This is a genomic window from Kitasatospora sp. NPDC058478, assembly GCF_042720345.1.
In the GTDB taxonomy this organism is placed as follows: domain Bacteria; phylum Actinomycetota; class Actinomycetes; order Streptomycetales; family Streptomycetaceae; genus Kitasatospora.
The window spans coordinates 1-56,984 of record NZ_JBHXML010000049.1 but is presented as its reverse complement, the minus strand read 5'-3'; the positions used below and the strand labels follow the sequence as shown (position 1 = coordinate 56,984).

The following is a 56,984-nucleotide window of genomic DNA, read 5'->3' as shown; positions in this document are numbered from 1 at the left end:
GGTGGCGTCACCGAAGCGCGAGAGCCAGCGTGGCGAGTGCGCCCCGAAGTCCGTGCCCGCGACGGCCCGCAGCTGGTGCTTGAACTCCTCGAAGGTCGGAGCAGCCGTACGGTCCTCGGCCACCCCCTCGGCGGGCACCACGACGCGGTACACCCCGTCCCCCTCGGGGATGGCGCCGAACCGCAGCTGGGTCTTGCGGACCTCCGCGATGACGGCGGCGATCGTCTCCGGCTCCTCCGCCAGCTCCATGTCGCCCAGCAGCGTCTCCACCCTGGAGGGCTCGCCGGGGAAGCCGACGCCGAGCAGCTTGCGCACCGCACTGCGGCCTCCGTCGCAGCCGACGAGGTAGCGCGAGCGCAGCCGCGTGCCGTCGGCCAGTTCGGCACTCACCCCGTCCTCGTCCTGGCTCAGCCCCACCAGTTCGCGGCCGCGCCGGAGCTCGGCGCCGAGTTCGGTCGCGTGCTCGGTCAGCAGCCGCTCGGTGACCGCCTGCGGGATGGCCAGGACGTACGCCTGGGTGGTGTCCAGCCGCTCCGGCCACTCCTTGCCGATGCCGGCGAAGAAGCCGCCGACCTCGAACTTCCGGCCGAGCGGGAGGAACCGCTCCAGCAGCCCGCGCTGGTCCATCACCTCAAGACTGCGCGCGTGCAGACCGCGCGCCCGGGCCGGCAGGGGCCGCTCCGCCTCCTTCTCCAGCACGAGTACCTGCACGCCGTGCAACCGCAACTCGCCGGCCAGCATCAACCCGGTCGGTCCGGCACCGACCACGATCACGTCAATCATCACAAACCCCCAGGTATGCCCGCAGATCCCGGCTTCGGCCGGTCATTCTGCGGCACGACCGGGGCCTTGCCGCAAGCCCCCCAGTCCGCTATACCTTGAGAGTGGCAAGGAGAGTCGGCGACCTCCTTGCCTTCGTTGTTTCCGCTCGTTGTTTCTGCTCGCGGTTTGCCGCCCGCGGTTTGCCGGCCGCTGTTTTCCGCCCGCTGCGCGCGCTCCGCTCAACGCCCCGACAGCAGCTCCGCCACCACCCGCTGCGCCGGGTCGAGCGCCGACTCCCCGTCCTCCACCGCCCATACGGCGTTCTGCAGCACCCGGGCGAGCGTCCAGCCGACCGCCGCCTCGCGGTCCAGTTCCAGTGCCTCCACCAGGACGTCGAACCGCCACCGCAGCGCCCGGGCCACGTCGCCGGTGGCCAGTACGTCGGCCCAGCGGTTGCGCAGCGCCGGGAGGAGTTCGAAGCCGGGGTGCCCGACGAGCGGTTTGGGGTCGATGGCGAGCCAGGGGGCGCGGCCGCCGCCCTCGGGCGGGGCGAGGACGTTGCCGTAGTGCAGGTCCCAGTGCAGCAGCCGGTCGCCGGGCTCGGTGCGGACCTCGCGCAGGGCCGCGGCGCAGTCGGTGAGCAAGCGCCGCTCGGCCGGGTCGGCGAGGGCTGCGGTGGCGGCCGGGGCCCTCGCGAGCAGACCGTCGGCGAGGTCCGCCAGCCGTCGCAGGTCCGGGGCTTCGATCTGACGTCCAGTCAATTTCCGTAGCAGGCCTGCGAGGACGTGCAGCGCCTCGCGGTCGTCCGCGACATCCAGCAGTGAACGCCCCGGGTCGAGGCGTTCCAGCAGCATCGAGCCCGAGGCCGGTTCGTGGCCGAGGAGTCGTACGGCCCCTCGCCCGCCCCAGGCCCGGAGGGCTGCCGGCTCGCCCTCCGTCTCCTCGTCCACCGGCTGGAGCTTGAGCGCCGCGGGCGTGCCGTCGGCCCGCCGCACCGGCAGCACCAGGGCGACGACGCCGTGCGCCGGCGGGCCGTCCGGGCGCAGCTCCCAGCGGTCGAGCAACTCGCCTGCCAGCGAGGGAAGCCGGGCCGCCCAGGCGCGACCATCCGGGCCGAGGGACTTCTCCAGGGACGCGGTCAGAGCGGGCGGGACGTCAACAGGCATCAGGTGGGCTCCTCTCCGACTTCCCAGCCTACGGTCGAGGTTCGAGGCCGGCCGCCGAGACGAAGCCGTCGAGGTTGTCGAGCATGATGTTGTGCCCGCAGTCCGGGACGGCCGCCAACCGTACGCCCGCCTCCCGGAGCTGGTCGGCGCCGCGCGGCTCGCCGTCCGCCTCCGGGTACAGGAAGGTGCGCGGGACGTCGAGGCCGAGCAGCAGTTCGCGCATCGTCGGCACCGTCGCCCGGGCCAGGTGGACGGCGCTGCGGTACAGCGCCTCGGGCCCGGCGAGGCGCATCGTGGACCACCAGGACGGGCCGACCCACGCGGCGACCTCGTCCCGGCCGCCGGCCAGGAACTCCTCCTCGGTGAAGCTCGCGATGCCGCTGCTGCCGGGCCGGCGGCCGGGGGTGACCGGGTCCAGGTTGGCGTCGACCAGGACGAGCCGGGAGACCGACTCCGGATGCCGGTGGGCGAGGACGACGGCGATCGCGCCTCCCATGCTGTGGCCGATCACCTCGACTCCGGCGAGCCCGGTCTCCGCCAGGGCCGCGGCGACGGCGTCGGCGTGCTCCTCCAGGGTGTATCCGAAGTCGGCGGGCCGGTCGCTGAGGCCGAAGCCGAGCAGGTCGAGCAGCAGCGAGCGGCGCCCGGTGAGCCCCGGGTGGGCGGCAGCGGCCGCGAAGTAGGCGGGCGAGCTGGCGCCGAGGCCGTGCAGGTAGAGCCGGGCGGGCTCGGCTCCGGGCAGCTCGACCCATCGGATCCGGTCGCCGTTCGGGGTGACGGGGGCGTGGCGCAGCACGGGGACTCCTCCTCCATCGGGGGCTGGGAACGCCCAGACCATACATCGCCATCGAGGTATCACGGAACCGATATACCGAGGCTCCGAGGGACGAATCTGCGAGAGTGGCCCCATGCTGAAGCTCGCGATCCTCGGATTCCTCTACGACCGCCCGCTGCACGGCTACCAGCTGCGCCGCCACCTCGCCGCACTCACCGGGCACGTCCGCCCGATCAGCGACGGCACGCTCTACCCGGCGATCAAGCGCCTGGAGGCCGACGGCCTGCTGGTCCGCGAGACCGAGCCCGGCAGCGCCGCCGCACCCCGGCACACCCTCCACCTCACCGAGGCCGGCCGCACCGCACTGCTCGACCAGCTGCGCGAGCCCGAGCCGCTGGACATCAGCGACGAGAACCGCTGGTTCGCCCTGCTCGCCTTCCTGCGCCACCTCGACGACCCCGCCGCACAGGCCGCCGTGCTCCGCCGCCGCCTGGCCTTCCTCTCCGAGCCGGCGAGCTTCTTCTACGACGGCGACCGCCCGGTCGGCGCCGAGGAGTTCGCCGACCCGTTCCGCCGCGGCCTGCTGCTGATCGCCCGCGCCACCAGCGAGGCCGAACTCGCCTGGCTGCGCGCCACCCTGGCCGAACTGGAGGACGTACCGACAGGCTGACAGTGACGGACTGACGGACTGACCGAAAACCCGCTGCGGCACCTCCCTCCCCGCCCTGCCCGTGTTCCGATGACGCCCATGGCCAACGACACGCACACCGGCAACGTACGACGCGAGGGGCACGACGGAACGGGCCCGGGCGCGATCACCCCGGACGGCTGCGCCGTCGAGCTCTGGGCCCGGCTCCCCGTCGGCGACGCCCCGGACGTGATCGAGGCCGCGGTGCCGGCCGGCGCCACCATCCTCGAACTGGGCTGCGGCGTCGGCCGGATGACGCACCCGCTGACCGATCGCGGCTTCACCGTGACGGCGGTGGACGAGTCTCCCGAGATGCTGGCCAGGGTGCGCGCGGGCATCCGCGCCGTGCGCAGCCCGATCGAGCGACTGGACCTCGGCGAGCGCTTCGACGTCGTCCTGCTCGCCTCCTTCCTGATCCACGCGGGCGACGAGGCGGTCCGCCAAGGCCTGCTGGAGACCTGCCGCCGCCACGTCGCCGCGGACGGCTGCGTGCTGATGCAGCGGGAGGGCGAGGACTGGCACCTCAACGTGCCGCGCGAGGGCAGGCTCGGCACCGACGGCGTGTCGCGCATCGTCTCCTCGACGCCGGTCGGGGACGGCGTGAACTCCGTCCACGCCGAGTACGAGTTCCCGGACGGCCGTTGGACGCACACCTTCCGTTCCCGGCCGCTCACCACCGCCGCGTTCGACCGGGCGCTGGCGGACGCCGGTCTGACGGTCGAGAGCTACCTGACCAAGGACCGCACGTGGGTCCGCGTCCGGCCCGCCGGCTGAGCGGCGGAAGGGCAGGCGGAAGGCCAGGCAGAAGGCCAGGCGGAAGGGTCGACGGAGGAGTCAGCGGGTCGCGGAAGGACCGACGGGCAAAGCCGGGTCAAAGGGTGAACAAAGAATAGTCATCTTCACCCCGTACCATCGGCCGCGCGCCCGCCCGTGCACGGCCCGATGGCCGTGCGGGTCGCGGCCTGTCCGCCTGCCCGCACGCCCGCTCCGACCTGCGAGGACCGCACATGTACGACGACTCACGGATACCCCTGGTGGGTGTCTGGTGATCGACTGGTTCCACGGGGCCCTTCTCGGTCTGATCCAGGGGCTCACCGAGTTCCTGCCCGTCTCCTCCAGTGCCCACCTGCGGGTCTTCTCCGCCCTGCTGGGCTGGGACGACCCGGGCGCGGCCTTCACCGCCGTGACCCAGCTCGGCACCGAGACCGCGGTGCTGATCTACTTCCGCCGGGACATCGTCTCGATCGTGCGGACCTGGACGCTGTCGCTGTTCCGCCCGGCGCTGCGCTCGGACCCGGACGCCCGGATGGGCTGGTTCGTGATCATCGGCACGCTGCCGATCGGCATCCTCGGCAAGCTGTTCCAGGACACCATCGAGACCCACCTGCGCGATCTGCGGATCATCGGCACCACGTTGATCGTCTTCGGCCTGCTGCTGGCCTTCGCCGACCGCACCCGCGCGGTCCGGCACGCCCGGCCGATCACCGACCTCACCCTGCCGCACGCGGGCGTCTACGGCCTCGCCCAGGCGCTCGCACTGATCCCGGGGGTGTCCCGCTCCGGCGGCACGATCAGCGCGGGCCTGCTGCTCGGCTACAGCCGGGAGGCGGCGGCCCGCTACTCCTTCCTGCTGGCGATCCCGGCGGTGCTCGCCTCGGGGGCACTGGAGCTGTTCAAGATCGGCGAGGGCCCGGCGCCGGCCTGGGGGCCGACCATCCTGGCCACCGCGATCGCCTTCGCGGTCGGCTACGCGGCGATCGCCTGGTTCCTCAAGTACATCTCGCACCACAGCTTCCTGCCGTTCGTGGTCTACCGGGTGCTGCTCGGCGTCCTGATCATCGGACTGGTGGCCGGCGGTGTGCTGGCCCCGGACGCGGGCGTCGTGAAGTAGAACCGCGTTCCACCAGGACCGCGTTCCAGCAGGACCCCGGAACAGCAGTGGGCCGGGACACCCGAGGGGGTGTCCCGGCCCGTCGTTCGCCAGGATCGGGGAGGCAGCCACCGGCCTGCGGGGCCTGCGGGGCCCTACCGCCCGAACTCCCGGGCGGCGGTCAGCCGGCCGCGGACGGCGGCGTGGACCTCGGCCTCCTCGGCCGGATCTGCGGCGAGCCGGCGCAGGCGCTCCAGCACGCGCGCGTCACCCGTGGTGGCGACATGGCGCGCGGCGAGCTCCCGCGTGGACTCCTCGCAGTCCCAGAGGCACTCGACGGCGGGGCCCTCGGGGAAGTGCACATCGGTCACGGCGAGCGCCCGGGCGGCGCGGCCGCGCAGTTCGGAGGAGGCAGCCTCCCCGTAGATGTGGCGCAGCACGGGGACGGCGTCGGCGGCGACCAGCCGCCCCGCACCGTCGACCAGCGAGCCGAGCCCGGTACCACTGACCCCGCGGACGGAGACCCAGCGGCGCAACCCGTCGACGACGAGCGGTGCGTCGGCCGGCTCCCCGGCGTCGGCGAGCAGTTTGACGGCGGCCTCGCCGAGCGCGCTGTCCGCGCCCCCGGTGGCCGGGTCGGCCCAGCGGCGGGCCTGCGCCAGGACCTCGGGGCCGCGCATCCGGCCGACCAGTTCCAGGGCTGCGCGCACGATCCGGTCGTCGACGTCGACGGCGGCGGCCTCGATCAGCTCGACGGCGGCCGGGTCGCGCTGGTCGACCAGGTAGCGCAGTGCGGCCCGGCGGGCGCCGGGCAGGCCCCCGCGGGCGGCCTCCAGCACGGCGGGGCGGTCCTCGGGCCGGACGACGGCGGTCAGGCAGCGGGCGGCCGCGGCGGCCCGGCGGTCCACGGCGTCGGGCGCGGCCGGATCGGCGGCGTCGGGCGCGGGCTCGGGCCGGCTGTCGGCTCCGCCGAGGAAGGCGCCGGCCCCGAGGGCGCCCAGGCTCCCCTGATCGGCCCAGGCCAGGACGTCGGCGGTGGACCAGCCCGGGGTGACGCCGCCGCGGTTGAGCTGGCGCTGCCAGAGGTCGAAGGGTGACTGCTCGCTGGCCGCCGCCACTCTCGGGTGGTAGGCCGCCCACAGCCGCCAGGGCCGGGGCTCGTAGGCGTTGCGGATGAACTCGCGCAGCTCGGCGTCGCCCTCGGGGCCCGGGGCGAAGCGGTCCAGGACGGCGGTGCCGAGCAGCAGCAGGCCGCGGTCGTCGTCGCGCAGGGCGAGCTCGTCGAGGGCCCAGGCCCAGTTGGCGCCGGTGGCGGTGTACTCGCGCAGCATCAGCAGCGCGTCGCGCCGGCCGTACGCGGCGAGGTGGCCCAGGACGGAGAGGGCGAGGCCGGTGCGGTTCTCGTCGTCGCTGACGAGGTCCTCGGCGGAGTGGAGGTGGTCCTCGATGCCGTCGAGGGAGGCTTCCAGCTCCATGTAGAGGCGGGCGTAGTAGAGGGAGCGGTTCTCGACCTGCCAGTCGGCTCGCGGATCCCTGGTGACGCACTCCTCCAGCGCGGCGATGGCCTCGGTACGGTCGGCGGCCAGCGCGTGGAGCTGCCCGTCACCGCGGCCTCGCTGCAGGAGGCCGAGGAGGCTGGCACTGGGTGCTATCACTGGCTCGAACATGAGGTCAGCATCCGTTGCGGCGGTCGTAGTGGCAACGGGATTTCCGTCGCCGGGGTCTCTGGTCGGTACTGCGGTGGGCGCCCGGGCGCCGGAATCACCGAAGGTTACCGCCTCGCGCCACCTTCCGCACACAGGGCGACGAAGGCTGCTGCCACAGTGGCATATGCCAGGGGAATTTTGCCTGCGTTATGTCCAAATCGCCCGCAGGGGCGAGGGCGCTGTGCCACAGTCTTCTCACCACCGACGGCCCGCACGCGGCGGGCCACCCCCGAGCCATGGACCCGCCATGAAGATGCCCATAGGCGCCGCCCGCCCGCCGGACACCGCCACGGTGGACGGCGCCCCGGCGGGCGCGACGGACGACGGCGCGCGCGGCGAACCGAGCGGCGACGCCGACAGCGGAACGGACGGCAGAGTGGACGGCACGGCGCAGGAGCCGTCCAAGAACCCCGACCTCGGCGACGGACCCGACGCCGACGGCGACCACCTCATCGGCTCAGCCGAATGGGACCTCCTCACCGACCGCGTCCACTGGAACGCGGACACCTACCAGCTCCTCGGCTGCGACCCGGGCAACGGCCCGCTCAGCCTGGACCGGCTGCCCGACCGCCTCCCCGAGGCCGACCGGCCCGTGCTGCGCCGGATGATGACCGACGCCCTGATCCACGGCCGTATCTCCGCCGGCACCCTGCGGATCCGCCGCGACGGCGCCCCGCACGCCAGCGTCGAGTGCGCGGGCGAGCCCGTCCTCGGCACGGACGGCACCGTCACCGCCCTGCGCATGCTGCTGCGGCCGGCACCCCCGAACTGACCGGGGCCCGCCGGGGCCTCAGAAGCTCCGGGCCTCAAAAGCTCCGGGCCGCACAACCTCCACGTCTCAGGACCCCCAGGCCTCAGGACCGCTTCGGCCGCTTCTTCGCGTCCGCCGCCCGCAACTCCCGCCCCAGCTCGGCCCGCAGCTCGTCCACCACCGGCAGGCCCCGGTAGCGCGCGGTCAGCCGGTACATCTCACGCAGCCGGTCCCAGGTCCGGTGCGAGGAGTTCTGGCCGATCAGGTTCATCACCATCTTGGCCTGGAACTCCGCCGCGTCCGGCTCTCCGCTCAGCCAGTGCACCGAGGCCAGGGTGATCCGGTCGAACAGCGCCGAGCGCAGCTGCCCGGTGCCCTCCCGCAGGGTGATCACCCGCTCCGCGTGCCGCTGCGCCTGCGCCGCCGCCGAGGGGTCGTGCTCCGCCAGCGTGCGCAGCACCAGCGCCTGCATGCCGCGCAGTTCGGCCTCGTCGAACACCTGCATCCAGGACGGCGGCGGCTCCGGCGCCCCCTCGGCGAACAGGTCCTCGGCCTCGCCGAGCAGCCGCCAGGTGTCCTGGGAGTGCCCGATCGAGGCGTGCGCCCAGGCCTCGACGGTGTTCAGCATCGCGCGCGTTCTCGGCAGCACCCGGCCGCCGGCCGCCTTGGCCGCCGACATCAGGTCGATCGCGTCGTCGGCCCGGCCCAGGTGGACCATCTGCCGCGCGGCCCGGGAGATCGCCTCGCCGGCCCGCGGCCGGTCGCCGGCCTCCTTGGCCGACTCCGCCGCGATCATGAAGTACCGCTGGGCGGTGGGCTCCAGGCCCACGTCGTGCGACATCCAGCCCGCCAGCACCGCCAGGTTGGCCGCGACCAGCCACAGCCGCTGCTCCACCGCCGGGGGGTGCCGGTGCGTCAGCAGGCCTCCCACCTCGTTCAGTTGACCGACCACCGCCTTGCGCTGGAGCCCGCCGCCGCGCGCCGCGTCCCAGGCGCGGAACACCTGGACCGAGCGCTCCAGCGACTCCACCTCGTCGAGCCCGACCGGGCCCGCGTCGTACACGTCCACCGCGGGGCGCGCCCCGCCCTGGGTGATCACCTGGCGCGGCCCGGGGACCGCGGCCGCGTACGCGACCGCGTCCCCCCCGAGCCAGCCCTTCAACGAATCGGCGATGACCGTTCCGGCCGTGAGCGCGGCACCCGCGCCCACCAATCCACGTCGGTTCAGCATGAGGTCCATTCCCGTGAACTCGGTGAGGACCGCGGCCGTTCGATCCGGCGACCATGGCACTGCTGCGGACTGCGCCGCTCCGGACCTGGTGGGCCGGTGTCGTTCCAGACCGAGGTCCTCAGTGGTGACGACACGGCCGAGCCGCTCCGTGAACACGGCCGCCAGCACCCTCGGCACCGGATCCCGGGGGATCTCCCCCTGCTCGATCCAGCGCCGTACCCTCGACGTGTCGGTGGACAGCTGCTGCTGCCCCATCGCGGCACCCCGACGGTTGACCAGCCGCGCGAGCTCGCCCTTCGACCAACCGGTCAGGACGAACAAGTCAGCGAGTCGGGTGTTGGGTTCCCTGCTCAACGAAGCCCCCAGGTTCCTCGGCTGATTCGAGGCTAGAGGCTCCGGCAAGTGCCAGGCGAGCATTCGCCACCGTTCGCCAGGGCCCGCCAGACTACTAAGCCAGTGCGCCGCGGGTGTGTTGTAGGGGTGCGCCACCTCGCCCCCGGGTCGGGCGGCGTCCCACCGGCGTCGGGGCAGTCCCCCGACCGTGGCACGGGACGCTCCCGGTCCTCACCCGAGGGGGTGGCGCGGCCGGGTGGCGCGGGGGCGCCGGGCACGGCCACGGCAGTCCGGCCGACCGTACTCCCCAGGGTGCGGACGGCCGGAGCACCGCCGTCGTCCGGGTCTTCCGACCCCGCGTCCGTGCCCGGCGCCCGCGCACCACCCACCGCACCGAGTCAGGGCCGCCGTCACGCCAGGAAGCACGCGGCACCGGCCCTCCCCGCACCGCGGGGCGCACCTGCCGACGGACAGAAAGGGACCACCCTCACCCCATGTACTCCTCAGCGACGACCCCCTCGCCGACCGCGACCCGCACCGCGCTGCGCCCCCCCACCGCGGCCGCCGGGCGCCCCGGGCCGAAGCAGGTGCCCCCGTCGAGCCGCCCGGTGGCCCCGCACGGCACCGACGGCCGGTCCACGGACGCCCGGGTCCCGTCCGGCCGTACGGCGCTGGGGCTCCGCGGCCCCGAAGCGGCCCCGCCCGTCGGCGGCCGGCTCCCGCTCGCCCGCCAGGCCGACGGCCGGGTGCTGCGCCCGCCGCACCGGCCCGGCCAGGTCGGCGGCCCCGAGCGGATCGACCCGTCGGCGCTGCAGACCCCGGCGGTGCGGGCCGCGCTGGCGAGCGTCGCGCGGATATGTCCCGCGTTCACCCCGCGCCAGGTGCTGCGCGAGGGCAGCCGCCACATCCTGGTGGCGGGCACCATCGGGCGGGCCCCGGTGGTCGCCAAGTGCCTGGCGCCGCAGGCGGTGCGGAGTGGCTACTTCGAGCAGTTGGTGGCCGACTTCCACCACGAGGTGGCGGTCTACCGGGCGTTCGTCCGGCACCGCCCGCCGGTGCGGCTGCCCCGGCTGGTCGCCGCCGACCACGACCGTTGCGTGCTCGTCATGGAGCGCGTTCCCGGGCGCCCGGCCGCGCGGGAGCGCCACCCGGTCAACGCGCCCACCCCGGGCGAGGTGCGGGCGCTGCTGACCGCCGTCCGGACGCTCAACCTGTGGCGGCCGCCGACCGACGTGTTCCAGCCACGCATGGACTACCCGATGGAGATCGCCCGTTACCACTCGGTGGGCCAGCTCACCGACCGGGACGCCGGCGACCTGCGCGGCCTGCTGCACGGCCTCGGCCACACCCCGCTCCAGCTCTGCCACGGCGACGCCCTGCTCAGCAACATGCTGCTGGCGCCGTCCGGCCCGGTGCTGGTGGACTGGGAGCAGGCCGGCTGGTACCTGCCCGGCTACGACCTGGCGGTGCTGTGGAGCGTGCTGTCCGGCGACACCGCGGCGCGCCGCCAGATCAGCCAACTCGCCCAGAGCGGCGGCACGCTGGCCCGGGACGCGTTCCTGGTCAACCTGGTGCTGGTGCTGATGCGGGAGATCCGGCTGTACGACGTGCCGGGCGCCGGCGAGGAGCAGCGGATCATGATCCGCCGGCTCTACGACGACGCCGCGCTCGCCCGCCGGGCCGTCCGGGCCGCGGTCGGAACCCGCTGAGGCTCCGGGCCCCGAGCCCCCGGGGCCCGGAATCCGCTACGGCCGGCCGCCGCGCTCCAGGGCGGCCCGGCCGGCGGCCTCCAGGACGGCCTCGTCCGGGGCGAGGTGCACCCGGCTGCTCAGCACGTCCCGCAGGTAGCGCTCCAGCGGGTGACGCCGGCTCAGGCCGGGGTTGCCGGTGAGCGAGACCGCCTGCTGGACCGCCGCCGTCGCGGCCCGGGTGGCCAGCAGGTGGGCCGGGCCGGTCCGGGCGACCGCGTCCGGCTCGCCCCGGTCCACCCGGGGGGCCAGCCCCTCGACCAGTTCCTCGGCGCCGATCAGCTGGGCCTCGATCTCGCCGAGGGCGCAGCGGTAGCGGGGCAGGGTGCCGAGCGGCTCGGTCAGATTGGCCGGAGTGCGCTGGTTGAGGAAGCGGATCAGCCAGGACTGGGCGGCGCGAGCCACCCCGATCGCCACCGCGGAGAGCGCCAGGTCGTGCCAGGCGAGGGAGAGTTCGGCGGCCCCGGCCGCGTCCGCCGCGCCGCCCTTGGGAGCGGTGAGGCCGAGCGCGAGCTCGGTCGGCACCCGGACCTGCTCCAGCACCACGTCGTGGCTGGCGCTGGCCCGCAGGCCGACCTGGTCCCAGGTCGGGTCGATCTCCAGGCCCTCGCTCTCGCCGCGGACCAGGAACGTCCCCAGCCTCGGCTCCGGCTCGTCGGTCCGTGCCGTCACCGCCATCCAGGCCAGCGCCTCGGCGCCGGTGCAGTACGTCTTCCGGCCCGTCAACAGCCAGCCCTCGCCGTCCCGCCGGGCCACCGTGTCCGGCAGCGCTCCGGGTCGGCCGCCGGGCTCCGCGCGCAGCGTGTTGACCAGGGCGGGCCCGCGCCGGGACTCGGTGAGCAGCCGCCGGTAGCCCGCCGTCGGCCAGGAGGCACGGCGGGCCTGCTCGGCGTGCTGGAGCAGCGTGAAGGCGGTGACCACGGCCACCGAGGCGTCCCCGCGCCCGAGTTGGGCCAGTACCCGGACGGTGTCGGCGAGCGTGCCGCCCGGTCCGCCGTACCGCTGGGAGACGGTCAGGGTGAGCAGTCCGGCCTCGTGCACCGCCTCGATGCCCTGGTACGGGAAGGTGGCGTCGCGGTCGTGCTCCTCGGCGCGGGCGGAGAGCAGGTCGACCACCCGGGGCAGTCCGGCGAGGGCCGCGACGACGGCCGAGCGGTCGGGCGCGGGATCGGGCGCGGGGTGGCCGGAATCCGACGCTCCCGAGGCGGTGTCGGGCACGGCGGCGGTCGCGGTGTCGGACGGGCGGTCCGCGGGCGAACGGTCAGCGGCGGTGGTCGTCATGGTGCTGGGGCCTCCGGGCGGCAGCGTGGGCGCGGCAGATGCGGGCGGCACGCCGGACGGGCGCGCGGTACCGGACGGGCGGCCTCGGAGGTCAGTTCACGGCCCGCCCCCGGATTCGGCGCCGGCCACGAACGGCCGGCCGCCCGCCGCCTCGGGGACGAATCCCCCTCAGCGGCCCGGACACACCGCGCTGGCGGTGCGCCGCAGGTCCAGATAGCTGCGACGGGTCAGCAGCGGGAGACGGCACGACATGTTCGCGACTGTACGAACCTGTGATCGAAACCGTCAAGCGGCGTCCGAGCCCCGGTCGAGGCCGGTCAGCCCTGCTGGAACATGTCGGCCGGGAGCGGCTTCAACAGCTGATACAGGTCGTCCGAAATCGGTCGGTCCCAGGACGCGATGGTGACCTGGACGCCGTCGCTGCGCCCGAACTGGGCGCAGAACACCCGCTCCTCGCTGACCTTGACCTTCTTCACGATCAGCAGGTCGTCCCCGAGCATCACCGGGAAGTCCTCGGCCGAGACGAAGTCGACCGGCTCGTCGTTCTCCAGCGCCGCGAGCAGCTGCCGCACCTCGAAGGGCACGCTGTCGCCGGTCTCCCGGGCGGGCGAGCCCTCGGGGAGGTTGCCGATGAACATCGCCGGGCCTCTGCCGCCGAACAGGTCGTAGCGCAGGAAAATCCCCTGGCAGGAGCCGTCCGGGCCGGTCATCATGGCCGCACCGAAGTCGCCGGGCCAGTCACCCGGGTCCATCGCGAGCACGTCGAAGTCCGGGCCGGCGGGCTGTCCGGAGCGACGGCGGAGAAAAGACATGGGAACATCGTACGTGCCCGGCACACCACGCTCGCGAGGTGGGTGGGGCACCGTCGGGAGATCGACGCTCAGAGACCAATGTTGACTCTGAGCAACCGTCCGGGCTACGTTCGGTTCAGCACGACAGCCGTTCTGGGTTTCACCCTCCGGGGGGACGGCATGTCGCAACGCGGCCCTACACGCGTTTCCCTCACTGTGCACATCGTCGTGCCGAACTGCCGAGCACCCAGCTTCGTCGTCGCACACAGCACAGCAGACAAGCCAACAGTTCCATCACCACAAGCCAGATCCGCGGGGCCCCGGCCCGTCGCTCCCGCGGATCTTGCTCGGGACGCCGCCGCGTGGGGGCGTGCGGGTCCCGAGCAAACGGTGTCGCCGCCGAGTCGCTCTCGGCGTCGACGCCAGCCTCCCGGCGACTGCCGGCCCCTCGTGGGCCGGGACCGGCCGACGCACCCCGGTGCGCAGGGGATGACTGGGAGGATGGCCTGGCAACGCTGCCGGGTCGCACAGCAGGCGCCGTGTCTGGCCGCGTGGGGGCGGTGGGCACGGCGTCTGCCTGTGCTCATACTCTGAGCTGCGTTTGTCTAACAGTCAACAGAAATTCTGACGGGGCACGTTCAATAGATCATCAGTTGTGATGTTCGGGGCCGAAATCGACCGCGGAGCGGGCCCCGTTCCGACGGGGCCCGCTCCGCGGTCGTGCGACGGTGGCTCAGGTGAGGTCGAACTCGCCGTCCCGGGCACCGAGCACGAAGGCCCGCCACTCCCCCGGCGTGAACACCAGGACCGGACCGTCCTCCTGGCGGCCGTCCCGCATCCCGATGTACCCGTCCACGAACGCGATCTGGACATCCCCGACGCCCTGGCTGCTGCACAGCCACTTCGCCCCGCTGAAGTCCACCTTCGGCTTCCCGCTCGGCGCCAGCTGCGGCTCCGCGCCGCCCGCCTCCACGTCGATCCCACTGTTGACTGCCACTACCCGGTCTCCTCCCGACGGCTTTCCCGGCCAGCCTAACCACACCCGCCCGCCCCGGTCAGCGGGTTGACGAGGACTCCACCAGCCGGGCCCGGACGCCGCAGGAGGCCCGCTCAACGCGTGTCCCGCCCGACGGGGGCCACCGGAGCTGCCAGAGTGCTTGGCAGCGCGGGGGACCACCCCCGCCGGCCGTACACGGGCCCTCGACGGCCCGCCCCGGCCCCGCGAACCCGATGCGCACCGGACGCGGCCCGCACCACCTCGCCCAGCACCGCCCACCACCACCCGCCACCGCCCAGAGGGAGCAGCCGATGAGCCGCCGGGACGGCACCCGCGCCGATGTCATCCCCATCTCCGACGCCCCCTCGGCCCACCCCCCGGCGCCCCGCACGCCACCCGCGCCCGCCACGCTGCCCCGGCCCGCCTCCGGCCGGCCCCCCACGCACGGCCGGGTCGGGATCGTCCTGGTGTCGCACAGCCAGGAACTGGCCATCGCGGTGCGCGCGCTCGCGCTCGCACTGACCGGATCCGACTCCCCCGCCCCGATCGCCGCGACCGGCGGGGACCAGGGCGGCCCCGGCATCAGCGCGGTCCTGGTGGCCGCCGCCACCCGCCGGGTCGACCAGGGCCACGGGGTCGTGGTGCTCGCCGACCTGGGCAGCGCCGTCACCACCGTGCGCGCCCTGCTGTCCGACGCCGACGAGCACGGCCTCCCGTTCCCGGTCCGCTTCGCGAACGCGCCGTTCGTCGAGGGCGCGGTGGCGGCCACCGCCACCGCCACCGCGGGCGGCGACCTCGCCGCCGTCCTGGACGCCGCGGAGGAGGCCTACCGGCAGCGCAAGGGCTGAGCGGCCTCGCGAATTCCCCCCACCCGGGGTGACCGGACGGCTACCATCGGCGAAGGGCCCGGGCTCCCGGCCCGCCCGGGGAGGGGAGGCGAGGATGCGGACCGTCCGCCGTGCGCCGGTCAGGGGCGCTCCTTGCCCTCCCACACGAAGACCGCCGACCCCTCGCACTCCAGCGCGTGGCGCAGCCGCTCGTGCTCGACCTCGATCATCGGCGGCAGCCCGTCCAGCGGGTACCAGCCGACCTCCAGCGACTCGTCGTCGTTCACCCTCGCCTCGCCGCCGACCGCCCGGCACCGGAAGGTCAGCACCAGGTACTGCGTCACGTCGCCGTTCGGGTAGGTGACCTGCGGCGAGACGGTGACCGAGGCGAGCAGCTCGGGCACGGCCACCACCCCGGTCTCCTCCAGGCACTCGCGCACCACGCCGTCGGCGGGCTGCTCGCCGGGGTCGAGGATGCCGCCGACCGGCGCCCACCTCCCGTCGTCGGCCCGTCGGCCCAGCAGCACCCGGCCGTGGTCGTCCAGGACGACGGCGACGACGGCGGTCAGCCAGAGCGGGCGGGTACCCACCAGGGCGCGGAGATCGGCGAGGAACGGGGGAATGGCCATACGCCGCAGCCTAGGCCCTGTCCGGCAGGCTCCCGGGCCGCCGCCACCGACGTGCGACCCGCGACGCGCGGGCTCATCGTGCGAGGCCGCCCTCCGGGCGCAGCAGAGCCAGCACGGTCAGCCCGAGGATCCGCAGGTCGAGCCGGAGCGAGCGGTGCTCCACGTACCAGAGGTCGAGTTCGGCCCAGTCCGGCCGGGCGAGCGGGCGGCGGGCCTGGAGCTGGGCCCAGCCGGTCAGCCCGGGCCGGACGGCGAGCCGGCCGCGCTCGCGGCGGGAGTAGCGGACCACCTGGTCGGGGCGGACGGGCCGGGGGCCGATCACCCCCATCTCGCCGCGGGCGACGTTCCACAGCCGGGGCAGCTCGTCCAGGCCGGTCCGGCGGAGCAGCACGCCGAGCCGTCCTCCCCGGCTGGTCCGGAAGCGGAGGACCTGGAACTCCCGGCCGTGCCGTCCGGCCCGGGTCAGCCGCAGGAGCACCGGGCCGCGCGCCGTGCAGCGGAGCAGGGCGGCGATCACCAGGGCCAACGGGAGCGCGACGATCCCGGCCAGGGCGGCGAGGGCGAGGTCCCCGCCGCGCTTCATCCGGCGGACACGGTGGTGCGCGGTGCGCCGTCCGGCTTCCTGCCGGGTTCTCCGCCCGGTTCTCCGCCCGGATCGGACGTGGCGCTGCCGCCCATCTCTTCCCCTCCACGGCACCGTCGAGTCCACGGCACCGTCGAGCCGCAAGAACGCATTCACAGTAAAGGCGCCTTGGAGCCGTCGCCCGGGAATGGTGAAAGAAGTGGGCAGAGGATTGTCCGACAGGCCGAAATTCGGTCGATCTGACCAATATTGCTCGATCTGCCGCTCGGAATGCCGAGGGCAATCGAAGTACAGCCGTCCACCGAAGGCCGGCCGGTCACTGAGGAGGTTAGAGCGCGGCGCCCCGGCGGTAACGCAGCAGCCCGAACGCGATCCGGCCGAGCAGCAGCACTCCCGCGGCCAGACAGCCCGCCACCGCCATCGCCCAGGCCGGACCGTCACTGTCCGGAACGATCACCGCCACCACAATGCCCAGCGCGAGACAGGCCAAACCCACCACCGCCAGCAGAAGCTGGTGGGTGACCAGGGCGCCACCACTCCACGCACGGGCCATCCTGGTCGCGCCGTGCAGGTGGAAGGGATCACGGTCCGCATCTGCCATGAGCCCAAGGTACCCCCGGCGAACGCCGGAGGCAGCCCGCAGGGAGTGAACGTTCGACCACCCGGTGCGACCGGCCCGCCGACCTCGCCCGAGCAGGTCGCGGACCGGCCCCGGTCGTGCATTCCGGCTCCACATTCAGTTCACATCAGTTCACATCAGTCCACGAAAAATCCTCGTCCCCCCGGTACAACCATCCGCTCGGTGCAGCGGTCTCAATGGCATTGAGCGATCCAGGAGCCGTTCGCGGGAAGGGTGCGAGCCCCCCACCGCGGACCGGAATACCCAGGAGACGGAGCCGCCGCCGCCTGGAGTCGGAGGCCGGGCTCCGTCCTCCGGCGGTACCGCCACGCCGCTCGGCGACCGAGGGGGAACCGTGCCGCAGTCCCAGTCCACCACGTCGATCTCCATGGCCCCCACCAGGCCCGTCCCGTTCGTGCGCCCGCTGCCGACGGCCACCCGCCGCCACCCGACCGCCGACCGGGGCAGGCCGGACGCGCGGGGCGAATGGCTGCGGTTCGCCCCCGTCCAACCCCTGTTCCGCGCCCGCGCCGCACAACGCCTCGCAGTCCTCGCCTACCACGGCGTCACCGACCACCGGTCCTTCGGCGCCCAGCTCGACCGGCTCCGAAGACTCGCCACCCCGGTCTCGCTCACCGCCGTCCTCCAAGCCGTCACCGAACAGCGGCCGCTGCCGCCCCGCAGCGTCCTGGTCACCTTCGACGACGCCGACCGCAGCGTCCTCACCCACGCCCTGCCCGCCCTCGACGCCCGCGGCATCCCCGCCACCGCCTTCGTCATCTCCGAGCTCATCGGCACCGAACGCCCCTTCTGGTGGCACGAGGCCGACTTCCTCGCCCGGCACGGCGGCCGTGCCCGCTCGCTCGACTGCGGGCACCCCTCCCAGCTGCTCCCCCGGCTCAAGGCCATGCCCGACCCCGACCGGCGGCGCAGCCTGCACGAGCTACGGGTCAGCGCCGACCGCCGCCCGCCCCGCCAGGAGCAGCTCACCCCCGCCGACCTGCTCGCCCTGCGCGACGGCGGCGTCGCCATCGGCAACCACACCCAGGGGCACCCCTGCCTCGGCCGCTGCGACGACGCCACCGTCCGCGCCGAGATCACCGGCGCCCACGAAGCCCTCACCCGCTGGCTCGGCGAACCCCCGATCGCCTTCGCCTACCCGGACGGCGGGCACGACCCGCGTGCCGAAACCGTCCTCCAGGAGCTCGGCTACCGCCTCGGCTTCCTCTCCGACCACCGGCTCGGCCCCCGCATCCCCTCCCACCCGCTCCAGATCAGCCGCCTCCAGGTCGACTCCACCACCAGCACCCGCCGCTTCGACACCATCCTCTCCGGCCTCGAACCCGCCTACCGCCGCTGGCGCCGCCAAGCCGTCGCCTGACCGGCCGGGGCGCGCGAGGGGACGCAGAGGGACTCAGGGTCGCTCAGGAGCGCTCAGGAGCGCTCAGGAGCAAAAATGAGCCCTGTCGGGGAGAGGTACCGGACCTCTGGGGGGCGAAATTTGGCCCCGCCTCAGCGGCAAACCACCCGCCCGTGGGGCAAGGCCTTGCCTCACGGGCACAGACCGTCGGGCAGGCCGACTTCCTGCATCAGCCGCCCCGGACAGGCAGCCTCCGCGGAAGACCGGGACGGCCGGCCACCACGGGACTCCTCGACCGACCCCCGAGGTTGGAGGGCAAAGATTTGCCCCTCAGCTCATGACAGAGAGCCTGCTCTCGGCTGCCCCGGATGGGGATCAGCTGCGGTGGCCTTCCGCGCGGGCTGAAGGGTGGACCGCCGGCGGGCGAAAATTGGCCCGGTGGCGGACCGGCGGGGGCCCGTCAGCGGCTCGCCGGGGGGCGAAGTGCTCCGCGAGGGCGGTGGGTGTCACGCCGGCAGCGTGCTGCACATCAGGGCGGCGAGGGTGCGCCCCTGGGGATAGAGGAGTGCGGCCGGGGGGAGGGCGGCAGGGGCGCCGGCGTGGAGCACGGTGATGGTGCCGGCGCCGGTGCGCGTGGGGTCGGTGACCCGGCGCAGGGCCTGGGCGGCGACGGCGTCGGCGGAGCCGTGCAGGGTGAGCGCCGGGGAGGCGGTGGGGGCGACGGCGGCGCGGATGCGGTCGTCGACCAGTTCGTAGTGCGTGCAACCGAGGACGATCGCGGCGGTGCCGGCGGGGGTGCGGGCGGCGGCGTCGGCGATGGCGGCGGTGATGGCGGCGTCGTCGCCGTGTTCGATGGCGTCGGCGAGGCCGGGGCAGGCCACCTCGGTCACGTCCGCGGTGCCGCCGAAGTCGCGGATCAGGCCGCGCTGGTAAGCGCTGCCGGTGGTGGCCGGGGTGGCCCAGATGGCCACGGAGCCGCCGAGAGCGGCGGCGGGCTTGATCGCCGGGACGGTGCCGACGACGGGCAGTCCGGGTTCGAGTTCGGCCCGGAGGGTGGCGAGCGCGTGCACGGAGGCGGTGTTGCAGGCGATGACCAGCGCGTCCGGTTCGAGCGCCGCGGCGGCGAGCGAGCAGCCGCGGGCGAGGTCGGTGACCTCTTCGGAGGTGCGCGGCCCCCAGGGCATCGAAGCCGGGTCGGAGGAGAGCACCAGATCGACGTCCGGGCGCAGCTTCCGAAGGGCGGCGGCGGCGGCCAGCAGGCCGATTCCGGAGTCCATCAGTGCGATCTTCACGGGGCAAGACTTTAGTCGATCCGCCCGATCCGGCCGGTTCTGCGGCAAACTGCGGGAGTGACCGTCCTGTTGTGGATCGCCGCGTTCTCCCTGCTGGTCTGGCTCTGGTTGGCGTGCTGCCACGGGCTGTTCTGGCGCACCGACGTGCGGTTGCCGCCGCGCCGTCCGCCGGTGCGCTGGCCGCAGGCGGCGGTGGTGGTGCCGGCCCGGGACGAGGCGCAGGTGCTGCCGGTGAGCCTGCCGACGCTGCTGGCCCAGAAGTACCCGGGGCGGGCGCGGGTGATCCTGGTGGACGACCACAGTTCGGACGGCACGGGCGCGGTGGCGGCGGAGCTGCGGACGATGGACGGGCTGGAGCTGACCGTCACGACTCCTCCCCCGTTGCCCCCGGGGTGGACGGGCAAGTTGTGGGCGCTGCGGCACGGGGTGGAGCTGGCCGGTCCGGACGTCGAGTACCTGCTGCTGACGGACGCGGACATCGCGCACGGGCCCGACTCGCTGGCGGAGCTGGTGGCTGCGGCGGAGAGCAACGGACTGGACCTGGTGTCGCAGATGGCCCGGCTGCGGGTGGAGACCGGCTGGGAGCGGCTGATCGTGCCGGCCTTCGTCTACTTCTTCGCGCAGCTGTACCCGTTCCGCTGGAGCAACCGGCCCGGTGGGCGGACGGCGGCCGCGGCGGGCGGCTGTTCGCTGGTGCGGCGGGAGGCGCTGGAGCGGGCCGGCGGGGTGGCCGCGATCCGGGGTGCGGTGATCGACGACGTGTCGCTGGCGCGGGCGGTGAAGTCCTCGGGCGGGCGGACCTGGCTGGGGCTGGCCGGGGCGGTGGACAGCGTCCGACCGTACCCCCGGCTGGAGCAGTTGTGGCGGATGGTGTCGCGCAGCGCGTACGCCCAGTTGCGGCATTCGCCGCTGCTACTGCTCGGGACGGTGCTGGGGCTGGGGCTGGTGTACCTGGTGCCGCCGGTGGCCGCAGCGGCCGGGCTGGTCGCGGGGGCGCCGGCGGTGGCGGTGGCGGGCGGGGCGGCCTGGGCGCTGATGGCGGGCACCTACCTGCCGATGGTGCGGTACTACCGGCAGCCGGCGCCGGCCGTGCTGCTGCTGCCCTTCACGGCGGGTCTGTACCTGCTGATGACGGTGGACTCGGCGGTGCAGCACTGGCGGGGCCGGGGCGCGGCGTGGAAGGGCCGGACGTACTCGCGGGCCTGAGCGTTCCGGGCCCCGAATTCGCGGGCACGGCAGGCCGGTTGGCTCCATACTGCTCGAATGGACCGCCAGAGGATCTCCCGTCTCGCCCATGCCCACCACCCGATCGCGGCGCCGCTGACGGACGAGTCGGTGGCCCTGCTGCTGGAGCGCGCGACCGCCGGGGCGGCGGACGGCCGGGCGCTGGACCTCGGCTGCGGCGAGGGGGCGTGGCTGGTCCGGGCGCTGGCGGCGCGTCCGCGCTGGCGGGCGGTGGGGGTGGATCTGGACGCGGCGGCGCTGACCCGGGCCAGGGAGGCGGCGACCGTGCTCGGCGTGGCGCGCCGGATCGGCCTGCACCACGTGGACGCGCGGGAGTTCGACTCGGTCGAGCCCTTCGACCTGGTGCTGTGCGTGGGCGCCACCCACGCCTTCGGCGGGCTGCTGCCGACGCTGGCGGCGGCCCGCGAGCACCTGGCCCCGGGCGGGCGGGTGCTGGTCGGCGAGGGCTTCTGGGAGCGGGAGCCGTCCCGGGCGGCCCTGGACGGGCTGGGCGCGGCCCGGGACGACTACGCGGACCTGGCGACCACCACGGACCGGGTGCTGGCGGACGGCTGGACACCGGTGTCCGGTTACGTGAGCAGCCCGCAGGAGTGGGACGACTACGAGTTCGCGTGGACGGGTGCGCTGGCCGAGTGGGCGCTGGAGCACCCGGACGACCCCGACGCGGCGGCCGCCCGGGAGGCCGCGGACCGGCACCGGCGGGAGTGGCTGCACGGCTACCGGGGGACGTTCGGCTTCGTGACGTACCTGCTGCGCCGGGACTGAACCGCCGGGCGGGGCGGCCCGCCGGAGGGCTGTCCGACCCCGGCCGGCGGCGGGCTCAGTTCCCGCGCAGCTGCTCCTGCTGGACCAGGTAGTCCAGCACCTCGGGCATCGCCTCGACGCCACCGGCCTTGCTCGGCGAAGTCCGGTACTCGCCCTGGACGACCACCGTCGGCAGCTCGTTGACGCCGTAGCGGACGAACTCGACGGCGGCCTCGTCGACCGACCGCGCCACCTCGTCGGAGCGGTACGTCCGGCGGAAGAGCTGGGCGTCCACGCCGTGGCGCACCGCCCAGTCGGTGGCGGTGGCCTCGGTGGTGAGGTCGGTCTGGTCGGTCTGCACCGAGCGGAAGACGCTGCTCTGCAGGCGCTCGACCAGGCCCAGGCGCTCCAGCGTGTAGTACAGGCGCGCGTGGCCGCGCTGGGCGCCCTCGTCCGGGCCGCCCGGCCAGATCGCCGGGACGCGCCGCAGGGCGACGTCCGCGCGGTGCTTCTCGGCCCAGGCCTGCAAGGGCTGTTCGAGCTGCTGGGAGTGGACGCAGTCGTACCAGAAGAACTCGGCCGCCTCCGTGCGGACGCTCTCGCGCACCGGCTGCGGATGGTCCAGCTTGACGAACTGGGCACCCTCGGAGGGGGGTTGGTGACTCACCGCGCCGGCCTGGAGGGGGGATACGGCGATCCCGGCGGCGATGGCGAGCAGGACGGTGGACCGCAGCAGCGACTTCGAGTTCACACCGGGCAGTGTGCTGGCGGCGGTTCGTTACCGTCGAGTTCGGCCGGGCACGCTGGCCCGGATTCGCCCGATCGGCCCAGCCCGACGCCCGGCCCGGCGCGCGACTCGACACCCGGCCCAGCACCCGGCCCGGCGCGCAACCCGACGCCCGGCCCGGCCCGCCGCCGCGGGTCTGTCACGGACCGGTGCGCGCCCCCGGGCCACCCCCCGCCCACACCTCGGCGACCAGCCCCTGCCAGGCGTCCACCACGGCGCCGAGCTCGAAGTGCTCCAACGCGTGCGCCCGGGCGGCCGCGCCGAGGCCCGCACGGTTGCACGCCAGCACCTTGGCCAGCGCCTCGGCGAGGGCGAGCGGGTCCCCGGGGGCGACGAGCGCGCCGGTCGCGCCGTCCCGGACCACCTCGCGCACCCACCCGACGTCGGTGGCGACGGCGGGCACGCCGGCCAGTGCCGCCTCGATCAGCGCGCCGGGCACGCCCTCGCTGTCGCTGGTGAGCAGCAGCGCGTCGGCGGCCCGGTAGAGCGGCGCCGGATCGGGCAGGGCGCCGAGGAAGTGGGCGCGGGCGGCGGCCGGGTGGCGGGCCAGCGTCTCGCGCAGCGGGCCGTCCCCGGCGATGGCCAGCCGGACGTCCGGCAGCCGGTCGAGGACGTCGAGGGCGAGGTCGAGCCGCTTCTCCGGGGCGATCGCGCCGATCCAGGCGACCAGCAGGACGTCGGCGGGCAGGCCGAGCGCGTGCCGGGCGGCGCGCCGGTCGGCCCGGCCGTCGGCGGGCGGATAGCTCTCGGCGGCCCGGGAGTTGGAGATCACGTGCACCTTGCCGTCGGGCAGCCGGAACTGCCCCTCCAGGACGGCGCGGGCCTCGTCGGTGAGCGTGGTGACGGCGGCCGCGCGGTGCATCAGCGCGCCGCCGCGCACCCGGCGCAGCCGGTTCGCCGTCCAGTAGCGGGGGTGGCCGACGGAGACGTAGACGAAGGGGGTGCGGGTGCCGGCCAGGGCGAGGGCGCAGGCCGCCAGGGTGTCGGAGCCGTGGGCGAGCACCACGTCGGCGCCGCGGGCGGCCGCGCGCAGCGCCCGCAGGGTGCCGGGGCGCAGGCGGCCGGAGCCGAGGACGGCGGCGCGTAAGTCCTCCTCGTCGGCGCAGGCGCCGGGGTCCGGGTCGGGCTGCCGGTCGGGCCCGTCGGGGCTGGCGCCCGGACCGGCCCCGGCGCGAACTCCGGTGCGGTCCGCGGCGCGGGGCCCGGGGAGGGCGGGACCGGGGGGCCCGGGGGACGGGTGCGGGGCGAGGGCGCACAGGGCGGAGGCCTGGCCCCGGCGGCGCAGTTCCCGGTGGAGGTCACGGGCGAAGTTCTGGGCGCCGCCGCGGCGTGGATCACTGATCAGGTGCAGGACGCGGGGACGGGTTCCGGCCGGGTCGGCCGACGTATGGTCGGGCATGGACCGACCTTGGCACAGCGCCCCGCGCCGTACAGCCCCTTCGCGCAACCTGGTGGTGGCCCGTGCGCCCGCGTGAATACACCTGATGTGCGCTGGTCGACTGCGGCCGTGCGCCGGTTGCTCCCGTCGTGCGCCCTGTTCCGCCCCCTCTCGCCCTGCCTCGCTCTGCCTCGCCTCGCCGCACCCCGGCGCCCGACCCCGGCCGCCGTACGGCTGGCGGGCCCGACGGCCACCTGCGATGCTGATCACCAGTCAGGGGGCGTCCGGCACGGGAGAACGGACGCGCCCGCAGCGGGCGGGGGTGGCCGGTGCAGGTGCTTCTGGTGGTCGACAGCGTGAACCGGACCGGCGGGGCGGAGCGCGCCCTGGTCTCGATGGCTCCCCAACTGGTGCGCGCCGGCGTCACGTTGGACGTCGCCTACCTCTACGACTCCCCCGGCGGCTGGCAGCCGGAGCTGACCGCGGCGGGCGCCGCCGTGTTCGGCGTCGGCCGACCGACCGGGGCCGCCACCGCCGCCGCGCTGCGCCGGCTGATCCGCGAACGCCGGCCCGATCTCGTCCACACCGCCCGCCACGCCTCGGACGTGCTCGGCCGCACCGCCGCCCTGGCCGCCCGCACCCCGGTGGTTTCCAGCCTCCTCGACCCGGCGTACGGACCGGAGCAGTCGGCGGCACACGGGGCGAGCCCCTGGCGGATGCGCACCGCGCAGGCCCTGGACGCGGCCACCGCCCAGGGCGCCCGCCGCTTCCACGCGCTCACCCGGCACGTGGCCGGCACGATGGCACGGCGGCTGCGCGTCCCCCGGCGCCGGATCGACGTGGTGCCGCGCGGGCTCGACCCGGAGCTGCTGGGCACGGCCACCCCGGAGCGGCGGGCCGCCGTGCGTGGTGCGCTGGAGCTGGCGCAGGACGTGCCGGTGGTGCTGGCCGCCGCCGGCCAGCACCACCGGAAGGGCCTGGACGTGCTGTTGACGGCCTGGCCGGCGATCCGGCGCGCGCAGCCCGGGGCCGTCCTGCTGCTCGCCGGCGCGGCGGGCCCGGAGAGCGCACGGCTGCGGGCGCTCGCCGAGTCCGCCGGGAGCGTCCGCCTGCTCGGGCCGCGCGAGGACGTGGCCGACCTGATGGCCGCTGCCGACGTGCTCGCCGTGCCGTCCCGCTGGGCGGGCCAGGGCGGCACGGCGATCGAGGCGATGGGCGTCGGGGTGCCGCTGGTCTGCGCGGACGTGCCGGCGTTGCGCGAGACGGTCGGCTCGGAGGACTACGCCCGGCTGGTGGCGCCGGAGCGGCCGGCCGAACTGGCGGCGGCGGTCGTCGACACGCTGGACGACCGGGCGGCGGCGCGGGTGCGGGCGAAGGCCGCGCGGGCACGGTTCCTGGCCTCGTTCACGCTGTCCCAGGTGTCCGCGCACATGGTCGAGTTCTACGAGCGCGCGCTGCGGGTGCGGCCGCTCTGACCCCTGCGACCCGGCGGCGGCCGGATCGACCCGTACGCGGAGCGCCCGGGCTGCGCCCGGACCCGGCCGGCGTGTCCTGCGGCCGGTTACGCGGATCGGGTGAACGCGGTTGGACCTCGGCCCGGCCCGGTCGGCAGGATGTCCGGCCGGGGCGCCCGTCGCGCTGCCTCATCTCCCCCTTCCCCGTACGGATTTGGAGTCACCCGGTGTTCAAGGGATTCCGCAGCTTCCTGCTGCGCGGCAACGTGGTGGACCTCGCAGTCGGCATCGTGATCGGCGCGGCCTTCACCGCCGTGGTCACCGGGTTCGTCACCGCCTTCCTCACCCCGCTCATCGGGGTCGCCACCGGCGCCGTCGGCGACTTCACCCAGAAGACCTTCGAGGTGGCCGGCACCCGGTTCCCGTACGGGGTCTTCGTCAACGCGCTGATCGGGTTCGTGCTGGTCGCCGCGGTGATCTACTTCGCCGTGGTGCTTCCGGTCGGCAGGCTGCAGGCGCGCTTCGAGTCGGCCAAGCCGGCGCCGGTCGTGAAGGTCGACTGCCCGGAGTGCCTGAGCCCGATTCCGGCCGCGGCGACCCGCTGTTCCTTCTGCACCTCGGAGGTCGCGGGCCGGCCGGGCCTCCCGGCGCAGGCGCAGGCGTTGCAGGCGAGCTGACCACGGGCCCGAGGCCGCTGACGGGGACTTTATTCCCGAAACATTCACGAGCCCTCGTCGGACCGTCGGCGGGGGCTCGAATGCGCCGGCGCACGCCCTGTCCGCAAAAGTTTCTCCGGCGAGCCCCGAACCGTCCACCGCCCGGTCACCGCAAGGGTTCGCCGCGCCGCCGTCCGGGTACTGTTCGATCACTGACGGCACGCCAAGGTTGTCCGGAACTGAACGCCGGTATGTCCGTTCTTCCTACTTTCGAAACCTTTGTGCGAGCGAAGACTGTGTAAACAGTCGAACTGCTCCCCCTCCCGCTCTCCTCAGCAGGCGCGTTGTGGGCTTACCGTATGCCCCATGACCTCGCCCCGCTCCTACGACGGAGTCGGCTACCCCTCTCCGTCCTTCTCCTCCGGCACGCCGATCTACGACAGCCTCGTGGCTGAGCGCGGCGTCCCCCAGATCGCACCCATCAACGTGCCGGCGGCCCTTCCGCCGGCCATGTCGTCCGGTTACGGGGCCAGCGCCGGCCCGTCCTACGAGAACCGGTACGGCAACGGGTACGAGAGCGCCGGCAGCAACCTCCCCGCGCTGCCGCCCGCCCGCCTCGCCCTGGGCCCCGGCCCGAGCAGCGGCCCCTCCGCCGGTCCCGCCACGGCGTACATCCCCGCGCAGCCCGCGCCGGCGTACGCCTCCGCGCCCCAGCCGCCCGTCCCCGGCTACGGCGCCCCCCAGCAGTACCAGCGGCCGCAGCCCGCCGCACCGGCCTTCGCGCAGACCGCCAGCGGCGGCTACCAGCCGACCGGCGGCCAGAGCTTCGGCGGCCAGAACACCTTCATCGGCGGCCAGGGCGGCCAGCAGTCCTTCGGCGCCCAGCCGATCGGCGGTCCGGGCGCGTTCGGCCCCGGGCAGCCGGGCGGCCAGCCGCAGGGCGGTCCGCAGAGCCTCGGCGGCCAGCAGTCCTTCGGCGGCCCCGGCCAGGCCGGCCCCGGCTTCCAGGGCCAGGGCGGCGACCAGGGCTTCGGCGGCGCCCAGCTGCGCCCGGCCATGGCGCCGGTCCGCCCGATGCAGCCGCAGCGCCCGGGCCCGTACGGCGAGCCCGGCCACAACGCCTACAACGCGGGGGGCCAGCAGGGCGGCTACCAGCAGCAGGGCCAGGGCTACTGAGCCACTGACCTCCAGGGCCGGACCCCACCCGGCCCGCACCCGCACCACCTGAGCACCACCCGGCGCGCTCCCCGCGCCGGGCGTACGGAGAAACGGGTCATCCACGGACCGCCCGGAACGCCCCCCACGGCGTCCCGGGCGGTCCGTGCGCGTACGGGGGCCCTGCGGACCGCCGGGAACCGGCTGGCAGGATGGGGGAATGCAGCTCACCGGACTCCACGTCTACCCCGTCAAGTCCATGTACCGTCTGAGCCCCGACACCGCCGCCGTCGAACCCTGGGGCCTGGCCGGAGACCGCCGCTGGATGCTCGCCGACACCACCGGACGCTTCGTCAGCCAGCGCGAGAACGCCGCCCTCGGCCAGATCAGGCCCGACCTGCTCCCCGACGGCGCGCTCTCCCTCACCGCCCCCGACGGCTCCCGGATCGAGGTCCCCGCGCCCGCCGTCGCAGCCGGCGACCCGCTCGCCGAGGTCGAGGTCTGGGGCACCCGCTTCCGCGCCGCCGAGGCCGCCAAGGAAGCGCACCGGTGGATCGCCGAACACCTCGGCGACTACCGCCTGGTCCACCTGGACGACCCGCACGCCCGGCCGGCCGACCCCGACTACGCCGAGCCCGGCACCACCGTCTCGATGGCCGACGGCTTCCCCCTGCTGCTCACCACCACCGCCTCGCTGGAACGGCTCAACGAACTGATCGCCGCCGAGCACCCCGACGGCCACGAGCCGCTGCCGATGGAGCGCTTCCGCCCCAACGCCGTGGTGGGCGGCGCCGAGCCGTGGGCCGAGGACGGCTGGCGCCGGATCCGGATCGGCGACCTCACCTTCAAGGTCGTCAAGCCCTGCGGCCGCTGCGTCATCACCACCACCGACCAGGAGAGCGGCGAGCGGCGCGGCCCCGAACCACTGCGCACCCTGGCCCGGCACCACCGGCTGCTGAAGAAGGCCGCGTTCGGGCAGAACCTGATCCCGGAGCGGCCGGCCGGCACCACCGGCGACGTGCTCGGCACGCTGCGCGTCGGCGACCGGGTCGAGGTGCTGGAGGACGGGGCGCAGTGGCCCGCCGACGCGCGGGGGTGAACCGGCGGCGCTCCGGTTCACCGGCTCCCCCCGCCGCCGCCCCTGCGGCGCGTCCCCGTCTCGGAACCACAGGTGTGCGCGCTCGTTGAACATGTGGTCGGAACCTGTGGCGAAGGCGCGAGCCCCCGGTGCCCGCGCGACCGCGGCCGACCGGACCACCCATGGAGGCGCGCTACGGTGGGCGGGCGGCCCGCGCGTACGGCCCGTTGAACGCCGGCTCGACGAAGGTGGGGACGACAGACCGTCATGGCAGAGCACAGGGTCCGGGTCACCCAGGACAGCGCATCCCGCTGGCGCCGCCGCGCAGGCGAGTACGACACCCTCGCGGAGGCCCTCGCGGCCGCCGAACCGGGCGACACCGTGACCGTCCGGCCGGGGACGTTCCGGGAGAACGTACTGCTGGACAAGCCCGTGACGATCGTCCCGGCCCAGGGCCCGGGCACCGTCCGGATCGACCCGCCGTCCGGAGTGGCGCTGACCGTCACCGCCGACGCCATCGTCCGCGACCTCGTCGTCGAAGGCGGCGACAGCTCCACCCCGGCCGTCCTGATCACCGGGCCGCAGACCGCACCCTCGCTCAGCGGCTGCCGGATCGAGACCCGCTCCGCCACCGGCATCGAGATCACCGACGGTGCCCGGCCCACCCTGCGCGGCTGCGTCGTCGCCAACCCGGCCGGACTCGGGCTGCGCCTGCGCGGCCCCGGCACCGCCGCCGCCCTGGAGGACTGCGAGGTCGCCGCCGCCGGGCAGGCCGGACTCGCCGTCCTCGGCGGCGCCACCGCCGCCCTCGACCGCTGCCGGGTCCACCACGCCGTCGGCGCCGGCGTCCTGCTCTCCGACCCGGGCAGCGCCGCCGAACTGACCGGCTGCGAGATCTACGAGATCCGCGGCAGCGGCGTCCAGGCCGAATCGCAGGCCCGCGGGCGGCTCGTCGACTGCGAGATCCACCGGGTCACCGGCAACGGCCTGACCCTGGACGGCGAGGCCGAACTCGTCCTCACCGGCTGCCGGGTGCACGACCTGCCGGAGAACGGCGCCGACCTGCGCGGCCGCTCCCGGCTCAGCCTCAACCACAGCACCGTCCGGGACTTCGGGCGCGGGGCGCTCTCGGTCTGGGACCAGGGCACCGAGGCCGTCGCCGAGTCCTGCCAGATCCACGGCTCCACCGGCGAGTACCCGGCGCTGTGGGTCAGCGACGGCGCCCGGCTCACCCTCACCGACTGCTCGCTGTACGACCTGCCGGACGCGCTGTTCGTCCTCGACCGGGACTCCGCCGCCACCGCCGCGGACTGCTCCTTCAGCCGGATCCGCAGCTCGGCGGTCTCGGTCAGCGGCGGCGCGGCGGTGACCCTCACCGGCTGCCGGGTCCAGGAGGCCGGCACCGGCCTGTGGTTCCGCGACCACGGCAGCGGCGGCCTGCTCACCGGCTGCGAGATCTCCGACGTGGCCACCGGGGTGATCGTCACCAAGGGCGCCGACCCGGTGCTGCGCGACTGCACCGTCCGGGCCAGCACCGACGCCGGCGTGTACGTCTCGGCTCAGGGGCGGGGCACCTTCGAGGACTGCCGGGTCTCGCACGGCAAGGGCTTCGGCTTCCACATCATCGACGGCTGCCGCACCCAGCTGACCCGCTGCCGGGCCGAGCAGAACGAGCGGGCCGGCTTCGAGTTCTCCGAACCCGGGCCGGCCGCCGAGGGCTGCACCTCGGACGACGTCGCACCGGCCGCCGGCGCGGCCGAGGTGCCGGGCCCGCGGGCCGCCCAACTGGCCTCCGCCAGTGCCCCGTTGGCCGGGATGGCCGGGAGGGCCGGTGCGGCCGGCACCGCCGCCGCCACGTCCGCCGCGTCGGCCGCCACCTCGGCGATCGCCCCGATCCCGGACTGCCGGCCCGCCGACGAGGCGCTCGCCGAACTGGACGCGCTGGTCGGGCTGGCCACCGTCAAGCAGGAGGTGCGCACGCTCATCGACCTGATCTCGGTCGGCAAGCGCCGCCGCCAGGCCGGGCTCAAAGCGCCCTCGCTGCGCCGGCACCTGGTCTTCACCGGCGCCCCCGGCACCGGCAAGACCACCGTCGCCCGGCTCTACGGCGAGATCCTCGCCTCACTCGGGGTGCTCCAGCGCGGACACCTGGTCGAGGTGGCCCGGGTCGACCTGGTCGGCGAGCACATCGGCTCCACCGCGATCCGCACCGCCGCCGCCTTCGACCGCGCGCGCGGCGGGGTGCTCTTCATCGACGAGGCGTACGCGCTCGCCCCCGAGGACGGCGCGCGCGACTTCGGGCGGGAGGCCATCGACACCCTGGTCAAGCTGATGGAGGACCACCGGGACGAAGTGGTCGTCATCGTGGCCGGCTACACCCTGGAGATGGAGCGCTTCCTCTCCGCCAACCCCGGTGTCTCGTCCCGCTTCTCACGCACCGTCACCTTTCCCGACTACACGGCGGACGAGCTGCTGGAGATCGCCCGGGCCCAGTGCGCCGAGCACGAGTACGCGCTCGCCGAGGCGACCGAGGGCGTGCTGCTGGACCACTTCGCCCGGCTGGAGCGCGGCCCCAACTTCGGCAACGGGCGCACTGCGCGGCAGGTCTTCGAGACCATGGTCGAGCGGCACGCGATGCGGGTCGCCCACCTCGCGGACCCCTCAACGGAGGAGCTCCAACTCCTCGTCCCGGCCGACCTGCCGGGCGCGCCGCTGCCCTGACGCCGGGGGCTCGGCGCTGTGGTGTCGGGCGGGGAGGGCGGCGAACAGATAACAGAGTCTGAAAGCTGTTATCTGAAAGCTGTTATCTGTTATCTGTTCGCTGTCATTCGTTCGCGGTCATTTGTTCGCCGCCGCCAACGCGAGCAGGTGGGCAGGCGGGCGAGCGGGCGGCCGGCGACCTCGGCGTCAGCCCGTCCAGGCGCCGCCGGCGAGGAAGGACTCCAGCACGGCCCGGTACGGCGCGATGTCGATCCGCTCGCCGGCCAGCCAGTCGTCCGAGTAGTACTTGTCCAGGTAGCGGTCGCCCGGGTCGCAGATCAGACCGACCACGCTGCCCCGCCGCCCCGCCGCCCGCATCTCGGCGACGATCTTCAGCGCGCTCCACAGCCCCGTCCCGGTGGACGCCCCCGCCTTCTTCCCGAGCACCTGCTCCAGCACCCGCACGGCGGCGATGGAGGCGGCGTCCGGCACCTTCATCATCCGGTCGATCGCCCCCGGGACGAAGCTCGGCTCCATCCGGGGCCGTCCGATGCCCTCGATCCGCGAGCCCCGCTCGCAGACGGCGTCCGGGTCGTGGTGCACCCAGCCGTCGAAGAAACAGGAGTTCTCCGGATCGGCGACGCAGATCCGGGTGTCGTACTGCATGTAGTGCACGTACCGGGCGATGGTCGCCGAGGTGCCGCCCGTCCCGGCGGTGGCGACGATCCAGGCCGGCTCGGGGTGCGGCTCCAGGCGCAGCTGGGCGAAGACCGACTCGGCGATGTTGTTGTTGCCGCGCCAGTCGGTGGCCCGCTCGGCGTAGGTGAACTGGTCCATGTAGTGCCCGCCGGTGCTCTCGGCGAGCCGGGAGGAGGCCTCGTACACCTCGTCCGAGCGGTCGACCAGGTGGCACTCGCCGCCGTGGAACTCGATCAGGTCGATCTTGGACTGGCTGGTGCTCTTGGCCATGACCGCGATGAACGGCACCCCGACGAGCTGCGCGAAGTACGCCTCCGAGACGGCGGTGGAGCCGCTGGAGGCCTCGATCACCGGCTTGCCGGGGCGGATCCAGCCGTTGCAGAGCCCGTGGAGGAAGAGCGAGCGGGCGAGGCGGTGCTTGAGCGAGCCGGTCGGGTGGGTGGACTCGTCCTTGAGGTAGAGGTCGATCCCCCACTCGCCCGGCAGCGGGAAGCGCAGCAGGTGGGTGTCGGCGGAGCGGTTGGCGTCGGCCTGGACCTTGCGCACCGCCTCCTTGAGCCAGGCGCGGTACTGCGGGTCGGTCCGGTCGACGTCGACGGTCGGTTCGATGCCGGTGGTCGGCGCGACGTCGACGGTCGGCTCGACGGTCGGCTCGACGCTCGCGGTCGACTCGAAGCCGCTCGCTCCGCCGGACTGGGTCCCGCCGGGTTGGGTGCTCATGGCCACTCTCCCTCGTTACGACCCCCCACTGCTCACTACGAGTGTATGAGAGTCACGATAAGTGACCGTTTTCGCAGTCCCAGCTTCCGCTTATCGCCCCTGGTCCGACCTGTCGCCCCCAGCCCGACGCCCGGCCCCGGGTTCAGCCCGCCGTCACCGACTGCGGGTCCGCCAGGTACGGCCCCCAGCCCAGCTCCGCCGCACCCGCGAGCGCGCCGTGCGCCAGCTCCGCGCCGACGATCGGCACCCGCCCGCTGCGCCCCCAGAGGCTGCGCTCGGCGACCACCGCGCGCAGCCGCTCGGGCGCGGCCTCCAGCAGGTCGAGGTGGAGCCCGCTGAGGACCACCCGGTCCGGGTTGAGGATGTTGGCGACGCCCGCGAGTCCGAGCCCGAGCCGGTCGATGACGTGTTCCACGGCGGCCCGCGCGCGCTCGTCGGTGGCGGCCGCCCGGCACAGTTCGCGCGCCTGGTCGAGCAGCGGGCGCCCCGGTTCGGGGGTGAGCCCGGCGGCGGCGAACAGTGCGTCGGGGTCGGTCTCGGAGTTCAGGCAGCCCCGGTTGCCGCACGGGCAGAGCCGGCCCTGCGGGTCGACGGTGAGGTGGCCGACCTCCAGGGCCAGCCCGGCGCTGCCGGTGTGCAGATGGCCGTCGATCACCAGCGCACCGCCGACGCCGCGGTGGCCGGAGGTGACGAGGAGCAGGTGCCGGGCGCCGCGCCCGGCACCGTGCCGGTACTCGGCGAGCGCGGCGAGGTTGGCGTCGTTGGCGAGGGCGGTGGGCAGTGGCCGACGGGCGCCGGGGCCGTGGTCGGCGCGGCCCACCTCGACGTCGTACAGGTCGGCGACCGGGGTGCCGCTGGGCCAGGCGAAGTGCAGTGCGGCGAGCGCGGCGCCGTCGGGTTCGGTGACCGGGTTGGGCAGGGCGAGCGCGGCGCCGAGGCAGCGCCGGCTGGTCGCGCGGGCGAGTTCGGCGCCCGCCTCGGCGACGGCGCGCAGCATCCGGACGGGGTCGGTGGCGGCGGGCAGCGGCAGGTGGACGGGCGGGTCGAGCAGGCCGCCGAGGCCGGCCAGGGTGACGCTCAGCCCGTCGGCGTGGATCTGCCCCGCGACCACGACCGGGCCCTGCGGGTCGATCGCGAGCCGGTGCGAGGGGCGTCCGCGTCCGCCGCCGGCCGGGCGCGAGTCGACGGTGATCAGCCCGAGCGCCTCCAGTTCGGCCGTGACGGCCCCGGCGGTGGCCCGGGTGACGTCCAGCGCGCGGGTGAGCGCCGAGCGGGTGGGCGTCTGTCCGGTGTGGATGAGCGAGAGCGCGGGGCCGAGCAGCGTCCGACCGCGATCGGGGGCCGCGCGGCGGTGGGCGTCGCGCTGCGCTTCGAGGTCGGTTCCGGAACCTGGTCGCGGACTTGAAGGTGAGAGCTGCACGCCCCTATTGTGACTTTGTGCCGCTTCGAAACAAAATCCGCCCGCGTCCTCGACCCGACCAGACCTCCCCCCAGTCTCTCAGCACACCCCCCGGCACGGACAGCCCCTGGGGCTCGGCACGGCTCGCACTCACCGCGTTCTTCGCCGTCGACGGCTTCCTCTTCGCCGCCTGGGTGGTCCGCATCCCGGACATCCGCAGCCAGGTCAACGCCTCGCACAGCGCCCTCGGACTGGCCCTGCTCTGCCTGTCGATCGGCGCCGTCCTCACCATGCCGCTCGTCGGGCGGCTGTGCCTGCGGTACGGCTCGCGCCCGGTGACCGTCGGCTCGCTCGCCCTGCTCAGCCTCGCCGTCCCGCTGCCCGCACACGCCCACTCGGTCACCGCGCTCGGCGGCGTGCTGCTGCTCTTCGGCGCCGGGTACGGCGGCGCCAACGTCGCGATGAACAGCGCAGCCGTCGACCTGGTGGCGCAGCTGCGACGGCCCGTCATGCCGAGCTTCCACGCCGGGTACAGCCTCGGCGGTCTGCTCGGCGCGGGCCTCGGCGGGCTCCTCGCCGGTGCGCTGAGCACCGCCTGGGCGCTCGCGCTCGGCGGTCTGCTCGGCCTCGCCGTCACCGCCGCCGCAGGCGTCGTCCTGCTGCGCAGCCCGGCCGCGCCGCTGGTCGCGCCCGGCCGCACAGGCGACGGCGACGCCACGGGCGACGACGCGAACGGCCACGGCACCCGCGCCACGGCCGGCCGCACCGCACCGCACCTGCGGCTGCTCGTCCTGCTGCTCGGCCTCACCGCGCTGTGCACCGCGTACGGCGAGGGCGCGATCGCCGACTGGACCACCCTCCACCTCACCGACGACGTCCACGCCAGCCCCGGGACGGCCGCCGCCGGGTACGCCGCGTACGCCTTCGCCATGACCAGCGGACGGGTCGGCGGCACCTGGCTGTCCATCCGGCTCGGCCAGACCCGGCTGATGCTGCTCGGCGGCCTGACCGCGGCGGCCGGCATGCTGGTCGCCGCCCTCGCCCCGGTGGTGCCGCTGGCCGTCTGCGGGTTCGTCCTGGTCGGCCTCGGCCTCGCCAACCTCTTCCCCCTCGCGATCGCCCGGGCCGGTGCGGCGGGCGGCCCGCAGGGCGTCGCGTTCGCCTCGACGCTCGGGTACGGCGGCATGCTGATCGGTCCGGTGGTGATCGGCTTCCTCGCCGACGCGGCGGGGCTGCCGATGGCCCTGACCACCGTCGCGGTGGCGGCCACGGCGGCGGCGCTCCTGCCGCTGGCCGTCCGTCGGCGCTGACCGTCCGTCGGCGTTGGCCGCCCGCCGGCGCTGACCGCCTGTCGGCGCTGACGGGAGCACCCGGGTCGTCGGCACGGCCGGTCCGACCGTCCCCACCGCCGACGGCCCCGGGCGACGCCCGACGCGGCCGCGCGCGGACGTGGTGGCAGGATGCGGGCCATGACGAGCAGCGGACGGATCCAGGTACTGCGGGCGGCCGAGCGCCCGGCCACGGCGTGGCTCAACGGGGGCGGGGTGACCAGGGAGGTCGCCGGTTTCCCCGTCGGGGCCGGGCTGGACGCCTTCGACTGGCGGGTCAGCCTCGCGGACGTCGCGTCGGCCGGGCCGTTCTCGCCGTTCCCCGGCGTCGACCGGGTGATCACCCTGGTCGAGGGCCCCGGCATGACGCTCACCGTCGACGGCGCCGAGCAGCTGGTCGACGCGCCCTTCCGCCCCTTCGCCTTCCCCGGTGACGCCGTGACGGACTGCCGGCTGTCGGCCGGCCCGGTGGTCGACTTCAACGTGATGACCCGTCGCGGCCGGGTCGCCGCCGCCGTGGACGTGCTGACCGCACCGGCCGTCGCGGACGTCCCGCCGGGGGCGACCGTCCTGCTGGTCTGCCTCGCCGGTTCGGCCGCCGTCGACGGTGACACAGTGCTCGACCGCTACGACGCCGCACTGCTGGAGGGGGCCGGTCCACGCGAGGTGCTGGTCCGGGTCGGCGGGGTCACCGCCGTGGTCACGCTCCGCCCGTCGCGCTGACACCGAGGATCCGGGGCGCACGGGCGCACGGGCGCACGGACACCGGAACGCCGCGGCCCGGGAGGGAGGTCTCCCGGGCCGCAGCGTTCCGGTGGGTGCGGCTCAGCCGCAGAACACCGGTGTGGCGTGCGCCGGATCCAGGGCGTTGGTCACCAGGTGCAGCGCCGTCGGCGAGAACGCGATCGCCACGTGCTCGGCGAGCGTGATCGGGCAGTGGTTCTGCAGCACCTCGTTGTCGACGGCCGGGCCGGTCAGGAACTGGGTCCGCCACGGGGTGACGACCTCGTCGTACACGGTCGAGATCACCGTGTAGCTCACGCCCGGCACGGTGTCCGGGCGGGAGGCCATCGTGCGGTTGAAGTCGGAGCCCACCGCCTGGTCGCGGCAGGCCTGGCAGACGGTGAAGATCAGGTCCGCGACGCCGGGGAAGTACGGCACGAGCTTGGTGATCCCGTCGAGCGTCGTGCCGTGGTTGGACGGCGCCAGGCCGACCAGCCGGCCGACCTTCGCGGCCCCGCCGAGGAACTTCAGGTAGTAGTTCGGCAGCATGCCGCCCTGCGAGTGCCCGACGATGTCGACCTTGGCCGCGCCGGTCGCTTTCAGCACCAGGTCGACGAACCGCCCGAGTTGGGCGGCCGACTCGGGCACCGGGCCCAGGCCGCCGATCGGCAGCAGCAGGCCGCTGCCGCTGGAGGTGATGCCCGGGATGGTGCCGTAGTCGAGCGCGAAGACGCAGTACCCGAGGCCCTTCAGCAGCGGGGAGAGCGCGAGCCAGTTCTCGTAGCGGTTGGCGAAGGTGCCGTGCACGAGGACCACCGGATCGGGGTGGGCGGCGCTCGGGCGGCAGTTCCAGTCGTTGGCGCCGGGCGGCGAGGCCACCGAGTCACCGTCGGGCGGCAGTTCGGCGGCGGCGGAGGTGGCGGCAGCGCTGAGGGAGCGGGCGGCGGCGGGCGCGACGGAGGGGGACGTCACGGCGCTCGCCGGGGCGGCCGACGCGCCGGCCAGCATTGCGCCCGCCAGCACGGTCGCGCCGATGGCCCCGCCGAGCCTGCGGCGCACGGGAGTTGCGGAGAAGCGGAGAAGTGGGGTTCTCAACTGTTGCCTCCACGGCGGAAGTTTGTTACCAACAGGTAACCCGAGTGGCTCCATCATGCGGTCGCCCCTCCGGCCCGGCCCTTGGGCGTTCCCCAGACCTGGACGGTGTTCTCTGTGACCGGTCACAACGCACCCGCCGCCTCGCCCGGCCGCTCACCCGACGCCACACCCCCCTCCGAGCCGCACTCCGCGCCCGCCTCCGTGCCCCCCTCCGCAGCCGACCGCACACCCGTCCGTGCGCCCGAGCCCACCGCCGTCCCCGACCACACCACCGTGCGCGCGCCCGACCGCACCGCCGACCGCACGCCCGGCTGGCGCGTCCCGGTGATCGGCGGCCGACCGGCCGACCAACGACTCCTGGGCGGTGTACGCCAGTTGGCCGAGAGCGTGGTCGCCGCCCTGCTGGACCGCGTGCCGGTGTACCACCGCCTGCCCCACGAACAGCTCACCGGCGAACTCACCCGCGACACCGAGCGCCGGATCCGCGCCCTGGCCCACGCCGTCCGCACCGGACTCCCCGCCCCCGACGAGGAGTTCGCCGCCGTCCGGGAGGCCGCCGCCCGCCGCGCCGAGGAGGGCCTGCCGCTGGACGCCGTCCTGCTCGCCCACCACCTCGGGCTGGAGGTCTGCTGGGAGTTCGTCACCCGGCACGCCCGCGACGGCGACGCCGCCGACCTGCTCGTCCTCAACCGGCTGCTGCTCGACCAGCTCCGCCAGGCCACCACCGCCGCCGGCGCCGGCTACCTCGACGAACGCCGCCCGACCGGCGACCGGCGCGGCGCCGCCCGGCAGTCGCTGCTCACCGCACTGCTCGCCGGCACCCCGGCGGACGAGGCCGCCGCCCGGGCCGGGCTCCAACTGCCGCCCCGGTACGCCGTCCTGTGCCTGGCCGTCGCCGACCACCCCGACGAGCACACCCCCGGCGTCGACCCGGGCATCGCCGGCCGCCGCAAGCTCCGCCGGCTAGTCGCCGAACTCGACCACCGGACACGGCAGTCGGCGATCACCGCGCTCACCCCCTCGGGCGGCCTCGTGCTCGTCCCGCTCGGGCCGCCCCCGGAGGCCCGGCCGGGCCTCCGGCCGGAGAGAGCGTCCGGGCGCCCCGGCACGCCCGCCGAACTCCCGTGGCAGCACCTCGCCGCCACCGTCGCCGCGGCCGCCCGGGCCGGAGGCGTCCCCGTCCTGGCCGCGGCGGCGTCCGCCGCACCCTGCGAGGTACCGGGCGCGGCCGCGCTCGCGTACGAAGTCCTGGACGTGGCCCGCGCGTTCGACCGTCCACCCGGCCTGTACCGGCTCGACGACGTCCTGCTCGAATACCAGCTCACCCGCCCCAGCCAGGCCCGCTCCCGACTCGCCGCACTGCTCGAACCACTGGCCGACGGCGGCGAGTTGCTCACCACCCTGCGCACCCACCTGGCCGGCGGGCTCAACCGGCGGCACACCGCGGGCGCCCTGCACCTGCACCCGAACACCGTCGACTACCGGCTGCGCCGGATCGCCGCCCTCACCGGCCTCGACCCCGCCCGCCCCGCCGACGTCCTGCGGATCACCGCCGCCATCGCCGCCCGCGCCGCCGAACAGGCCCCCGCAGTCCGATAGCGACGTACCGGCACCCGCCCCACCGGGAACGGCGGCGCGGGTGCATCAGCCCTGCTCCCCCGGCAACCGCAGGTCCCACCCCACCAGGGCCCGCAGTTGCTCCGCCGTCACGCCGTCCGGCACCGGCTGGGGTGCGTCGTGGCGCAGCGGCGGCTGCCAGCCCTCCTCGGCCGTCCAACGGCGGACCACCTTGGCCGGCGCCCCGGCCACCACGCTGTGGTCGGGCACCTCGCCGCGCACCACCGCGCCCGCCGCGACCACCACGTTGCGGCCGATCCGGGCCCCCGGCAGGATCACCGCTCCGGTGCCGATCCAGCTCCCGGCACCGATCTCCACCGGTTCGTTGCGCGGCCACTGCTTGCCGATCGGCAGGTCGGTGGACCGGTACTCGTGCGCCTGGTCGGAGATGTAGACACCGGGCCCGGTCCACACGTCGTCGCCGAGGACGATCGACTGGTGGCCCACGATGTGGCTGTCCCGGCCGATCACACAGCCGCCGCCGATCCGTACGATCGGCTCGGGCCCGAGGTCGAGGCCGGGCAGGAAACCGGCGCTGATGGTGACCCGCTCGCCGATGATCGAGAACGGCCCGATGGTGATCCACTGCTCGTTGAAGACCGCGCCGAGCGGGAACGCCAGTGTCGTACCGTCGCCCAACTCGCCGAACCGGTACGGCCCCGGGCTCTGCCGGGTGACCGCACCGGTCCGCTGCACCCAGCGCCAGCCCCGGTGGACGAGGCGGCCGGCGGCACGGCGGCCACCGGCTCGGACCGCGGAGAGCAGCGAACGGGTTATCGGCATGCCCTCACGTTACCGGCCCGTAGGGTCCGGCCGGCCGCCGGGCGGTCAACATCACACCGGCCCCGCACCCACCCTGGCCTGCGGCCTCCCACGGCCAGGCCCGACCCTCCACCCGGGCGGGTCCGAAAACCGCAACCGGCCGGCGGGCTCCGGTGCAACACTCCCCCCATGGAGATCACCGAACACATCGACGCCCTGCGCCGCGAGGGCACCCTGCTCGCCGAAGCGGCCGCCCGTACCGACCTCGCCGCCCCCGTACCGACCTGCCCGGACTGGAGCCTCAACGACCTGCTGAGGCACGTCGGAAACGTCCACCGCTGGGCCGCCGCCTACCCCTCCCAGGGCCTGCCCGCGCCCCTCGACGAGGACGGCAGGCGGGCCGTGATCGGGCCGGCGCCGTCCGACGCGGCACTGCTCGACTGGTTCCGCGAAGGCCACGCCGCCCTGGTGGACACGCTCACCCGGGCCCCGGCCGACGTCGAGTGCTGGAGCTTCCTCCCGTCGCCCAGCCCGCTCGGGTTCTGGGCCCGCCGCCAGGCGCACGAGACCGCCGTCCACCGCGCCGACGCCGACGCGGCGGCCGGCACCGAGGGCCCCAGGGTGGACACCGCTCTCGCCCTCGACGGCATCGACGAACTGCTGGGCGGCTTCGTGGCCAGCAGCCGCTCCCGGCTGCGCAGCGAACGGACCCGCACCATCGGGGTCCGGACCACCGACGGCCCCGGCTCCTGGCAGCTGACCATCACCCAGGAGCCGCCGGCCGTCGGCACGGGCGGCACCGCCGAACCGGCCGACCTCACCCTCACCGGCCCCGCCCACGACCTGTACCTGCTGCTGTGGAACCGGCTCCCGGTCGGGTCCGCGCAGGTCGAACTCGCCGGCGACGAGGCGCTGCTCGAACTCTGGCGGACCAGCGCGGTCATCGGCTGAGGCCGCGCTGCACGTAGCGCGCCGCGGGTAACGCGCCGCGGGTAGCGTGCCGCGGGTAGCGTGCCGCGCGCTGGGATCAGGGGCCGGGGGGGGTGGAGCGGCCCGGGTTCAGCGCACCCAGCGCGCGGGCCGCTTCTCCAGGAACGCCCGCATCCCCTCCTGCGCCTCCGCCGACCCGAACAGCCGCGCCGACAGCTCCACCAGCCCCTCCGCGTCCCGCTCGAAGGACCGCACCACCTCGGCGTTGGCCAGCCGCTTGGACTCCGCCAGCCCCTGCGGGGAGCCCTGGCGCAGCGCGTCCAGCAGGCCCTTCAACGCGACCCCGGTGTCCTCGGCGGACTCGGTGGCGCGGGTGATCAGGCCGATCCGGGCGGCCTCGGCGGCGTCGAAGACCTCACCGGTGAGGTAGTAGCGGGAGGCGGCGCGCGGGTCCAGCTTGGGGCGCAGCGGCAGCGAGATCACGGCGGGCGCGAGGCCGAGCCGGACCTCGGTGAACGCGAAGGTCGCGGCCGGCCCGGCGAGGGCGAGGTCCGCCGCGCCGATCAGGCCGAGGCCACCGGCCCGGGCGTGCCCGTCGATCACGGCGATCACCGGCTTGGTGCAGTCGACGATCGCCCGCTGCAGCTCGACCAGTCCGCGCGGGCCGACCGTCGGGTCCGCGCCGGTCGCCTCGGACAGGTCCGCACCCGCGCAGAACACCTTGCCGGTGTGCCCGAGCACCACGGCCCGGACCTCCGGGTCGGCCGCGGCGACCGCCAGACCGGCGTGCAGCTCGGCCATCAGCCGGGTGGAGAGTGCGTTGCGGTTGTGCGGCGAGTCGAGGGTGATCGTGGTGACGGCGTCGGCGGTGGTGACGCGGACGAGGGGCTCTGCGCTGGTCATCGGCGGGGCCTGCCTTCCGGCTGAGGGTGGGTCGGACTGCCGCGCCGCCCAGGGTGCCCGGGCGACGCCCGGACGACTCTGGCACGCCCACCCGCCCCTCGGCCAGAGCCAATCCCGCCCGAGGCGCTGATCGGGATCGAGGCCCTCACGCTCGTCCAGGAGCAGCCGCGTCACCGAGCCTCGGCGTCCCCTCCCCGTCGCCCGGCCCACCGGACGGCGGGGCCCATCGCCAGGCCCGCCGCCGCCAGCACCGCACCCAGGACGGCCCAGCCGGCCAGACCGAACCCGATCACGGCAGTGCTGACCAAGGCCGGACCGGCCATCATCGACGCCGCCGAACCCGCGTTGTACACGCCCTGGTAGGCGCCGTGGTCGCGCTCCCCCGCGAGGTCGTAGCTGAGCGCCCAGCCGCCGGCCTGGCCGAACACCTCGCCCAGCGACTGCAGCGCGATGCCGCCGAGCACCACCACGGCGGCGACGAGCGCGGGCAGGCCGTGCGCGAGGCCGACGACCAGGCACGAGGCGGCGAGCAGCAGCCCCCCGCGGCCGCAGAGCCGGGCGGCCGTCGCCCGGTCCTCCGTCCCCCGGGTGGCCCGCACCTGAAGGGCGATCACCAGCAGGGTGTTGACGATCAGGGTGCCCGCGACGGTGATCCGGGGCGCCTCGGTGTCATGGACGATCCACAGCGGCACGCCGACCTCCAGGACGGCGAACTGCAGGGCGAGGACCGCGTTCAGCACCGTCACGACCAGGAACGGGCCGTCCCGCAGCGCCGGATTGCGCCGCTTGCCCCGCCGGGCACCGCCGTCCCCCGGTTCCGCGGACGGCGCGACCGGGGCCGGGTGCGCGTGGGCGGGGAGGCGGTGGGCGGGGAGGCGGTGGGCGGGGAGGCGGTGGAACAGCACGGCGACGACCACGAAGGAAGCGGCGTCGGCCAGAATCGCCGTCAGATAGGCCGGCTTGGTGTCCACCTGGAGCGCGATCGCGCCGACGGCCGTCCCCAGGCAGATGCCCACGTTGGTCACCACCCGCAGGTAGGCCCGGCCCGCCACCCGGCGGTCGGGCGGCAGCACCTCGGCGTAGAGCGCGTTCCGCACGGCGGCGGACCCGCGGTCGACGGCCGCGACCCCGCAGGCCAGCACCACGAAGGCCGGATAGCTGTGCACGAGCGTGTACCCGGCGGTGCCGACCGCCTGCACCGCGACCAGCACGACCAGCACCGGCCGGGCACCCCAACGGTCGGCGGCCCGCCCGGCCGGCACGCTCGCGACGACGCCGCACAGGCCGGCGGCTGTCAGCCCGAGCCCCAGCTGGGCGGGGCTCAGACCGAGCACCCGGGTGAAGAACAGCACCGCGACGGACAGGGACAGGCCGCTGCCGATCGTGTTGACCAGAGTGATCCCGGCCAGCCGCCGGACCATCGGGTCGGGGTGCAGCCGCCGTCGCACGACGCTGACGAGCCCGCCGCCGGCCTGCGGGTCTGCGGTGTCTCCGGGGTCTGCGGTCGTTGCGATCGTTGCGGTGTCTGCGGTGTCTGCGGTGCTTGCGGTGCTTGCGGTGCTTGCGGTGGTTGCCGTGATGGCGGCGCCTCCGGGCATGGCGGGGTCGGGTCCGGACGTCTCCGCCGGCGAGGTGGTGGTCATGTGCTGATCACACCGCCCGACGGCCCGGGTCCGGTACTCCTTTAGGCTCTGGCTAAAACCACGCGCCCCACGCGCCCCAGCTCCGGCGCCCATGCGCCGCGCCGCAGGAGAGCACCCCCCGTGCACCGCTTCACGCTCGGCCTGGCCGACCTCGCCACCACCTGGTTCGCCGTCTCCCCGATCCAGGAGGCCTCGCTCAGCCTGCGCATGTGGACCCACCCCGGGGTCTACCAGCTCCAGACCCCGGCCTTCGAGCGGCTCCGGCCCGCCTTCGAACGGCTGGACTCCACGCTGCTGCTGTCACTCATCGCCGGGAACCGCTGGATCCCCGACTTCCTGACGCCCCGCCCGGCCTCGCCCGCCGCCGACTTCCGCACCGAGCTGGCCACCGTCCGCGCGCTGCCGCCGGAGCAGCTGCGCCCCGAACTGGAGCAGGTCTTCCTGCCGCACGGGCGGCCCCTGCCCGCCGCGCTCGCCGCCGGACTGGCCGACCCGGCGCGGCTGTTGCAGCGGATCGCCGACGCCCTGGAGGAGTACTGGGAGGTCTGCCTCGCGCCGTCCTGGTGGCCGCAGGCCCGTGCGGTCCTGGACGCCGACCTGGTCTACCGGGCCCGGCTGCTCTCCCAGCACGGCGCGGCGGCGCTCTTCGCCGACCTGGACCACCGGCTGCACTGGGAGGACGGCGTCCTGTCGATCAACCGCCGGTGGACGGACTGGGACGCGGAGACCGCCGTGGACGGCCGCGGCCTCGTCCTCATCCCGACCTTCTTCGCCCGCGGCGCGATCACGATGATCAGCAACGAGCGTGCGCCGCAGATCAGTTACCCGGCGCGCGGCCAGGCGGGCATGGCCGGCCCGGGGACGCCGGTGCCGCCGCGGGCGCTGGAGGCGCTGGTCGGCGCGCCGAAGGCCCGACTGCTGGCCCTGCTCGCCGAACCCGCCTCCACCACCGACCTCGCCTACCGGCTGGGCGTCACCCCCGGCGCGGTCAGCCAGCACCTGTCCGTCCTCGCCGCCACCGGCCTGGTCACCCGGGCCCGGCACGGCCGCTCGGTGCTGTACCTGCGCAGCCCGCTCGGGGACGAGCTGACGGGGGCGAACAGGTGACAAGTAACAGATAACAGATTTCAACATCTGTTATCTGTTATCTGAAAGTTGTCACCTGTTCGCCCCCGCAGCCCCCGACCGACCCGCACCACCCCGACGAATCCCCCAACTCCCCAGTGGTACAGACCTGTTGACGCATTGGTCCAGTCCTCCTACAGTGCCCATGCCCCGCCTCCCCACGGCGCGGGCACCCATCGCACACGCACCAAGCACGGCGGTTCTACGTCACCCTGTCCAACCCCCACAGTCACAGGGAGAACCATGTCCGCTCGATCCCGGGCCAGGCGCCCGCGCGTGCGCAGCAGACTGCTGGCACTGCTCTCCGTCCTGCTCCTGCCCCTCGCCGCGCTCACCGCGCTGGCCGCCCCGGCGAACGCCGCCGGAAAGCTCACCGCCGCCTTCACCACCGCCAACAACGGCTCCTGGTGGCAGGGCACCTACATCGTCCACAACGACAACGCCACCGCCGTGACCGGCTGGACCCTGGAGTTCGACCTGCCGGCCGGCGTCACCATCGGCAACAGCTACAACGGCACCGCCACCGTCAACGGCCAGCACGTCACCGCGACCAACGCGTTCTACAACGCCACCGTCAACGCCCACAGCACCACCGAGCCGTACAGCTTCTGGTTCGTCGGCAACGGCCCGGTCGCCACCCCCACCAACTGCCGCGTCAACGGCGACAAGTGCGACGGCACCGCCGACGTCCCGCCGTCCGCGCCGGGCACCCCGGCGGTCACCGAGTCCACCGCGCACACGCTCGCCCTGACCTGGCCGGTCGCCACCGGCGGGGACTTCCCGGTCATCTCCTACGACGTGCTCAACGGCGCCACCGTGGTCGGCTCCAGCACCACCACCAGCGCCCTGCTCACCGGGCTCACCCCGGCCACCACGTACACGCTGACCGTCCGGGCCAAGGACAGCCGCGGCAACACCGGACCACTCAGCGCGCCCGTCACCGCCGCCACCTTCGACCCGTCGACCGACCCGGTCCCGCCCACCGCGCCGACCAACCTCCGTACCACGGCGGTCAGTTCGTCGGACGTCACGCTCGTCTGGAACGCCGCGACCGACAACGTCCGGGTCGCCGCGTACGACGTCTACCAGGGCGGCACGCTGGTGGCGACGGTCGGCGGCGGCACCCTGACCGCGACGGTCGGCAGCCTGTCCCCGTCCACCACCTACACGTTCACCGTGAAGGCCCGCGACCCCGCCGACAACGCCTCGCCCGCCTCCGCCCCGCTCACCGCCACCACCTCGGACCTGGTCGGCGCCGGAAAGTACGCCCGGGTCGGCTACTTCGTCCAGTGGGGCATCTACGGCCGCCAGTACTTCGTCAAGAACCTCGACACCTCCGGCAGCGCGGCCAAGCTCGACGTCGTCAACTACGCCTTCGAGAACATCGATCCGGTCAACCTGACCTGCCTGGCGGGCGTCACCAAGGGCACCACCGCCAACCCGCAGGACCCGGACCAGGGCACCGGCGCCGGTGACGCCGACGCCGACTACGCCCGCCCGATGAGCGCCGACCAGTCGGTGGACGGCGTGGCCGACGACGGCTGGGGCAAGCTCCGCGGCAACCTCAACCAGGTGAAGAAGCTGAAGGCCAAGTACCCGAACCTGAAGGTGGTCGTCTCACTCGGCGGCTGGACGTACTCCAAGTACTTCTCGGACGTCGCCGCCACCGACGCCTCCCGCCAGAAGTTCGTCAAGTCCTGCCTCGACGTGTGGATCAAGGGCAACCTGCCGGTCTACAACGGCGCCGGCGGCGACGGCGTGGCGGCCGGGATCTTCGACGGCATCGACCTCGACTGGGAGTGGCCCGGCTCCGCCGACGGCCACGCCGGCAACCACTGGAGCGCCAACGACAAGGGCAACCTGACCCTGCTGCTGGCCGAATTCCGCAAGCAGCTCGACGCGTTGGGCGGCTCGCACAAGCTGCTCACCGCCTTCACCCCGGCCGACCCGGCGAAGGTCGCCGCGGGCTGGGACCTCACGAAGATCTTCAGCTCGCTGGACATCGCCAACGTCCAGGGCTACGACTTCCACGGCTCCGGCAGCGACAACTCCTGGGAGCCCAACCGCACCGGCCCCCAGGCCAACCTCTACGCCGACCCGAACGACCCGTACAACTTCCACTTCAGCGTGGACGCGGCGGTCCAGACCTACCTCGGCGCCGGGGTCAACCCGCGCAAGCTCACCATCGGCTTCCCGTTCTACGGGCGCGGCTGGCAGGGCGTGGCGGACGGCGGCGCCTCCGGCGTGTGGCAGTCCGCGAACGGCGCGGCCCCGGGCCAGTTCAGCGAGGAGGCCGGCACCCGCGGCTACAACAACCTCATCACCGGCGTTCCCAACCTGACCGTGTACCACGACCCCAAGTCCATTGCTACGTACGGCTACACCGGAGCCGGCGGCCAGTGGTGGACCTTCGACGACGCCTGGTCGATCGCCCAGAAGACGGCCTACCTCAAGTCGAAGAACCTGCTCGGCGGCATGATCTGGGAGATGTCCGGCGACACTCCCTCCGGCACACTCATCAACGCACTCGACTCCGGGCTCAAATAGCCGGAGGGCACGGCCCGTTGGGCCGGTGGGGCAGCAAGGGCCGGTGCTCCGAGAACAACGGAGCGCCGGCCCGCGCCTCAGGTGCCCGACGGGCCTCCAGGGCCTCCAGGACCTCCAGGGCCGCACCCGCTTCCAGGGCCTCCCGTCACCGGGACGCCATCGCCGCCAGCTTCCTGGCCGCCCGGTACTGCCGGAGCACCTGCGCGAAGGTGGTGTGCCCCTGGGTGGTCCGGGCGAAGGCCCGCCAGGCCGGCGCCACCAGGCAGACCGCCGCGTGGAACAGGTACGGGCGCCGCTCGAAGGCGCCCAGCAGCTGCTTGCCGGCGCGCATCTCCACGCCCAGCCCGGCCTTGATGGCGAACGCGTAGTTCAGCGCCTCGCGCCGCACGTCCGCCGCCTTGCCCGCCTCCGCGACCTTCACCGCCCACTCGCCGGCCAGCCGGCCCGAGCGCAGCGCGTACGAGATGCCCTCACGGGTCCACGGCTCCAGCAGTCCGGCCGCGTCCCCGGCGACCAGCACCCGGCCGCGGGAGAGCGGCGAGTCCTCGGCCCGGCAGCGGGTCAGGTGCCCGGACTCCACGCTCGGGGTGAAGCCGGACAGCCCCAACCGCCGGATGTAGTCGGCGAGATACTGCTTGGTCCGCTCGCCGTCGCCGCGCGCCGAGATGACGCCGACGGTCAGGCTGCTCGACTCGGTCTTCGGGAACACCCAGCCGTAACTGCCGGGCAGCGGGCCCCAGTCGAGGTGGATCCGGCCCGACCAGTCCGCGGCGACCTGCGGAGGGACGGGGATCTCCGCCTCCAGGCCGAGATCGATCTGGTCGAAGGTGACGCCGACGTGCCGGGCGATCCGGCTCGCGCTGCCGTCCGCGCCGACCACCGCGCGCGCCTCGAAGGTGCGCCCGTCGGCGGCCGTCACCAGCGCCGTCCGGTGCTCGCCGCCGCGCTGCTCGACGCCGGTGACGGTCACTCCGGTGACCAGCACCGCCCCGGCCTGCTTGGCCGCCTGCACCAGGCGCAGGTCGAACTCGTCCCGGTTGACCAGGCCGAACAGCATCCGCCGGGACCGACGCGTCCGGGTGAACCGCCCGTCGTAGGCGAAGGTGACGGCGTGCACGCGGTCCTGCAGCGGCAGCCGGAAGTCGGGCGGCAGGCTGTCCCGGGACGGGCCGATGATGCCGCCACCGCAGGTCTTGTAACGGGGGTGCTCGGCCTTGTCGAGGAGCAGCACCCGCCGGCCCTGGACGGCGGCGGCGTGCGCGGCCGAGGCTCCGGCCGGTCCGGCGCCGACCACCACGACGTCCCAGACGCCGTCGAGCGGCTCGGGCGCCGACCGGCCGGCCCTCGGCGCGGTCTCGGCTTCGGTCTCGGCTTCGGTCCCAGCCTCGGTCGCGGCTTCGAACACCGTCTCGGTCCCGGCCTCGGGCACCGTCCCGGTCTCGGACACCGTCTCGGGCGCCCCCTCGGACGCCTCGCCTGACGGCTGACCTGACGACCGGCCTGACGGCCGTCCGGACACCTCGGCGTCGAGCGGCGAGGCCTCGGTGTCGAGTGGGCTGCGGGAATCGGAGCTTCCGGAGTCAGTCACGTCGAGCAATCCTATGCGTCCGCCGGACCCGCCGCTGGCCGCGCCGCCCCGAACGCCAGACCGAACCCAGATCGAACCCAGGCCGAGCCCGGGGCGATCCATCGGACCGATCCACCAGACGGTGCGCCGGGCGGGATCGCCGGGTAAAACCACCCGATCGGACTGTTCGAGTCCGCCTATGATCGGCGGTACCCAAACCGCCCCCTCCGCCCGCACCACCCCTCGGGCGAAGCCTTCCCCTCGGAGCCCCGATGTCACAGCCGCTGGCCGACGCCGTCCGGTCCCTGATGGACCGTGCCCGCACCGACCTCGCCGAACTGGTCGCCTTCCCCTCGGTCGCCGACCCACGCCAGTTCCCGGTCGAGGAGTGCGAGAAGGCCGCCCGCTGGGTCGCCGACGCCTTCGCCGCCGAAGGCCTGACCAACGTCCAGCTGCTGGACACCCCGGACGGCACCCAGTCCGTCTACGCCGAACTGCCCGGCCCCCAGGGCGCGCCGACCGTGCTGCTCTACTCTCACTACGACGTCCAGCCCCCGCTCGACGAGAACGCCTGGCTCAGCCCCGCCTTCGAACTGACCGAGCGTGACGGCCGCTGGTACGGGCGCGGCGCCGCCGACTGCAAGGGCAACATCCTGATGCACCTGACCGCCCTGCGGGCGCTGCGGCAGGCGTACGGCGACAGCTACCCGGTCGGCCTGAAGATCATCGTCGAGGGCTCGGAGGAGCAGGGCACCGGCGGCCTGGAGCGCTACGCCGAGGCCCACCCCGAACTGCTCGCCGCCGACGCCATCGTCATCGGCGACACCGGCAACTTCGCCGCCGGCCTGCCCACCGTGACCGCCTCGCTGCGCGGCATGACGGTCGTCGAGGTCGCGGTCACCACCCTGGCCGGCAACCTGCACTCCGGCGCCTTCGGCGGCGCCGCCCCGGACGCGCTGCAGTCGCTGGTCCGGATGCTCGCCTCGCTGCACGACGAGCACGGCGACGTCGCGGTGGCCGGACTGACCGGAGGCCAGACCTGGAGCGGTGTCCAGTACCCGGAGGAGCAGTTCCGCTCCGACGCCAAGGTGCTCGACGGCGTCGCCCTGACCGGCACCGGCACCATCGCCGACCGCCTGTGGGCCCGCCCCGCGATCACCGTCCTCGGCATCGACGCCCCGCCGGTGATCGGCGCCACCTCCTCCGTCCAGGCCGCCGCCAAGGCCCTGGTCAGCCTGCGCGTCCCGCCGGGCAACGACCCGACCGCCGCCCAGGACGCGCTGGTCGCCCACCTGGAGGCGCAGGTCCCGCTCGGCGCCCGTCTGACCGTCGAACGCCAGGGCACCGGCGCCCCGTTCAACGCCGACACCACCGGCCCGGCGTACGAGGCGATGGGCGAGGCCATGGCCGAGGCCTTCGGCACCGAGATGGTCGCCTCCGGCGAGGGCGGCTCGATCCCGCTCTGCAACACGCTGCGCTCGCTCTACCCGAAGGCCGAGATCGTGCTGATCGGCGTCGAGGAGCCGACCACCCAGATCCACGCGGTCAACGAGAGCGTCGACCCGCAGGAACTGGAGCGGATGGCCCTCTCCGAGGCCCTGTTCCTCCGCCGCTACGCCGAACTGCGCTCGGTCTGACGCGCGTTGGTCCGGGGACCGCCGTCGGCGGTCCCCGGCACCGGCCGCCCGCCCCGGAACCTGCGGGCGGCACCCATCACCACCGCGTAACCGACCGCGCCCACCGCGAGCCCGGCCCCGGCGCCGAAGCAGAACTCCGGGATCAGGTTCCGCCGCAGCGGGGCCAGCCGGTGCAGCACTCCGGCCGCCGTCGCCGTGCCCAGGGCCGTGACGGCGGCCCGGCGCGCCCGGGGAGCGAGTGCCACGGCCGGGCGGACCGGCTCCACACCCCGCACCGCCCGCACCGCCCAGCCCGCCATCGCGGCCAGGGCCAGCGCCGAACTGCCGTACTGCAGCGCCGAGTAGAGCGGAACCCCGGCCACCTCCCGGTCCAGCACCGGCAGCAGCCGGACACCCAGTCGGCCCTCGTGGGTGAACGCGTCCCAGCCGACGTGGGTGGCCGCACCGATCGCCGCCGACGCCGCGAACCACGCCGCCCCCGTACCCGCCCCGCCTCCGGCGGGCCGCCGGACCGTCAGCGCCTCGGCCGCGCCCGCCCACCGGTCGGGCAGCAGCGCCACCAGCGGCGCGCGCAGCAGGCCGTGCCAACCGGCCACCAGCGCGCCCGCGATCGCCACGTCCAGCGTCGGCACGGCCCACCAGCGGTGCGTCAGACCGCCGTGGCCGTACACCCCGGGCAGCAGCGACTCGGCGAAGAACGGGACGTCGGGCGCCATCGATCCGGCGACCAACGCCGAGGCGACCAGCGGCCCGCGCTCCCCGGCGGCACGCAGCAGGGGCAGGACGGCGGCGGGGTGGCTCAGTGTGAACGGCATGCCCCCATCCTCCCGCCCCTGCCGGGCCATCAGCCAACACCCGGGGACTGCGGCCAACGCCTGGGGGGCGGCCAACGCCCCGGGACAGCGGCCAACACCTGTGGGCGGCGGCCAACACCTCTGGACCGCCCGGCACCCGGGCTCGTCAGGCGCCCGGGCTCGTCAGGCACCCGGGCTCGTCAGGCCCCCCGGGCGGCTACGCCGCGTCCGCCGTGCTGGCCAGGCCGAGCGCGACCCGGCGGCCCGCCTCCAGGTAGCGCAACTCGCCGCTGCGGCGGGCGTCCAGGGCGGCGGCGAGGCGGCGGTAGCGGCTCGGGGGCAGCAGGTCGGCGGCCTCGTCCAGGGTGACGAAGCGCCAGTCGCGCAGCTCCTCCGCCTGGAGCAGCAGGTTCTGGCGGGCGGCGGCGTCCAGTTGGCCGCCGTCGTACATCAGGCGCAGGCCGCCGCGGCGCGGGCCGGTGCGCGGCTCCCAGTCGACGGCGAGCAGGCGCAGCCCGGTCGGGTCGAGCCGCAGGCCCAGTTCCTCGGCGGTCTCGCGCAGGGCCGCGTCGGTGGGGGCCTCACCGCGTTCGACCACGCCTCCGGGGAAGTCCCAGTCGGGTTTGTAGACCGGGTCGACCAGCAGGACGCGGTCCTGTTCGTCGAAGAACAGGACCGCGGAGGCCACGGTGTCCCCGGTCGGGTCGGGGGTCTGGACGATCGGGCAGCGGGCGGCGCCGACGCGGACCAGTTCGGCGATCCGGTGGGCGGTCTCGCGGGGGGTGAGCTCGCTGGTGTCGAGCATCCGGGCGTCCTCGACCAGCCAGCGCCGGGCGGCCCGGTAGCGGGCCACGTGCTCGAAGCACCACATGCGGACCCGCTCGCTGGCCTCCGGATCTCCCGGGCACTCGTCGCGGTGGGCGATGCGGTGACGCAGGATCGTTTCTTCTGGGTCCAGGACGAAGTGGTGCACCGCTATGCCGTGGGAGGCGAGGTCGCCGAAGATCTCGTCCCGGTAGTCCTCCCTGAGCAGGGTCATCGGGACCACCAACGGGCCCGCGACCTCACTGAGCAGCGCGGCCGCCGTCTCGGGGACGAGCCGGCGCCAGGCCGCCAGGTCCTGGAAGTCGGACACCGTCGCCAGCCGGTCGGCCGGGAGCATCCGGCGCAGGCCGAAGCCCACCAGCTCGGGATCGAAGAGCACGCTCCCGGGCAGCAGTTCCACCAGCTCGCGGCAGGCACTCGTCTTGCCCGCCCCGAATGTGCCATTGACCCAGACGATCACAACGTCCCCTGCCCTCGACTTGCCCCGATGCCGTTCGCACCGGGCAGCGCCCCCGTCGGCCGAACCAGCGCCACCCGTGGTGGTACCCGCGCCACGCCGCTCCCCATACCTCCCCGCCGCGCCCGCCGTCGCGCCCCACCCCGCCCCTTGACAGGGGCATGTGCCCAGGCCAGCCGCCTTCCGGGAGAAATATGTAGACCGGTCTACATCAAAGTTGCACCCTGCTCACACCCTGCGCGCACAGGAAGTCGGCCTGCCCGACTTCCCGTGCGCCATCATCACCCCAGATCACCTCGCATCACCCCCTCCACCCGACTATGTAGACCGACCGACAGATTTCTCCCGACAATCTCTAGACCGGTCTGCATAATTCAGTAGACCGGTCGACATATTCTTCCCCGCGCCCCTCGCGCGCCCCCCAGCGCCCGCTTGCGCCGCGCGCACCCCAGCACGTACAGAGGAACGATGAAGCTGCTCCCAGTCGGCCGCGTCATCGTCATCGGCTCGGTCAACGCCGACCGCATCCTCCGCTGCCCCGTCCTCCCCGCCCCCGGCGAGACCGTCCTCGCCACCGCCGCCACCCAGGGGTTCGGCGGCAAGGGCGCGAACCAGGCGGTGGCGGCGGCGCGCATGGGCGCCGCCGTCCACCTGGTCGCGAAGGTCGGACGCGACGCCGACGGCGAAGCCGCGCTCACCGACCTGCGCGGCGCAGAGGTCGAGACGGGCTCCGTGCTCACCCACCCCGACGCGCCGACCGGGCAGGCGATCGTCATGGTCGACCCCGCCGGCGAGAACAGCATCGTCGTCGTCCCCGGCGCCAACGCCCACCTGACCGCCGCCGAGGTCACCGCCGCACTCGCCCGCCTGCACCTGCTCCCCGTCGACGTGCTCCTCACCAGCGGCGAGGTCCCCGAGGAGTGCATCCGCGCGACCGCCGCCGCCCTGCCGGCCGACGGCACCCACTGGGTGCACAACGCCGCCCCGGCCGGCTCGCTCCCCGACACCGGTCCGACGGGGCGCCGCCCCCTGCTCGTCGCCAACGCCGTCGAGGCCCGCCAGCTGACCGGCGCCCCCACCGTCGAGGAGGCGGCCCGGGCCCTCGCCCGCCGCGCCGACGGCGTCGTGCTCACCCTCGGCGGCGAGGGCGCGCTGGTCGCCACCGAGGGACGGACGGCCCGACTCCCCGCCCCCGCCGTCCAGGTCGTCGACACCACCGGTGCCGGCGACGTCTTCTGCGGCGCCCTCGCCGCCGGACTCGCCCGCGGCGCCTCCCTCCCCGCCGCGGCCGCCACCGCTGTGGCCGCCGGCGCGTTCGCCGTCACCGCCCTGGGCGCCCGTGGCGCCCTCTTTCGCCCGACCGACCTCTGACCAGCCACTGCCCGACGGCGCCGGGCGGGCCGGGCGGACCAGGCCGGCCGGGCGGCCCCAGCCCGCCTCGAACAGGGGCACCCGGGCCACAACTCCCGAACGCCCCCGCCCACTTGTCTAGCACTCGGCCTACGGCCGGCCCATGTACGACGGGTAGTAGCCGCTGCTGATCCCCGAGATCCGGATCAGCGTCCCCGGCCGCGCCGCCTCGACGTACTGGTTGTTGCCCAGGTAGATCGCCACGTGCTGGATGCCCCGCTTGGTGCCGTTGGGAGACCAGAACAGCAGGTCGCCCCGGCGCAGCTGGCCGGCACTGATGGGCGTGGTCGCCGCGTACTGGTCGTTGGCCACCCGCGGCAGGTTCACCCCGCCGCGCCGGAAGGCCTGCTGCACGAGGCCCGAGCAGTCGTACCCGTCCGGCCCGTTGCCCGCGGTCCGGAACGGCTTGCCCAGCTGGCTCAGCGCGAACTGCACGGCGGACTCGATGCCCTGGTCACCCGCCACCGCGCCGGCGGCCGAGCCCGACGAACCCGACGAGGACGACCCGGACGACCCGGACGACGACGGGGACCCGCCGTCCGTCCGCGCCACGTACACGTCGTAGTGCGTGGTCCAGCGCCACTCCCCCTTGCTGTTCTTGAACCAGTACCGCGACCCGTCCCACCCCTGCTTGATCCCGCCGCTCGACTTCGCACCCGTCGACGGGGGCTTCGCCGCGGAGGAGGATCCGCCCCCTGTCCGCGCCACGTACACGTCGTAGTGCGTGGTCCAGCGCCACTGCCCCTGACTGTTCTTGAACCAGTACCGCGAGCCGTCCCACCCGGCGTGCGCCGGTGCCGACTCGGCGGCCGCGGGGCTGACGCCGGGGCCGACGCCGATCACACCCGCACCGGCCACGATCACGGCCACCATGCCTATCCCCCGGCGCACCCGCGCGACCCGCGAGGGACGGACGGGACGGACGGGACGGACGTCAGCCGCCCGCTGGTCGACGGTGGCGGCAGCGTGCTGCCCGGTCGGTTCGTCGGCGGCACCCGGCGCGCCGGTGTTGACGGTGGTCATCCTGCTGTCTTCCCTCACTGCTGCGAACTGCCGCCACGGGGGCGGCTGCGGAATCGGCTACGGACACGCACGTCCCGGTGAGACGGCACGTACGGCTCGGCAGACCCCTCCCGGCATGCCACGGCCTCCGGTCGTGCGACCGGGAGCCGCGGCATGCCGGGAGGGGATTCAGTTCTGCCTGCGTGTCACGGTAGGCACGCGTCCGCTCACGGCGCGCAGTGGAGTGAGCCAATGGAAGGGTTCACGGCCGGTGAGCACCGACGGGGCATCAGGGTGAAGGCCAGTCATCGGGCCGCGGCCCGACGCCCCCTCATCCCTGCTGGTCGGCCTCCGCCAGCAGCTGCTTCTTCAGCACCTTTCCCAGCGCGTTCCGGGGCAGTTCGGGCACCAGCACGACCCGGCGCGGCCGCTTGTGCGCGGACAGCCGCTCCGCCACGAAGGCCGTCAGCTGTTCCCCTGTCACGGCGCCGTCCGGGATGACGTACGCGACGATGGCCTGCCCGAGGTCCTCGTCCGGCGCACCGACCACCGCCGCGTCGGCGACCGCGGGGTGGTCGCGCAGCGCGGCCTCCACCTCGCCGGCGCCGATCCGGTAGCCACCGCTCTTGATCAGGTCGACGGAGGCGCGACCGACGATCCGGTGGAAGCCGTCCTCACCGATCACGGCGACGTCCCCGGTACGGAACCAGCCGTCCGCCGTCCAGGCCTCGGCATCCGCGTCGGGCCGGTTGAGGTACCCGCTGAACAGGGTCGGCCCGGCGACCTGCAACTCTCCGACGCTCTCCCCGTCGGAGGGCACCGGCGCGCCGTCCTCGCCGACCAGCCGGGTGCGCACCCCGTCCAGCGGCAGGCCGACGCTGCCGGGCCGGCGCTCGCCGTCCGCCCGGGTGCTGACGGTGATCAGCGACTCGGTCATCCCGTAGCGCTCGATCGGGGCGTGCCCGGTGAGCGCAGCCAGCTTCTCGAACACGGGTACCGGCAGCGGCGCGCTGCCGGAGACCAGCAGCCGGGCCGAGGCCAGCCGACCCGCCGCCCCGGGGTCGGCCGCCACCCGGGACCAGACGGTCGGCACCCCGAAGTACAGGCTGCCGCCCGCGGCCGCGTACCCCTCCGGGGTGGGCCGCCCGGTGTGCACGAGCCGGCTGCCGGTCCGCAGGGCGCCGAGGACGCCGAGGATCAGTCCGTGGACGTGGAACAGCGGCAGGCCGTGGACGAGGGTGTCCTCGGCGGTCCACTGCCAGGCCACGGCGAGCGCGTCCAGGTCGGCGGCGACCGCCTGGCGCCGGATCACGGCTCCCTTGGGCGCCCCGGTGGTGCCGGAGGTGTAGAGGACGAAGCCGGTGGCGTCCGGCGCGGGCTCGGCGAACGTGGTGGCGGCGCGTTCCGTCGGGTCGACCGGCAGCCCCTCCACCTCACCCGGTACGACGTCACCCACGGCGTGCGCGAGCAGCACCGCACCCGAGTCGCGCAGGATGTGCTCGCGCTCCTTGGGCCCGGAGTCGGGCGGCAGCGGCACCACGGGCACGCCCGCCAGCAGGCCGCCGACCACGGCGACGACCGTCTCGACGGCGGGCCGGGCGAGCACGGCGAGCGCGGGCGCACCGGCCACCCGGTCGGCGACGGCGGTCGCCGCGCCCAGCAGCTCCTCGCGGGACAGCGCCCGCCCGTCGATCCGCAGCGCGTCCGCCGTGTCCCCGTAGTCGCCCTGAAGTGCGGTCAGCAGTGCCATGCTTCCGTCCTCGCCCTCGTCTCACGCTGTCGCGCCGACTCTACGGGCCGCACCCGGGCCGTCCGTGGGCGGCGGTCACTGGCCGCCGCCTGCCGCCCGCCTGGCTTGTACCGGCCTGGGCCGACCTGGGGCCGGAAACGCCGGAGGGCGTGGCGCCGGGTACTCGGTGCCACGCCCTCCGCCATGTGGTGCGCGGGGATCAGCCCTTGCGGGACTTCACCTCGGCGGTCAGCTGCGGCAGCACGGCGAACAGGTCGCCGACCACGCCGTAGTCGACCAGCTCGAAGATCGGGGCCTCCGGGTCCTTGTTGACCGCGACGATGGTCTTCGAGGTCTGCATGCCCGCCCGGTGCTGGATGGCGCCCGAGATGCCGGCCGCGATGTACAGCTGCGGCGAGACCTGCTTGCCGGTCTGGCCGACCTGGTTGCTGTGCGGGTACCAGCCCGCGTCGACGGCGGCACGCGAGGCACCGACGGCCGCGCCCAGCGCGTCCGCGAGCTCCTCGACGACGCCGAAACCGGCCGCCTCGCCGACGCCACGGCCGCCCGAGACCACGATCGCGGCCTCGGTCAGCTCCGGACGGCCGGTCGAGACCCGCGGGGTGCGCGAGGTGACCTTGGCCGCGTTGCCGGTGAACTCCACCGCCACGTTCTCCACCGCACCCGCGCCCGCAACGGCCTCGGGGGCCACCGCGTTCGGCTTGACGGTGATCACCGGCACGCCCTTCGTCACCTTCGACTTCACCTGGAAGGACGCGGCGAACACCGACTGGGTGGCGACCGGGCCGCCGTCACCGGCCTCCAGGTCGATGGCGTCGGTGATGATGCCGGAGCCCAGGCGCAGTGCGACGCGGGCGGCGATCTCCTTGCCCTCGCCGGAGGAGGTGACCAGGACGGCGGCGGCGTCGCCGGCCTTGGCGATCTGGGCGAGGGCGTCCACCTTCGGGACGACCAGCTGGTCGGTGAACTCGGCGCCCTCGGCGACGTACACCTTGGCCGCGCCGTACTCGGCGGCCTTGGCCGCGATGCCGGCGGCGGCGGCCCCGGCGCCCAGCACGACCGCGGACGGCTCGCCGATCCGGCGGGCCAGGGTCAGCAGTTCGAGGGCCGGCTTGCGGACCACACCGTCGGCGTGGTCCACCAGAACCAGGATCTCAGCCATGATTCGTTGCTCCTGATCGATCGTTGGATGCGCGAACGGGGGGGGACTAGATGAACTTCTGGTCGGCGAGGAAGCCGGCGAGCTGCTTGCCGCCCTCGCCCTCGTCCTTGACGACCGTGCCCGCGGTCCGCGCCGGACGCGCCGCCACCGACTCCACCGCCGTCCACGCACCCGCCAGACCGACCTCATCGGCCTCGATGCCCAGATCGTCCAGGTCCAGCGACTGGACCGGCTTCTTCTTCGCCGCCATGATCCCCTTGAACGACGGGTACCGGGCCTCACC

48 protein-coding genes and 1 pseudogene (1 of these 49 running past the window's edge) are annotated in these 56,984 nt (G+C 74.6%); 22 read left to right on the top strand and 27 right to left on the bottom strand.

The genetic code is table 11. The annotated features are described in order from the left end of the window. The 3 genes from rox to ACFWPT_RS25865 all read right to left on the bottom strand — a co-directional run. On the bottom strand, positions 1–783 hold the 5' portion of the coding sequence (rox, locus tag ACFWPT_RS25875) for a rifampin monooxygenase (protein ID WP_380484562.1). 642 nt of this gene lie to the left of the window's left edge; 783 of the gene's 1,425 nt are visible here — the first part of the coding sequence; it begins with the start codon at positions 781–783; its stop codon lies off the left edge, out of view. Between the two features lie 218 nt (positions 784–1,001). After that, positions 1,002–1,928 carry an aminoglycoside phosphotransferase family protein gene (locus ACFWPT_RS25870; RefSeq protein WP_380484560.1) on the bottom strand — a complete coding sequence of 309 codons (927 nt, stop codon included), beginning with the start codon at positions 1,926–1,928 and terminating at the stop codon, positions 1,002–1,004. A gap of 28 nt (positions 1,929–1,956) precedes the next feature. Beyond that, positions 1,957–2,721 carry an alpha/beta fold hydrolase gene (locus ACFWPT_RS25865; RefSeq protein WP_380484581.1) on the bottom strand — a complete coding sequence of 255 codons (765 nt, stop codon included), beginning with the start codon at positions 2,719–2,721 and terminating at the stop codon, positions 1,957–1,959. Between the two features lie 115 nt (positions 2,722–2,836). Here ACFWPT_RS25865 and ACFWPT_RS25860 point away from each other — a divergent pair, with 115 nt between their 5' ends. From ACFWPT_RS25860 to ACFWPT_RS25850, 3 genes are all read left to right on the top strand, one after another. Beyond that, positions 2,837–3,373 carry a PadR family transcriptional regulator gene (locus ACFWPT_RS25860; protein WP_380484558.1) on the top strand — a complete coding sequence of 179 codons (537 nt, stop codon included), beginning with the start codon at positions 2,837–2,839 and terminating at the stop codon, positions 3,371–3,373. A gap of 78 nt (positions 3,374–3,451) precedes the next feature. Further along, positions 3,452–4,165, top strand: coding sequence for a class I SAM-dependent methyltransferase (locus tag ACFWPT_RS25855; protein WP_380484556.1), 714 nt, complete (start codon positions 3,452–3,454; stop codon positions 4,163–4,165). Between the two features lie 274 nt (positions 4,166–4,439). Next, positions 4,440–5,282 (top strand): undecaprenyl-diphosphate phosphatase, encoded by an 843-nt coding sequence (locus tag ACFWPT_RS25850; protein WP_380484579.1) that lies wholly within the window; start codon positions 4,440–4,442, stop codon positions 5,280–5,282. A gap of 134 nt (positions 5,283–5,416) precedes the next feature. Here ACFWPT_RS25850 and ACFWPT_RS25845 read toward each other — a convergent pair whose 3' ends face one another. Then, on the bottom strand, positions 5,417–6,928 hold the full coding sequence (locus tag ACFWPT_RS25845; RefSeq protein ID WP_380484554.1) for a HEAT repeat domain-containing protein: 1,512 nt from the start codon (positions 6,926–6,928) through the stop codon (positions 5,417–5,419). Between the two features lie 286 nt (positions 6,929–7,214). On the opposite strand from ACFWPT_RS25845, the gene ACFWPT_RS25840 reads away from it, so the two are divergent. Next, the gene (locus ACFWPT_RS25840; protein WP_380484552.1) at positions 7,215–7,739 is read left to right on the top strand and encodes a hypothetical protein; all 525 of its coding nucleotides are present in this window, start codon (positions 7,215–7,217) and stop codon (positions 7,737–7,739) included. Between the two features lie 82 nt (positions 7,740–7,821). Here ACFWPT_RS25840 and ACFWPT_RS25835 read toward each other — a convergent pair whose 3' ends face one another. Next, a complete protein-coding gene (locus ACFWPT_RS25835; protein ID WP_380484550.1) occupies positions 7,822–9,303 on the bottom strand; it encodes a hypothetical protein in 1,482 nt (493 codons plus the stop codon). Between the two features lie 473 nt (positions 9,304–9,776). Between ACFWPT_RS25835 and ACFWPT_RS25830 the strand changes: the two genes are divergently transcribed. Then, positions 9,777–10,991 (top strand): aminoglycoside phosphotransferase family protein, encoded by a 1,215-nt coding sequence (locus ACFWPT_RS25830; RefSeq protein WP_107452966.1) that lies wholly within the window; start codon positions 9,777–9,779, stop codon positions 10,989–10,991. A gap of 36 nt (positions 10,992–11,027) precedes the next feature. Here ACFWPT_RS25830 and ACFWPT_RS25825 read toward each other — a convergent pair whose 3' ends face one another. The 3 genes from ACFWPT_RS25825 to ACFWPT_RS25815 form a co-directional block, all read right to left on the bottom strand. Continuing rightward, a complete protein-coding gene (locus ACFWPT_RS25825) occupies positions 11,028–12,311 on the bottom strand; it encodes an acyl-CoA dehydrogenase family protein (RefSeq protein WP_380484548.1) in 1,284 nt (427 codons plus the stop codon). A 317-nt stretch (positions 12,312–12,628) separates the two neighbouring features. Continuing rightward, positions 12,629–13,123, bottom strand: a complete 495-nt coding sequence (locus ACFWPT_RS25820) for a hypothetical protein (RefSeq protein ID WP_063350170.1) — start codon at positions 13,121–13,123, stop codon at positions 12,629–12,631. Positions 13,124–13,835: 712 nt separating this feature from the next. Continuing rightward, positions 13,836–14,048: a DUF397 domain-containing protein gene (locus tag ACFWPT_RS25815; RefSeq protein ID WP_208869206.1), complete on the bottom strand. Its 213-nt coding sequence runs from the start codon at positions 14,046–14,048 to the stop codon at positions 13,836–13,838. Between the two features lie 461 nt (positions 14,049–14,509). On the opposite strand from ACFWPT_RS25815, the gene ACFWPT_RS25810 reads away from it, so the two are divergent. Then, the gene (locus ACFWPT_RS25810; protein ID WP_380484577.1) at positions 14,510–14,947 is read left to right on the top strand and encodes a PTS-dependent dihydroxyacetone kinase phosphotransferase subunit DhaM; all 438 of its coding nucleotides are present in this window, start codon (positions 14,510–14,512) and stop codon (positions 14,945–14,947) included. A gap of 119 nt (positions 14,948–15,066) precedes the next feature. Here ACFWPT_RS25810 and ACFWPT_RS25805 read toward each other — a convergent pair whose 3' ends face one another. The 3 genes from ACFWPT_RS25805 to ACFWPT_RS25795 form a co-directional block, all read right to left on the bottom strand. Continuing rightward, the gene (locus ACFWPT_RS25805) at positions 15,067–15,555 is read right to left on the bottom strand and encodes an NUDIX domain-containing protein (protein WP_063350169.1); all 489 of its coding nucleotides are present in this window, start codon (positions 15,553–15,555) and stop codon (positions 15,067–15,069) included. Between the two features lie 73 nt (positions 15,556–15,628). Continuing rightward, the gene (locus tag ACFWPT_RS25800; RefSeq protein WP_063350168.1) at positions 15,629–16,138 is read right to left on the bottom strand and encodes a sugar transferase; all 510 of its coding nucleotides are present in this window, start codon (positions 16,136–16,138) and stop codon (positions 15,629–15,631) included. A 328-nt stretch (positions 16,139–16,466) separates the two neighbouring features. After that, positions 16,467–16,739: a hypothetical protein gene (locus tag ACFWPT_RS25795; RefSeq protein WP_063350167.1), complete on the bottom strand. Its 273-nt coding sequence runs from the start codon at positions 16,737–16,739 to the stop codon at positions 16,467–16,469. 373 nt (positions 16,740–17,112) lie between these two features. Here ACFWPT_RS25795 and ACFWPT_RS25790 point away from each other — a divergent pair, with 373 nt between their 5' ends. Next, positions 17,113–18,138, top strand: coding sequence for a polysaccharide deacetylase family protein (locus ACFWPT_RS25790; protein ID WP_244293515.1), 1,026 nt, complete (start codon positions 17,113–17,115; stop codon positions 18,136–18,138). A gap of 485 nt (positions 18,139–18,623) precedes the next feature. Here the strand turns inward: ACFWPT_RS25790 and ACFWPT_RS25785 are convergent, their stop codons facing one another. Further along, a complete protein-coding gene (locus tag ACFWPT_RS25785) occupies positions 18,624–19,409 on the bottom strand; it encodes a glutamate racemase (protein WP_380484546.1) in 786 nt (261 codons plus the stop codon). A gap of 57 nt (positions 19,410–19,466) precedes the next feature. On the opposite strand from ACFWPT_RS25785, the gene ACFWPT_RS25780 reads away from it, so the two are divergent. Further along, positions 19,467–20,615 (top strand): glycosyltransferase, encoded by a 1,149-nt coding sequence (locus ACFWPT_RS25780; protein WP_380427347.1) that lies wholly within the window; start codon positions 19,467–19,469, stop codon positions 20,613–20,615. A 57-nt stretch (positions 20,616–20,672) separates the two neighbouring features. Then, positions 20,673–21,419 carry a cyclopropane-fatty-acyl-phospholipid synthase family protein gene (locus ACFWPT_RS25775; protein WP_063350164.1) on the top strand — a complete coding sequence of 249 codons (747 nt, stop codon included), beginning with the start codon at positions 20,673–20,675 and terminating at the stop codon, positions 21,417–21,419. Positions 21,420–21,474: 55 nt separating this feature from the next. Here the strand turns inward: ACFWPT_RS25775 and ACFWPT_RS25770 are convergent, their stop codons facing one another. Together ACFWPT_RS25770 and ACFWPT_RS25765 are read right to left on the bottom strand one after the other, a co-directional pair. Then, positions 21,475–22,149 carry a thiol:disulfide interchange protein DsbA/DsbL gene (locus ACFWPT_RS25770; protein ID WP_380484543.1) on the bottom strand — a complete coding sequence of 225 codons (675 nt, stop codon included), beginning with the start codon at positions 22,147–22,149 and terminating at the stop codon, positions 21,475–21,477. 175 nt (positions 22,150–22,324) lie between these two features. Next, on the bottom strand, positions 22,325–23,584 hold the full coding sequence (locus ACFWPT_RS25765; protein WP_380484541.1) for a glycosyltransferase family 4 protein: 1,260 nt from the start codon (positions 23,582–23,584) through the stop codon (positions 22,325–22,327). Between the two features lie 323 nt (positions 23,585–23,907). On the opposite strand from ACFWPT_RS25765, the gene ACFWPT_RS25760 reads away from it, so the two are divergent. From ACFWPT_RS25760 to ACFWPT_RS25740, 5 genes are all read left to right on the top strand, one after another. Continuing rightward, positions 23,908–25,038: a glycosyltransferase family 4 protein gene (locus tag ACFWPT_RS25760; protein WP_380484539.1), complete on the top strand. Its 1,131-nt coding sequence runs from the start codon at positions 23,908–23,910 to the stop codon at positions 25,036–25,038. Positions 25,039–25,244: 206 nt separating this feature from the next. Next, on the top strand, positions 25,245–25,694 hold the full coding sequence (gene mscL, locus ACFWPT_RS25755; RefSeq protein ID WP_063350160.1) for a large conductance mechanosensitive channel protein MscL: 450 nt from the start codon (positions 25,245–25,247) through the stop codon (positions 25,692–25,694). 345 nt (positions 25,695–26,039) lie between these two features. Further along, positions 26,040–26,849: a DUF6643 family protein gene (locus tag ACFWPT_RS25750; protein WP_063350159.1), complete on the top strand. Its 810-nt coding sequence runs from the start codon at positions 26,040–26,042 to the stop codon at positions 26,847–26,849. Between the two features lie 199 nt (positions 26,850–27,048). Next, the gene (locus ACFWPT_RS25745) at positions 27,049–27,927 is read left to right on the top strand and encodes an MOSC domain-containing protein (RefSeq protein ID WP_380379308.1); all 879 of its coding nucleotides are present in this window, start codon (positions 27,049–27,051) and stop codon (positions 27,925–27,927) included. A gap of 246 nt (positions 27,928–28,173) precedes the next feature. Beyond that, positions 28,174–30,627 (top strand): right-handed parallel beta-helix repeat-containing protein, encoded by a 2,454-nt coding sequence (locus ACFWPT_RS25740; RefSeq protein WP_380484536.1) that lies wholly within the window; start codon positions 28,174–28,176, stop codon positions 30,625–30,627. 186 nt (positions 30,628–30,813) lie between these two features. Here the strand turns inward: ACFWPT_RS25740 and ACFWPT_RS25735 are convergent, their stop codons facing one another. Further along, positions 30,814–32,025, bottom strand: a complete 1,212-nt coding sequence (locus ACFWPT_RS25735) for a PLP-dependent cysteine synthase family protein (protein WP_380484534.1) — start codon at positions 32,023–32,025, stop codon at positions 30,814–30,816. Positions 32,026–32,167: 142 nt separating this feature from the next. Next, positions 32,168–33,445 carry an ROK family protein gene (locus tag ACFWPT_RS25730; RefSeq protein ID WP_380379314.1) on the bottom strand — a complete coding sequence of 426 codons (1,278 nt, stop codon included), beginning with the start codon at positions 33,443–33,445 and terminating at the stop codon, positions 32,168–32,170. Positions 33,446–33,462: 17 nt separating this feature from the next. Here ACFWPT_RS25730 and ACFWPT_RS25725 point away from each other — a divergent pair, with 17 nt between their 5' ends. Both ACFWPT_RS25725 and ACFWPT_RS25720 read left to right on the top strand, forming a co-directional pair. Further along, entirely contained in the window at positions 33,463–34,734 is a 1,272-nt protein-coding gene (locus ACFWPT_RS25725) for an MFS transporter (protein ID WP_380484531.1), read from the top strand. A 159-nt stretch (positions 34,735–34,893) separates the two neighbouring features. Further along, positions 34,894–35,475 carry a HutD family protein gene (locus tag ACFWPT_RS25720; protein ID WP_380484529.1) on the top strand — a complete coding sequence of 194 codons (582 nt, stop codon included), beginning with the start codon at positions 34,894–34,896 and terminating at the stop codon, positions 35,473–35,475. Between the two features lie 102 nt (positions 35,476–35,577). On the opposite strand, the gene ACFWPT_RS25715 is transcribed toward ACFWPT_RS25720, so the two are convergent. After that, positions 35,578–36,483 carry an esterase/lipase family protein gene (locus tag ACFWPT_RS25715; RefSeq protein WP_380379347.1) on the bottom strand — a complete coding sequence of 302 codons (906 nt, stop codon included), beginning with the start codon at positions 36,481–36,483 and terminating at the stop codon, positions 35,578–35,580. Positions 36,484–36,684: 201 nt separating this feature from the next. Here ACFWPT_RS25715 and ACFWPT_RS25710 point away from each other — a divergent pair, with 201 nt between their 5' ends. Beyond that, positions 36,685–38,169, top strand: a complete 1,485-nt coding sequence (locus tag ACFWPT_RS25710) for a helix-turn-helix domain-containing protein (protein ID WP_380484527.1) — start codon at positions 36,685–36,687, stop codon at positions 38,167–38,169. Positions 38,170–38,214: 45 nt separating this feature from the next. On the opposite strand, the gene ACFWPT_RS25705 is transcribed toward ACFWPT_RS25710, so the two are convergent. Next, positions 38,215–38,970, bottom strand: a complete 756-nt coding sequence (locus ACFWPT_RS25705) for an acyltransferase (protein ID WP_380379322.1) — start codon at positions 38,968–38,970, stop codon at positions 38,215–38,217. Positions 38,971–39,138: 168 nt separating this feature from the next. Between ACFWPT_RS25705 and ACFWPT_RS25700 the strand changes: the two genes are divergently transcribed. Continuing rightward, positions 39,139–39,900, top strand: coding sequence for a maleylpyruvate isomerase family mycothiol-dependent enzyme (locus ACFWPT_RS25700; RefSeq protein ID WP_380484525.1), 762 nt, complete (start codon positions 39,139–39,141; stop codon positions 39,898–39,900). Between the two features lie 108 nt (positions 39,901–40,008). Here the strand turns inward: ACFWPT_RS25700 and ACFWPT_RS25695 are convergent, their stop codons facing one another. Beyond that, positions 40,009–40,782 carry an enoyl-CoA hydratase family protein gene (locus tag ACFWPT_RS25695; protein ID WP_063350153.1) on the bottom strand — a complete coding sequence of 258 codons (774 nt, stop codon included), beginning with the start codon at positions 40,780–40,782 and terminating at the stop codon, positions 40,009–40,011. 170 nt (positions 40,783–40,952) lie between these two features. Then, complete coding sequence (locus tag ACFWPT_RS25690; protein ID WP_380484522.1) at positions 40,953–42,425, bottom strand: MFS transporter; 1,473 nt, start codon at positions 42,423–42,425, stop codon at positions 40,953–40,955. 120 nt (positions 42,426–42,545) lie between these two features. Here ACFWPT_RS25690 and ACFWPT_RS25685 point away from each other — a divergent pair, with 120 nt between their 5' ends. Both ACFWPT_RS25685 and ACFWPT_RS25680 read left to right on the top strand, forming a co-directional pair. Continuing rightward, a complete protein-coding gene (locus tag ACFWPT_RS25685) occupies positions 42,546–43,532 on the top strand; it encodes an ArsR/SmtB family transcription factor (RefSeq protein WP_380379329.1) in 987 nt (328 codons plus the stop codon). A gap of 261 nt (positions 43,533–43,793) precedes the next feature. After that, complete coding sequence (locus ACFWPT_RS25680; protein ID WP_380484520.1) at positions 43,794–46,097, top strand: glycosyl hydrolase family 18 protein; 2,304 nt, start codon at positions 43,794–43,796, stop codon at positions 46,095–46,097. A 145-nt stretch (positions 46,098–46,242) separates the two neighbouring features. On the opposite strand, the gene ACFWPT_RS25675 is transcribed toward ACFWPT_RS25680, so the two are convergent. Continuing rightward, positions 46,243–47,544, bottom strand: coding sequence for a geranylgeranyl reductase family protein (locus ACFWPT_RS25675; protein ID WP_380484575.1), 1,302 nt, complete (start codon positions 47,542–47,544; stop codon positions 46,243–46,245). 392 nt (positions 47,545–47,936) lie between these two features. Here ACFWPT_RS25675 and ACFWPT_RS25670 point away from each other — a divergent pair, with 392 nt between their 5' ends. Then, complete coding sequence (locus ACFWPT_RS25670) at positions 47,937–49,301, top strand: dipeptidase (protein WP_380484518.1); 1,365 nt, start codon at positions 47,937–47,939, stop codon at positions 49,299–49,301. Here the strand turns inward: ACFWPT_RS25670 and ACFWPT_RS25665 are convergent. Continuing rightward, entirely contained in the window at positions 49,277–50,116 is an 840-nt protein-coding gene (locus ACFWPT_RS25665) for a DUF4184 family protein (protein WP_380484516.1), read from the bottom strand. The genes ACFWPT_RS25670 and ACFWPT_RS25665 overlap by 25 nt on opposite strands. 196 nt (positions 50,117–50,312) lie before the next feature. Further along, on the bottom strand, positions 50,313–51,380 hold the full coding sequence (locus ACFWPT_RS25660) for an NUDIX hydrolase (protein WP_063350148.1): 1,068 nt from the start codon (positions 51,378–51,380) through the stop codon (positions 50,313–50,315). Between the two features lie 465 nt (positions 51,381–51,845). Between ACFWPT_RS25660 and ACFWPT_RS25655 the strand changes: the two genes are divergently transcribed. Continuing rightward, on the top strand, positions 51,846–52,748 hold the full coding sequence (locus tag ACFWPT_RS25655; protein WP_380484514.1) for a PfkB family carbohydrate kinase: 903 nt from the start codon (positions 51,846–51,848) through the stop codon (positions 52,746–52,748). Between the two features lie 129 nt (positions 52,749–52,877). On the opposite strand, the gene ACFWPT_RS25650 is transcribed toward ACFWPT_RS25655, so the two are convergent. From ACFWPT_RS25650 to ACFWPT_RS25635, 4 genes and pseudogenes are all read right to left on the bottom strand, one after another. Further along, positions 52,878–53,810: a C40 family peptidase gene (locus tag ACFWPT_RS25650; protein ID WP_380484512.1), complete on the bottom strand. Its 933-nt coding sequence runs from the start codon at positions 53,808–53,810 to the stop codon at positions 52,878–52,880. 310 nt (positions 53,811–54,120) lie between these two features. Then, on the bottom strand, positions 54,121–55,539 hold the full coding sequence (locus ACFWPT_RS25645) for an acyl-CoA synthetase (protein ID WP_380484510.1): 1,419 nt from the start codon (positions 55,537–55,539) through the stop codon (positions 54,121–54,123). A gap of 199 nt (positions 55,540–55,738) precedes the next feature. Next, on the bottom strand, positions 55,739–56,701 hold the full coding sequence (locus ACFWPT_RS25640; RefSeq protein WP_380484508.1) for an electron transfer flavoprotein subunit alpha/FixB family protein: 963 nt from the start codon (positions 56,699–56,701) through the stop codon (positions 55,739–55,741). 46 nt (positions 56,702–56,747) lie between these two features. Continuing rightward, positions 56,748–56,984, bottom strand: a pseudogene (locus ACFWPT_RS25635) (electron transfer flavoprotein subunit beta); the annotation flags it as partial.

Bases quoted from the DNA above. Each gene is read 5' to 3' on its own strand.
- ACFWPT_RS25870 (WP_380484560.1), bottom strand. From the start codon at position 1,928: ATGCCTGTTGACGTCCCGCCCGCTCTGACCGCGTCCCTGGAGAAGTCC.
- ACFWPT_RS25860 (WP_380484558.1), top strand. From the start codon at position 2,837: ATGCTGAAGCTCGCGATCCTCGGATTCCTCTACGACCGCCCGCTGCAC.
- ACFWPT_RS25855 (WP_380484556.1), top strand. From the start codon at position 3,452: ATGGCCAACGACACGCACACCGGCAACGTACGACGCGAGGGGCACGAC.
- ACFWPT_RS25845 (WP_380484554.1), bottom strand. From the start codon at position 6,928: ATGTTCGAGCCAGTGATAGCACCCAGTGCCAGCCTCCTCGGCCTCCTG.
- ACFWPT_RS25840 (WP_380484552.1), top strand. From the start codon at position 7,215: ATGAAGATGCCCATAGGCGCCGCCCGCCCGCCGGACACCGCCACGGTG.
- ACFWPT_RS25830 (WP_107452966.1), top strand. From the start codon at position 9,777: ATGTACTCCTCAGCGACGACCCCCTCGCCGACCGCGACCCGCACCGCG.
- ACFWPT_RS25825 (WP_380484548.1), bottom strand. From the start codon at position 12,311: ATGACGACCACCGCCGCTGACCGTTCGCCCGCGGACCGCCCGTCCGAC.
- ACFWPT_RS25820 (WP_063350170.1), bottom strand. From the start codon at position 13,123: ATGTCTTTTCTCCGCCGTCGCTCCGGACAGCCCGCCGGCCCGGACTTC.
- ACFWPT_RS25805 (WP_063350169.1), bottom strand. From the start codon at position 15,555: ATGGCCATTCCCCCGTTCCTCGCCGATCTCCGCGCCCTGGTGGGTACC.
- ACFWPT_RS25800 (WP_063350168.1), bottom strand. From the start codon at position 16,138: ATGAAGCGCGGCGGGGACCTCGCCCTCGCCGCCCTGGCCGGGATCGTC.
- ACFWPT_RS25795 (WP_063350167.1), bottom strand. From the start codon at position 16,739: ATGGCAGATGCGGACCGTGATCCCTTCCACCTGCACGGCGCGACCAGG.
- ACFWPT_RS25775 (WP_063350164.1), top strand. From the start codon at position 20,673: ATGGACCGCCAGAGGATCTCCCGTCTCGCCCATGCCCACCACCCGATC.
- ACFWPT_RS25765 (WP_380484541.1), bottom strand. From the start codon at position 23,584: ATGCCCGACCATACGTCGGCCGACCCGGCCGGAACCCGTCCCCGCGTC.
- ACFWPT_RS25750 (WP_063350159.1), top strand. From the start codon at position 26,040: ATGACCTCGCCCCGCTCCTACGACGGAGTCGGCTACCCCTCTCCGTCC.
- ACFWPT_RS25745 (WP_380379308.1), top strand. From the start codon at position 27,049: ATGCAGCTCACCGGACTCCACGTCTACCCCGTCAAGTCCATGTACCGT.
- ACFWPT_RS25740 (WP_380484536.1), top strand. From the start codon at position 28,174: ATGGCAGAGCACAGGGTCCGGGTCACCCAGGACAGCGCATCCCGCTGG.
- ACFWPT_RS25735 (WP_380484534.1), bottom strand. From the start codon at position 32,025: ATGAGCACCCAACCCGGCGGGACCCAGTCCGGCGGAGCGAGCGGCTTC.
- ACFWPT_RS25720 (WP_380484529.1), top strand. From the start codon at position 34,894: ATGACGAGCAGCGGACGGATCCAGGTACTGCGGGCGGCCGAGCGCCCG.
- ACFWPT_RS25715 (WP_380379347.1), bottom strand. From the start codon at position 36,483: ATGCTGGCCGGCGCGTCGGCCGCCCCGGCGAGCGCCGTGACGTCCCCC.
- ACFWPT_RS25705 (WP_380379322.1), bottom strand. From the start codon at position 38,970: ATGCCGATAACCCGTTCGCTGCTCTCCGCGGTCCGAGCCGGTGGCCGC.
- ACFWPT_RS25700 (WP_380484525.1), top strand. From the start codon at position 39,139: ATGGAGATCACCGAACACATCGACGCCCTGCGCCGCGAGGGCACCCTG.
- ACFWPT_RS25695 (WP_063350153.1), bottom strand. From the start codon at position 40,782: ATGACCAGCGCAGAGCCCCTCGTCCGCGTCACCACCGCCGACGCCGTC.
- ACFWPT_RS25690 (WP_380484522.1), bottom strand. From the start codon at position 42,425: ATGACCACCACCTCGCCGGCGGAGACGTCCGGACCCGACCCCGCCATG.
- ACFWPT_RS25680 (WP_380484520.1), top strand. From the start codon at position 43,794: ATGTCCGCTCGATCCCGGGCCAGGCGCCCGCGCGTGCGCAGCAGACTG.
- ACFWPT_RS25670 (WP_380484518.1), top strand. From the start codon at position 47,937: ATGTCACAGCCGCTGGCCGACGCCGTCCGGTCCCTGATGGACCGTGCC.
- ACFWPT_RS25665 (WP_380484516.1), bottom strand. From the start codon at position 50,116: ATGCCGTTCACACTGAGCCACCCCGCCGCCGTCCTGCCCCTGCTGCGT.
- ACFWPT_RS25655 (WP_380484514.1), top strand. From the start codon at position 51,846: ATGAAGCTGCTCCCAGTCGGCCGCGTCATCGTCATCGGCTCGGTCAAC.
- ACFWPT_RS25650 (WP_380484512.1), bottom strand. From the start codon at position 53,810: ATGACCACCGTCAACACCGGCGCGCCGGGTGCCGCCGACGAACCGACC.
- ACFWPT_RS25645 (WP_380484510.1), bottom strand. From the start codon at position 55,539: ATGGCACTGCTGACCGCACTTCAGGGCGACTACGGGGACACGGCGGAC.
- ACFWPT_RS25640 (WP_380484508.1), bottom strand. From the start codon at position 56,701: ATGGCTGAGATCCTGGTTCTGGTGGACCACGCCGACGGTGTGGTCCGC.